53 protein-coding genes (1 of these 53 running past the window's edge) are annotated in these 57,671 nt (G+C 55.8%); 38 read left to right on the top strand and 15 right to left on the bottom strand.

Annotated features, from left to right (window positions below):
* The 6 genes in view from DU29_RS0110385 to DU29_RS0110360 are tightly spaced (at most 17 nt apart) and all read left to right on the top strand, a layout consistent with a single transcriptional unit that may run on beyond the window.
* On the top strand, positions 1 to 253 hold the 3' portion of the coding sequence (locus tag DU29_RS0110385; protein ID WP_008294942.1) for a hypothetical protein. 62 nt of this gene lie to the left of the window's left edge; only the last 253 of its 315 coding nucleotides appear in the window; its start codon lies off the left edge, out of view; it ends in the stop codon at positions 251 to 253.
* Complete coding sequence (trbL, locus tag DU29_RS0110380; protein ID WP_008294943.1) at positions 250 to 1,638, top strand: P-type conjugative transfer protein TrbL; 1,389 nt, start codon at positions 250 to 252, stop codon at positions 1,636 to 1,638. The genes DU29_RS0110385 and trbL overlap by 4 nt, the downstream gene beginning before the upstream one ends.
* Positions 1,639 to 1,655: 17 nt before the next feature.
* Positions 1,656 to 2,360, top strand: a complete 705-nt coding sequence (gene trbF / locus DU29_RS0110375) for a conjugal transfer protein TrbF (protein WP_028621632.1) — start codon at positions 1,656 to 1,658, stop codon at positions 2,358 to 2,360.
* On the top strand, positions 2,357 to 3,361 hold the full coding sequence (trbG, locus tag DU29_RS0110370) for a P-type conjugative transfer protein TrbG (protein WP_008294945.1): 1,005 nt from the start codon (positions 2,357 to 2,359) through the stop codon (positions 3,359 to 3,361). Before trbF ends, trbG begins: the two co-directional genes overlap by 4 nt.
* A gap of 2 nt (positions 3,362 to 3,363) precedes the next feature.
* Entirely contained in the window at positions 3,364 to 4,641 is a 1,278-nt protein-coding gene (locus DU29_RS0110365) for a TrbI/VirB10 family protein (RefSeq protein ID WP_008294946.1), read from the top strand.
* On the top strand, positions 4,638 to 4,883 hold the full coding sequence (locus DU29_RS0110360; protein ID WP_008294947.1) for a DUF2274 domain-containing protein: 246 nt from the start codon (positions 4,638 to 4,640) through the stop codon (positions 4,881 to 4,883). Before DU29_RS0110365 ends, DU29_RS0110360 begins: the two co-directional genes overlap by 4 nt.
* Before the next feature lie 307 nt (positions 4,884 to 5,190).
* Here DU29_RS0110360 and DU29_RS0110355 read toward each other — a convergent pair whose 3' ends face one another.
* The 5 genes from DU29_RS0110355 to DU29_RS0110335 form a co-directional block, all read right to left on the bottom strand.
* Positions 5,191 to 6,027 carry a hypothetical protein gene (locus tag DU29_RS0110355; RefSeq protein WP_011077969.1) on the bottom strand — a complete coding sequence of 279 codons (837 nt, stop codon included), beginning with the start codon at positions 6,025 to 6,027 and terminating at the stop codon, positions 5,191 to 5,193.
* An 81-nt stretch (positions 6,028 to 6,108) separates the two neighbouring features.
* Entirely contained in the window at positions 6,109 to 6,282 is a 174-nt protein-coding gene (gene csrA / locus DU29_RS0110350) for a carbon storage regulator CsrA (protein ID WP_016502343.1), read from the bottom strand.
* A gap of 10 nt (positions 6,283 to 6,292) precedes the next feature.
* Positions 6,293 to 7,201, bottom strand: a complete 909-nt coding sequence (locus DU29_RS0110345; protein ID WP_011077970.1) for a ParB/RepB/Spo0J family partition protein — start codon at positions 7,199 to 7,201, stop codon at positions 6,293 to 6,295.
* 409 nt (positions 7,202 to 7,610) lie between these two features.
* Positions 7,611 to 8,459, bottom strand: coding sequence for a DsbA family protein (locus DU29_RS0110340; RefSeq protein ID WP_011077972.1), 849 nt, complete (start codon positions 8,457 to 8,459; stop codon positions 7,611 to 7,613).
* 6 nt (positions 8,460 to 8,465) lie between these two features.
* Positions 8,466 to 9,023, bottom strand: coding sequence for a hypothetical protein (locus DU29_RS0110335; RefSeq protein ID WP_011077973.1), 558 nt, complete (start codon positions 9,021 to 9,023; stop codon positions 8,466 to 8,468).
* Positions 9,024 to 9,445: 422 nt separating this feature from the next.
* Between DU29_RS0110335 and DU29_RS0110325 the strand changes: the two genes are divergently transcribed.
* The 17 genes from DU29_RS0110325 (at position 9,446) to DU29_RS01000000129805 (ending at position 31,332) form a co-directional block, all read left to right on the top strand.
* Positions 9,446 to 9,958 (top strand): single-stranded DNA-binding protein, encoded by a 513-nt coding sequence (locus DU29_RS0110325; protein WP_011077974.1) that lies wholly within the window; start codon positions 9,446 to 9,448, stop codon positions 9,956 to 9,958.
* Between the two features lie 67 nt (positions 9,959 to 10,025).
* On the top strand, positions 10,026 to 11,117 hold the full coding sequence (locus DU29_RS0110320) for a RecT family recombinase (protein ID WP_016502344.1): 1,092 nt from the start codon (positions 10,026 to 10,028) through the stop codon (positions 11,115 to 11,117).
* 234 nt (positions 11,118 to 11,351) lie between these two features.
* A complete protein-coding gene (locus DU29_RS0110315) occupies positions 11,352 to 11,561 on the top strand; it encodes a hypothetical protein (protein WP_017848002.1) in 210 nt (69 codons plus the stop codon).
* Between the two features lie 95 nt (positions 11,562 to 11,656).
* Positions 11,657 to 11,836 carry a hypothetical protein gene (locus DU29_RS0110310; protein WP_016502346.1) on the top strand — a complete coding sequence of 60 codons (180 nt, stop codon included), beginning with the start codon at positions 11,657 to 11,659 and terminating at the stop codon, positions 11,834 to 11,836.
* Positions 11,817 to 12,320: a hypothetical protein gene (locus DU29_RS0110305; protein WP_011077978.1), complete on the top strand. Its 504-nt coding sequence runs from the start codon at positions 11,817 to 11,819 to the stop codon at positions 12,318 to 12,320. Before DU29_RS0110310 ends, DU29_RS0110305 begins: the two co-directional genes overlap by 20 nt.
* Before the next feature lie 184 nt (positions 12,321 to 12,504).
* Positions 12,505 to 13,548 carry a YqaJ viral recombinase family protein gene (locus DU29_RS0110300; RefSeq protein WP_016502347.1) on the top strand — a complete coding sequence of 348 codons (1,044 nt, stop codon included), beginning with the start codon at positions 12,505 to 12,507 and terminating at the stop codon, positions 13,546 to 13,548.
* Positions 13,549 to 13,648: 100 nt separating this feature from the next.
* On the top strand, positions 13,649 to 16,201 hold the full coding sequence (gene mobH, locus DU29_RS0110295; protein ID WP_016502348.1) for a MobH family relaxase: 2,553 nt from the start codon (positions 13,649 to 13,651) through the stop codon (positions 16,199 to 16,201).
* On the top strand, positions 16,198 to 18,027 hold the full coding sequence (gene traD, locus DU29_RS0110290; protein ID WP_011077981.1) for a conjugative transfer system coupling protein TraD: 1,830 nt from the start codon (positions 16,198 to 16,200) through the stop codon (positions 18,025 to 18,027). Before mobH ends, traD begins: the two co-directional genes overlap by 4 nt.
* A 14-nt stretch (positions 18,028 to 18,041) precedes the next feature.
* Positions 18,042 to 18,398 (top strand): hypothetical protein, encoded by a 357-nt coding sequence (locus tag DU29_RS0110285; protein ID WP_011077982.1) that lies wholly within the window; start codon positions 18,042 to 18,044, stop codon positions 18,396 to 18,398.
* On the top strand, positions 18,391 to 19,038 hold the full coding sequence (locus DU29_RS0110280; protein ID WP_016502349.1) for a DUF4400 domain-containing protein: 648 nt from the start codon (positions 18,391 to 18,393) through the stop codon (positions 19,036 to 19,038). Before DU29_RS0110285 ends, DU29_RS0110280 begins: the two co-directional genes overlap by 8 nt.
* Positions 19,039 to 19,125: 87 nt before the next feature.
* Complete coding sequence (locus DU29_RS0110275) at positions 19,126 to 19,911, top strand: DsbA family protein (RefSeq protein ID WP_011077984.1); 786 nt, start codon at positions 19,126 to 19,128, stop codon at positions 19,909 to 19,911.
* A complete protein-coding gene (gene traL, locus DU29_RS0110270) occupies positions 19,908 to 20,195 on the top strand; it encodes a type IV conjugative transfer system protein TraL (RefSeq protein WP_011077985.1) in 288 nt (95 codons plus the stop codon). Before DU29_RS0110275 ends, traL begins: the two co-directional genes overlap by 4 nt.
* Entirely contained in the window at positions 20,195 to 20,836 is a 642-nt protein-coding gene (locus tag DU29_RS0110265; protein ID WP_028621631.1) for a TraE/TraK family type IV conjugative transfer system protein, read from the top strand. The genes traL and DU29_RS0110265 overlap by 1 nt, the downstream gene beginning before the upstream one ends.
* 178 nt (positions 20,837 to 21,014) lie before the next feature.
* Positions 21,015 to 22,055 (top strand): type-F conjugative transfer system secretin TraK, encoded by a 1,041-nt coding sequence (locus DU29_RS0110260; RefSeq protein WP_028621630.1) that lies wholly within the window; start codon positions 21,015 to 21,017, stop codon positions 22,053 to 22,055.
* Positions 22,056 to 22,067: 12 nt separating this feature from the next.
* Positions 22,068 to 23,384, top strand: coding sequence for a TraB/VirB10 family protein (locus DU29_RS0110255; RefSeq protein WP_028621629.1), 1,317 nt, complete (start codon positions 22,068 to 22,070; stop codon positions 23,382 to 23,384).
* A gap of 10 nt (positions 23,385 to 23,394) precedes the next feature.
* Positions 23,395 to 23,895 (top strand): type IV conjugative transfer system lipoprotein TraV, encoded by a 501-nt coding sequence (gene traV / locus DU29_RS01000000129810; protein WP_050483101.1) that lies wholly within the window; start codon positions 23,395 to 23,397, stop codon positions 23,893 to 23,895.
* A 153-nt stretch (positions 23,896 to 24,048) separates the two neighbouring features.
* Positions 24,049 to 31,332 carry an Ig-like domain-containing protein gene (locus DU29_RS01000000129805; protein ID WP_172691842.1) on the top strand — a complete coding sequence of 2,428 codons (7,284 nt, stop codon included), beginning with the start codon at positions 24,049 to 24,051 and terminating at the stop codon, positions 31,330 to 31,332.
* Positions 31,333 to 31,362: 30 nt separating this feature from the next.
* Here DU29_RS01000000129805 and DU29_RS0110240 read toward each other — a convergent pair whose 3' ends face one another.
* The gene (locus tag DU29_RS0110240; RefSeq protein WP_028621628.1) at positions 31,363 to 32,421 is read right to left on the bottom strand and encodes an RNA-guided endonuclease InsQ/TnpB family protein; all 1,059 of its coding nucleotides are present in this window, start codon (positions 32,419 to 32,421) and stop codon (positions 31,363 to 31,365) included.
* Between the two features lie 222 nt (positions 32,422 to 32,643).
* Here DU29_RS0110240 and traA point away from each other — a divergent pair, with 222 nt between their 5' ends.
* The 8 genes from traA (at position 32,644) to DU29_RS0110200 (ending at position 41,579) form a co-directional block, all read left to right on the top strand.
* Positions 32,644 to 32,988 carry a TraA family conjugative transfer protein gene (gene traA, locus DU29_RS0110235; protein WP_013100908.1) on the top strand — a complete coding sequence of 115 codons (345 nt, stop codon included), beginning with the start codon at positions 32,644 to 32,646 and terminating at the stop codon, positions 32,986 to 32,988.
* A gap of 118 nt (positions 32,989 to 33,106) precedes the next feature.
* On the top strand, positions 33,107 to 33,820 hold the full coding sequence (locus DU29_RS0110230; RefSeq protein ID WP_013100909.1) for a DsbC family protein: 714 nt from the start codon (positions 33,107 to 33,109) through the stop codon (positions 33,818 to 33,820).
* A gap of 11 nt (positions 33,821 to 33,831) precedes the next feature.
* Complete coding sequence (gene traC / locus DU29_RS0110225; RefSeq protein WP_028621627.1) at positions 33,832 to 36,297, top strand: type IV secretion system protein TraC; 2,466 nt, start codon at positions 33,832 to 33,834, stop codon at positions 36,295 to 36,297.
* Positions 36,297 to 36,869 carry a S26 family signal peptidase gene (locus DU29_RS0110220; protein WP_028621626.1) on the top strand — a complete coding sequence of 191 codons (573 nt, stop codon included), beginning with the start codon at positions 36,297 to 36,299 and terminating at the stop codon, positions 36,867 to 36,869. Before traC ends, DU29_RS0110220 begins: the two co-directional genes overlap by 1 nt.
* Positions 36,863 to 38,104: a TrbC family F-type conjugative pilus assembly protein gene (locus tag DU29_RS0110215; RefSeq protein WP_028621625.1), complete on the top strand. Its 1,242-nt coding sequence runs from the start codon at positions 36,863 to 36,865 to the stop codon at positions 38,102 to 38,104. The genes DU29_RS0110220 and DU29_RS0110215 overlap by 7 nt, the downstream gene beginning before the upstream one ends.
* Entirely contained in the window at positions 38,091 to 39,143 is a 1,053-nt protein-coding gene (locus DU29_RS0110210) for a TraU family protein (protein WP_050483099.1), read from the top strand. The genes DU29_RS0110215 and DU29_RS0110210 overlap by 14 nt, the downstream gene beginning before the upstream one ends.
* 323 nt (positions 39,144 to 39,466) lie before the next feature.
* Positions 39,467 to 40,807 (top strand): RNA-guided endonuclease IscB, encoded by a 1,341-nt coding sequence (gene iscB, locus DU29_RS0110205; protein ID WP_028621623.1) that lies wholly within the window; start codon positions 39,467 to 39,469, stop codon positions 40,805 to 40,807.
* A gap of 52 nt (positions 40,808 to 40,859) precedes the next feature.
* Positions 40,860 to 41,579, top strand: a complete 720-nt coding sequence (locus DU29_RS0110200; protein ID WP_236645597.1) for a nuclease-related domain-containing protein — start codon at positions 40,860 to 40,862, stop codon at positions 41,577 to 41,579.
* 231 nt (positions 41,580 to 41,810) lie between these two features.
* Here the strand turns inward: DU29_RS0110200 and DU29_RS0110195 are convergent, their stop codons facing one another.
* Positions 41,811 to 42,497, bottom strand: a complete 687-nt coding sequence (locus tag DU29_RS0110195; protein ID WP_028621621.1) for a DUF1845 domain-containing protein — start codon at positions 42,495 to 42,497, stop codon at positions 41,811 to 41,813.
* A 409-nt stretch (positions 42,498 to 42,906) separates the two neighbouring features.
* Between DU29_RS0110195 and DU29_RS01000000129800 the strand changes: the two genes are divergently transcribed.
* The 6 genes from DU29_RS01000000129800 to DU29_RS01000000129795 all read left to right on the top strand — a co-directional run bounded on the left by DU29_RS01000000129800 (position 42,907) and on the right by DU29_RS01000000129795 (position 50,709).
* Positions 42,907 to 43,215 carry a hypothetical protein gene (locus DU29_RS01000000129800; protein ID WP_033050417.1) on the top strand — a complete coding sequence of 103 codons (309 nt, stop codon included), beginning with the start codon at positions 42,907 to 42,909 and terminating at the stop codon, positions 43,213 to 43,215.
* On the top strand, positions 43,212 to 43,835 hold the full coding sequence (locus DU29_RS0110180) for a hypothetical protein (RefSeq protein WP_028621620.1): 624 nt from the start codon (positions 43,212 to 43,214) through the stop codon (positions 43,833 to 43,835). Before DU29_RS01000000129800 ends, DU29_RS0110180 begins: the two co-directional genes overlap by 4 nt.
* A 47-nt stretch (positions 43,836 to 43,882) precedes the next feature.
* On the top strand, positions 43,883 to 44,998 hold the full coding sequence (locus DU29_RS0110175) for a DUF7146 domain-containing protein (RefSeq protein ID WP_047297007.1): 1,116 nt from the start codon (positions 43,883 to 43,885) through the stop codon (positions 44,996 to 44,998).
* 118 nt (positions 44,999 to 45,116) lie between these two features.
* The gene (traF, locus tag DU29_RS0110170; protein WP_028621618.1) at positions 45,117 to 46,142 is read left to right on the top strand and encodes a conjugal transfer protein TraF; all 1,026 of its coding nucleotides are present in this window, start codon (positions 45,117 to 45,119) and stop codon (positions 46,140 to 46,142) included.
* The gene (locus DU29_RS0110165) at positions 46,139 to 47,539 is read left to right on the top strand and encodes a conjugal transfer protein TraH (RefSeq protein ID WP_028621617.1); all 1,401 of its coding nucleotides are present in this window, start codon (positions 46,139 to 46,141) and stop codon (positions 47,537 to 47,539) included. Before traF ends, DU29_RS0110165 begins: the two co-directional genes overlap by 4 nt.
* 11 nt (positions 47,540 to 47,550) lie before the next feature.
* Positions 47,551 to 50,709, top strand: a complete 3,159-nt coding sequence (locus DU29_RS01000000129795; protein ID WP_047297001.1) for a conjugal transfer protein TraG N-terminal domain-containing protein — start codon at positions 47,551 to 47,553, stop codon at positions 50,707 to 50,709.
* A gap of 27 nt (positions 50,710 to 50,736) precedes the next feature.
* Here DU29_RS01000000129795 and DU29_RS01000000129790 read toward each other — a convergent pair whose 3' ends face one another.
* The 7 genes from DU29_RS01000000129790 to DU29_RS0110130 all read right to left on the bottom strand — a co-directional run bounded on the left by DU29_RS01000000129790 (position 50,737) and on the right by DU29_RS0110130 (position 55,897).
* Entirely contained in the window at positions 50,737 to 51,042 is a 306-nt protein-coding gene (locus DU29_RS01000000129790) for a hypothetical protein (RefSeq protein ID WP_043859881.1), read from the bottom strand.
* A 184-nt stretch (positions 51,043 to 51,226) separates the two neighbouring features.
* The gene (locus DU29_RS0110150; RefSeq protein ID WP_169715582.1) at positions 51,227 to 51,598 is read right to left on the bottom strand and encodes a hypothetical protein; all 372 of its coding nucleotides are present in this window, start codon (positions 51,596 to 51,598) and stop codon (positions 51,227 to 51,229) included.
* Positions 51,599 to 51,616: 18 nt separating this feature from the next.
* Positions 51,617 to 52,918 carry an RNA-guided endonuclease InsQ/TnpB family protein gene (locus tag DU29_RS0110145; protein ID WP_028621615.1) on the bottom strand — a complete coding sequence of 434 codons (1,302 nt, stop codon included), beginning with the start codon at positions 52,916 to 52,918 and terminating at the stop codon, positions 51,617 to 51,619.
* Between the two features lie 81 nt (positions 52,919 to 52,999).
* Positions 53,000 to 54,034 carry a hypothetical protein gene (locus tag DU29_RS0110140; protein ID WP_013100922.1) on the bottom strand — a complete coding sequence of 345 codons (1,035 nt, stop codon included), beginning with the start codon at positions 54,032 to 54,034 and terminating at the stop codon, positions 53,000 to 53,002.
* 10 nt (positions 54,035 to 54,044) lie between these two features.
* Positions 54,045 to 54,614, bottom strand: a complete 570-nt coding sequence (locus tag DU29_RS0110135; protein WP_028621614.1) for a transglycosylase SLT domain-containing protein — start codon at positions 54,612 to 54,614, stop codon at positions 54,045 to 54,047.
* A complete protein-coding gene (locus tag DU29_RS1000000131350) occupies positions 54,607 to 54,879 on the bottom strand; it encodes a hypothetical protein (RefSeq protein ID WP_081832467.1) in 273 nt (90 codons plus the stop codon). The genes DU29_RS0110135 and DU29_RS1000000131350 overlap by 8 nt, the downstream gene beginning before the upstream one ends.
* A 37-nt stretch (positions 54,880 to 54,916) precedes the next feature.
* Positions 54,917 to 55,897, bottom strand: a complete 981-nt coding sequence (locus DU29_RS0110130; protein WP_028621613.1) for a ParM/StbA family protein — start codon at positions 55,895 to 55,897, stop codon at positions 54,917 to 54,919.
* A gap of 260 nt (positions 55,898 to 56,157) precedes the next feature.
* Here DU29_RS0110130 and mobI point away from each other — a divergent pair, with 260 nt between their 5' ends.
* Positions 56,158 to 56,652: a conjugative transfer protein MobI(A/C) gene (gene mobI / locus DU29_RS0110125; RefSeq protein ID WP_013100926.1), complete on the top strand. Its 495-nt coding sequence runs from the start codon at positions 56,158 to 56,160 to the stop codon at positions 56,650 to 56,652.
* Positions 56,653 to 57,434: 782 nt separating this feature from the next.
* Here mobI and DU29_RS1000000132810 read toward each other — a convergent pair.
* Positions 57,435 to 57,671 (bottom strand): hypothetical protein (locus DU29_RS1000000132810; RefSeq protein ID WP_033050416.1); only part of this gene is annotated, 237 nt, incomplete at its 5' end.

The following is a 57,671-nucleotide window of genomic DNA, read 5'->3' as shown; positions in this document are numbered from 1 at the left end:
AGACCTGGCCGCTGCCTTGGCCGCCGATCCCGTGAGACTCAAGGCTTTGCGTGCGCAGTGTGCGGCCGACAGGACGACGGCAGGCGAAGACGCCTGCCTGGCCGCGGCTGAGGCCTTCCGGCGGCGCTTCTTCGCCGGTGAAACCGGGTCTGACGAGTTCCGCACGCTGGCCGATCTGCCGCCGATCCCGCCGAGCTTCGACATACCCATCAGTGACCAGGACGCCATGCCCTTCGAGGGGGACGTGCCATGAATGACGTGACAGTGATCGACCGCTTCCTCGATACCTTCTCGCGCTACATCGACTCGGGCTTTGGGCTGCTGCAGGGCGAAGTCGCGTTCCTCACCGCCACGCTGATCGTCATCGACATGACCATCGCCGGGCTGTACTGGGCGATGAGCCACGCCACCGGCCAGGGCGATGATGTGATCGCCAAACTGCTGCGCAAGGTGCTTTACGTCGGCGCCTTCGCCTACATCATCAACAACTTCAACTGGCTCGCCAGCATCGTCTTCCGCTCGTTCGCGGGCCTGGGCCTGACGGCCAGCGGCTCGACGATGAGCATGGGCGAATTCCTGCAACCGGGACGCTTGGCCAAGACCGGCATCGACGCGGCGGCCCCCATTCTTGAGCAGATCAGCGACATGGCGGGCTTCCCCGAAGTGTTCGTGAACATGACGCCCATCGTGGTCATGTTCCTGGCCTGGGCCGTGGTGATCCTGTGTTTCTTCGTGCTGGCGATCCAGCTTTTCATCACGCTGATCGAGTTCAAGCTGACCACGCTCGCGGGCTTCGTACTGGTGCCGTTCGCGCTGTGGAACAAGACCAGCTTCCTCGCCGAGAAAGTGTTGGGCAACGTGGTGTCTTCGGGCATCAAGGTGCTGGTGCTGGCGGTCATCGTCGGCATCGGCTCGGGCCTCTTCGCCGAGTTCCAGGTGCATCCGGCCGAGCCGTCCATCGACCATGCGGTGGTCGTCATGTTGGCCTCACTGACGCTGCTGGCGTTGGGGATCTTCGGGCCGGGCATCGCCACGGGCCTGGTATCCGGCGCACCGCAGTTGGGTGCCGGCACGATGGCGGGCGCTGCTGTGGGTGCCGCAGGTGCGGCGGTGGCCGTAGGTGCCGCCGCCACCGGCGTGGGTGGTGCCGTGATGGCCGGGGCACGCATGGCACCGGCTGCCGCCAAGCTCGCCGGGGCTGGCGCGCGGGCCGCCACCTCGGCGGCTGGCAGTGCGAAGTCGGCTTTCCAGGCCGGTTCTGCCGCTGCGGGCGGCGGGGCCAAGGGCGCGATGGCAGGTTTGGGGAATGTCGCCAAGGGCGGTGCACAGGCGGCAGGCCAACGCGCCGGTGCTGGCATCAAGGCAGCAGCGGCCAAGGCGGTCGCGCCATTCAAAGCAGGCTGGCAAGGCTCTGGCGCAGAAGGCGGCTCAGGCGGTGGCACTGCAGGGCCAGCCGCCGCAGGCGATGCCGCTGGCAACACAGCCAACGCGCAGAAGCAGGGGCAACCCGGCTGGGCCAAGCGCCTGCAACGCCGCCAACGACTCACCCAGGCCACCACCACGGCCGCGCACACGCTGCGCGGTGGCGACGGTGGCGGTTCGGGCCAAGGCCCGAGCCTGAGGGATTCCGATAGCTGACTTTCAAGGAGAACTCCATGCGATTCAAACGACCGCAGGTGCGCTATGCCGACACGCCGCAGCCTGCCACTCCGTATCAAGCCGCTGCCCAAGTGTGGGACGAGCGCATCGGCTCGGCCCGCGTGCAGGCCAAGAACTGGCGGTTGATGGCCTTCGGCTGCCTGGTACTCGCGCTGCTGATGGCCGGTGGCCTGGTGTGGCGATCGGCCCAGTCCATCGTTACGCCCTATGTCATCGAGGTCGATCAGTCCGGCCAGGTACGCACCGTGGGCGAAGCAGCCACGCCGTACCGGCCCACCGATGCGCAGACGGCGCACCACATCGCACGCTTCGTGACGCTGGTGCGCTCGCTGTCCATCGATCCCATCGTTGTGCGCCAGAACTGGCTAGATGCCTACGACTACACCACTGACCGGGGCGCGGCGGTACTCAACGACTATGCGCGCACCCATGACCCGTTTGCCCGCATCGGCAAGGAATCGGTGACGGTGCAGATCACCAGTGTGGTTCGCGCCAGCGATGCGTCGTTCAACGTGCGCTGGACGGAACGCCGCTATGTCAATGGTGCGGCTGCCGGGCTGGAGCGATGGACGGCGGTGGTGTCCATCGTGCAGCAGACCCCGCGCACCGAAGAACGCCTGCGCCGCAACCCGCTGGGCATCTACGTCAATGGCCTGTCGTGGAGCCGTGAACTGGATTCTTCTGAAGGAGCCAAACCATGAATGCACGTTTCCGTAAGACCGCATTGCCGGTGATTCTGCTGGCATCGACTGTTCTGTTTGCGGGCTGCGCCACGCAGGGCAAACCGCCGCCGGCGATCTCGCTCGATGAGCCGGTGCAGGCTCAGCCATTGCCCGAGCCGCCCAAGCCCATCGAAGTCGTGACAGTGCCCGAGCCCTTGGCGCTGCCCGCACAGTTGAAGCCGCTGCAGGGCATTGATTCGGCCCCGACCACGCCGGAGCCTGCTGACGAGAAGGTGCGCGTCTCCCGCGCCAATGCAGAAGCACGCATCGCACCGACCCGCGAGGGCTACGTCAATGCGATCCAGGTCTGGCCGTTCACCGATGGCGCGCTGTACCAGGTCTATGCGTCTGTGGGCCGCGTGACGGTGATCGCGCTCCAGCCCGGCGAGGAACTGGTGACGGTCGCTGCGGGCGATACCGTGCGCTGGATCGTGGGCGATACCTCCAGCGGCAGCGGTGCCGATCTGCGCGTCAATGTGCTGGTCAAGCCTATCCGTTCCAGCTTGAAGACCAATCTGGTCATCACCACCAGCCGCAGGACGTACCTGCTGGAACTGACTTCGACTGACAAGGCATGGATGGCGTCGGTGTCCTGGGACTACCCCAAGGATCGGATGCTGGCCTTGCAGCGCCAGGCACATGCTGCTAGCGCTGCCGCGCCGGTCGATGCAGGCTTGTCGCTGGAGAACATCCGCTTTCGCTATGCCATCAGTGGCAGCAATCCGCCGTGGAAGCCGCTGCGCGCCTTCGATGATGGCGAGAAGGTCTATATCCAGTTTCCGGCAGGAATCGCCCAGGGCGAGTTGCCGCCGCTGTTTGTCATCGGTGCGCAGGGCGATGGGCAACTGGTGAATTACCGCTTTCGCTCGCCGTACTACATCGTGGATCGGCTGTTCGGTGCGGCAGAACTGCGCCTGGGGGCCGACAAGGGCGATGTGGTGCGCATCGAGCGCACGGATGGCATCGCCGGGAGGAACTGAGCATGAGCCAGGACGACATTCCCGACCTTGCGACGCAGCGGGCGGACAAGGTGGCACCCGAGGCGGTGGCGCTGCGCGCCCAACCGCGCCCGGTCACGCGCCTGAACCGGCGCACGCTGGCCATCCTCGCCGGCTGCTTGTCGATCGGCATCATGGGCGCACTGATCTGGTCGCTGCAACCGCAGCAACGCAGTGCAGGCGAATCCACGGAGCTGTACAACGTGGATCGCGTCTCGCGCTCGGAAGGGCTGGATGCGCTGCCGACGGACTATTCCAAGCTGCCAGCGCTGCCGCCTGACGTGCCGGAGCTGGGGCCACCGCTGCCGGGTGATCTGGGGCCAGCCATCGTGAACTCGCAGCAGCCGGTCGCCGCCACCTATGCCGCGTCGGGCTACGACCCCAACGATGCGCTGCGCAAGGAGGCAGAAGCGGCGGCAGCTTCATCGGTATTCTTCCGCACAGGTTCCCCGCAGGCCGCGCCCGTAGCGCAGTCGCAGGTCGCTGCCGCACCAGGCTTCGCCGCCAATTCCGCTTTCGATCCGATGGCCGCAGGCCCGGCCTCGACGGCGGCCCAGCCTGCTGATCCGACTGCCGTGCAGAACCGGCAAGACCAGAAAGAGGCGTTCCTAAAAGGTGGTTCCACGGAAACCCGTAATTCCGGCAATCTGACCCTGCCGGCTTCGCAGTATCAGGTCATGGCCGGAACGGTGGTCGCTGGGGCGCTGGTGACGGGCATCAAGTCGGACTTGCCGGGCGACGTGATCGCCACGGTGACGGAGCCGATCTACGACACGGCCACCGGCAAGTTCCTGCTGATCCCACAGGGTTCGCGCATCCTGGGCAAGTACAACAGCCAAGTCAGCTACGGTCAGAGTCGCGTGCAGGTGGTGTGGAACCGCATCATCCTGCCGGACACGTCTTCGCTCACGCTCGACAACCTGATCGGCACCGACCCGGCGGGCTACGCCGGTCTGGAAGACGACGTGGACTGGCATTGGGATCGGATCTTTGCAGGTGCCGTGCTGACCACGCTGCTGGGTGTCGGTGCCGAACTGGCTGCACCTGAGAACCGCCAGGACGGCGATCGCGTCATCATCGCCGGGCGCGACAGCCTGCAGGACACCGTGAACCAGGTCGGCCAGGAAGTGACCCGGCGCAATCTCAACATCCAACCCACGCTGACCAGCCGCCCCGGTTTGCCGGTGCGCATCATCCTCAACCGCGATCTGGTGCTACGGCCTTATCAGCCGCTGTTCTTCAACAAGGGGACTTCTCGATGAGCACGACCAAGAAACTGCGGCTGGGGCCGCTACCCAAGACCGAAAGCGTCAAGCTGACCTTCGCTTGCCCGGCCAGCTTGAAAGCCGATCTCGACCGCTATGCCGCGCTGCATGCGCAGGCGTATGGCGAGGCGGTCGATGCCTCGGCGCTGATCCCGCACATGCTGGAGGCGTTCATGGCGGGGGATCGGGGATTCAGGAAAGGAAACGGCAGCAAGGCCGTGCCACCGAAGCCAAGCTGAAGATGCACTAGAACCAGACTGACCATCCCTCGAACGCGCAGCCCAACGCTGCGCGTTCTTCGTTCTGGATAGGCTGCGAGGGAATCGGCTAAGATGACTGAACAAGCCTGCCAGCCATTGGCAATCTCCATCGCTGCAACGCGACTCGACTCTCTTTCTCCAGGCTCTTATGTGGCTCCCAGCCCACAATGCCGCATCCTCTGCGAACGGCATGAAACAGAGCTAACCTATTGCCCCGTATATGGTTTCAAGCTTCGCGTGATTTCAACACAATGCTTGACGCCAGCCATTTTTTATTGCTGCTGACTTATTTGCCGACGAAGTACTTGGCCTCGCCTCGATTGAAAATTGCTGCGGGAATTGAGTTCTTCCGCAGCTTCTGGCCAGGATGGTAGATGTAGACCCAATCCGGTAGATAGCGCGATGCGAGTAGCATGGCTTCAGATGGCGTCATGCCATTTTTTGAGGCATCAAGGACGAATTGATTGTCCCGAATGAAGATAGGCCCGTATGCAGCGGCTGACTTCACGAAGTCAGGTGCAGGGGCGGCGTTGTCGGTGAATGGGATAGGACGTTCAGCGTAGCTATCAGCCAACGATGCGTAAGCACGGGAATGGCCATCCGGGTATTTACCAACATGCATTGGTAGCTTCGACATCCCTTTTTCAAAGACCTTCTTGCGGGCTTCTTCTACCTTCTTGAGTGCAAGTGCAGATGCCTCTTCAGGGGAGGAGGCCTCATCAGCCGGCACCCAGGCCACAACCTGAGTTGCGTGCGCAGGGTCACTCGACCCGCCAAGCATCATAAGGCCGAGGCCTACGCTTGCAGCAGCTCCACCACTAAAGCCGCTTGGCGGTGCCGCGAGACTGACGCCGGCAATCGCAGCATCAGCGCCTGCTGTCCCGCTGGTGCGGCCTGGTGCTGAATTGGCGAAGGTCTCAGCCATTTCACGCGGCACGTCGCGCTGGCCAGAAATCTTCATGGCAGTCAAAACGTGCATCGCATCGGACCATTTTTCTTTCGGTACATTCTGCGGATCAGGTAGCTGCACGGAGGGAGCCTTCGGCGAGGAAGAGCACCCGACCAGGAGGGCAATAGCTGCGGCGAGAAGCCCGGTGCGGATCGTGATACTGCTGTTCTTCATGGTGAAACTCCTTTTTTCGATAGCCATAGGTTACCGTCTTCGGCGGTGATCCCAAGCGAAGTCGAACAACTGACTATGTGATCAGGGTGTTTTTTCGTTCTGGATGCGCTGGTAGATCTCTTCGCGGTAGATCTTCACCTCTTTCGGCGCTTCAAACGCCAATCTGACCGTACCGTTTGCAGCCTTTGTGACGATCACCTGTATGTCGGTGCCTAGCCGAATCGACTCCCCTACCTTGCGCTCAATGTGCAGCATTACCGCCTCCTCAGGCTTCAGCCGTGTTCTGGCTGGCCTCATACTTCTCCAGGATCTTCAGCAGCGACTCCGCCGCCTTCGAGTCAAGCCGCAACTCATGCTGCGCATCGCCACCGGACTTGAGTTGATCACGCAGGCTTCCTGTAAGGCCGCTCAGTGCGCTGAACGCACTCATGGCCTCCTTAGGTGTCACTTTGAACTTGCCCAGCGCTTTGTTGGCGTCTGAGCCCGTTGCGCGGGTACGGCCGGAGGCCTTAGCCCCCTCGATCATCCCCAGCAGCTTTGGATACGGGTCTTGCCCAGTTCCTCGCAGCTCCACCAGAACATCGATGACGGGAGACGCTTTAATTACCCCCTCGCGAACGAGCTGTTTGACGTTCTCCTCTGCGTTGGCGAGAAGCATCAGTCGCTCAACATGAGTGATGCTCCTGTTCATGCGATCGGCGATCTGGGCTGGACTCCAGTTTTGCCCGGCCAGGCGCTTGTAGCCTTCTCCTCGCTCCAGCGGCAGCAACTCTTTGCCTTCGCTGGTCTTGATCATCATCACAACAGCGTCGGACTGATTTCCTTTGAACTCGTTGACCATCAGTCCTGGAAGATTTGCACCGCGCCCATCTGCGATGCGCGCGCCAGTAAGGCGATGGTGACCTTCTCGGATCACGAGGCGAGGGTTGCCGTCGATGATCTTCAGTTCTGCGACGACTGGAGGCACATACAGGCCCTGCTCATAAGACTTGGCGAAGCCTTCCGCATGGTCAGGATCGATTGGCCTCAGATTGAAGCCTTCTTCAATAGCAAACCAGTCAAGCGGTGCAATGTAGATGTTGTTGCGAATCATCTGTTCGTCGCGTGGAACACCAGTTTTCTTCAGGTGTTCGTCCAACTGGCGAAACGATGCAATGCGTGGTAGATCGGTCATGGCGTATCTCCCTGATACGTTCGTTGAGGTCGTGCCCAGTACATCACCGCTCTGGAATATCCCAAGCACAAGAAAAACCCCGCCGGGGCGGGGTTGGAGTCATCGACTCATGGGTGGTAAATCCGGTAAACGACCAAGCCTCTCCTCAAATACGAGCCGACTATGACCACAATCCCAGAGAGAGAACATAAGTCCTGTACTCGTGTCCGCGGCGATAAAATCCTCTCCGTTTGGAATGAGGCTGTATCCGTTGGCTGAGATGAGATCGAAAACCTCATCCCAGGTACTGGCCCTGCGTAGCGCATGGAAAAGAACTGCCCGACCTTCAAGCTGCTGAGTCATAGCGACACGAGTGCTAGAAAGCGCATGACTGCCCCCGAAATCTAGCTGGTCGGCCCATTCACCCAGCCTATTGAGCACCGATCTCATTGGCCGCGCCCTCAGCAGGGGTATCCAGCTTGTCTTGGTTGGGAGCCTCGTCGCGCATTTTGACCAGCTGCTGCATGGTCTGGAGTAGCACCTGTGTGCTTTGCGCACCTTTCACCAGCAGTTTGTTGCCTGTGAGGTTGTCGACTACGACCGTTGCTGGCGTGCCGGTGACGCCCATGTTCGTGCCTTTCTTCACCTGGCCTTCGATCAAGGCTTGGTATTTGCCGCTTTCCATGCACTGACGATAGGCATCAAGGGGCGCGCCAACCTCCTGCGCAAGACGCTCTACGTCCTCGACACCTTGGCCATTGAGTTGAGTGCGAGCGAACCATTCGCCAGTAAATGCCCAGAAGGCTTTGTTGCCGGCGACCTCTCCCACGCACTCAGATGCGTGAGCTGCCACTTCGGCCACAGGGTTGTGGAAGGCCAGGGGGTAATGCTGCCATTCCCAGTTAATACGTCCTTCGGACTTGTCAGCCATCTGCTTGGGCGTGTCATGGAAGCGCTTGCAATACGGGCATTCCAGGTCACTGAACTCGACCAGGGTAAATTGCGCATCCATGCTGCCGTAGATGTGCCGACCTTCAATGCTGGTGTCAGCTGCGCCGCTCCAATTCGAGAGGATTTTCGCTTTCGCGGCGTTGATCTTCTCGATCTCGCGATCCTTGAGGGTTTTGTCGACGGCCCCTGGCAGCTGTTCAACGAGGGCTTTCTTCACCGCCATTTCGGTGTAGCTCTGTCCCATGTAGACAGAGACACCGACAGCAACGGCAGAGGTCACGATTGAAACGCCAATGGCTGTAGCGAGAGTGGGATTGAATTTAGGCATGACTGATCACTTATAGGAGGGCGGAAGAGATGGTTTCAGGTGAAGAGGGACATCCTTCGGGGTGCCTTCGACGAGAATGACCCACTCCTCGTAGCTCAACCGTTGAGCCCCTTTGCAGAGCTTGTTCCGGACGGCAATGTAGTCATCGACCGAACCGGCCGCGTTGGCCAAGGTGACGATGCGCTCGCTTGCGGCGGGTTGGCCAAGAGCAAAGGCCTGCGCCACATTTGCAGAGTCAGCACAGTTGGCCTGGAACATGGATGATGGGACTGCAACGCTATCGTTCGTTGTAAGGCGTGCTTGCAGCTCTGGGTGAAGCTTCCCGGCCGGGGTCTCGAGAACATCGAGGCTGCCAAGAACGGGTTGATAGGTGGGTTTTCGCAATGCTGCACCGCCTCGGCCCGTATGCCCCCAGCTGGTGTGGTATTCGCGCATATCGGGCTCGTAGCTTGCGACCTCGAATGGCGTGCCTGGGGCAGGGGGTTCTGGCTTGTTGGCACAACCCGCTGTGAGCGCCAAGCCAATGGCCAGGCCTAGCGGCAATAGAGATTTAAGGTGGTGCATGGTTGATCCTCTGAGGCTGGTAAGGATCATTTTCCTCCGTACAGAAAAGGGGATGGCCCGTTTTCAGGACGAAAAAGCGACTGAAAAAACGCGGACAAAAAACCCGCTTGCCATTGGATTCTGCTTGTTGCAGACTTCCTATCACGTCGAGTAGCTCGGCGTTATAAATCCGGATTGCATGCCTTGCAGTCCATCTACAGGCCCAGCGCCTCGTGGTTGAATCTCAACCATCATGAATTCCCAGATTAAGTCAGCCCACATGTGTGGACTGATTTAGTCATGCGCCTCGTCGCATGGTCGGCTTGTTGGCCGTCTCAAAAGTACAACCAAAAACCCATGAAAAACCAAACCCCAACGGGGCTGCTATTGCCCCCGTATTGGGGTAATGCCGCCCCGTAGTTCTATCTAAATGGAGAAATACTATGGCTCGCGGCGTAAATAAAGTGATCTTGGTTGGCACCTGTGGTCAAGATCCAGAAACTCGCTACTTACCTAACGGTAATGCAGTAACCAATCTCAGCCTTGCAACAAGTGAACAGTGGACTGACAAGCAAACGGGACAGAAAGTCGAAAGGACCGAATGGCACCGTGTTTCATTGTTTGGGAAAGTCGCTGAGATCGCTGGTGAGTATCTGCGGAAAGGATCGCAGGTATACATCGAAGGTAAGCTTCAAACACGAGAGTGGGAAAAAGACGGTATCAAACGGTACACCACCGAAATTATCGTCGACATGCAGGGCAGAATGCAGCTCCTGGGTGGAAGGCCAGAGCGCGACAACTCTCAAGGGCAATCCCGTGAGCAGCGTCCGCAACAGCAACAACGTCCTAGTCAGTCACCACGCGATCCTGCTCCACAGCATGATCAGCACTTTGACAGCTTCGACGACGACATACCTTTTGCCCCAATTAGCCGTTTGCTTCTAAACATCATCTAATCAGGCAGAAGTCAGTCAAGAATTAACGCACCTTCGGGTGCGTTTTCTTTTTAGAAAGGAAAATGAAATGAGCGATAACTTCCAAAACGCAGTTGCAATTATTGCGAAGCAAGAAGAAAAGTTCATCAAGCTAGTGGAGTCGTCGAAGACTGACGTGATGTTCAAAAATGAGCTGCTGTTTGCATCGCAGGCCATGATGAACAACGACTATCTGTGCAAGTGCGCTACGACTAACCCTCTAAGCCTTAGAAATGCCTTTAGCCAGGTTGCTGCTTACGGATTGACTCTTAATCAATCCCGACAGCTCGCCTACTTGGTGCCCCGAGACGGGCAGGTGGTTTTGGACGTGTCCTGGAGGGGCATGGTCAAGGTCGCTGTAAACGACGGTGCGATCCGTGATTGCATCGTTGAATTGGTCTACTCGAAAGACAAGTTCGAGTACAGAGGGAAGCGACAGAGCCCGACCCATACGTTCAACCCTTTCGACAAGAAGGCTGATCGTGGGGAGTTTGTAGGTTGCTACGTCGAAGCTCTTCTGCCTGATGGCCGCGTTCACGTTGAGGCGGTGACCGCGGATGAAATCAATGCTGCTCGAGATGCTTCGGAGCTGTGGAAACGTAAGAAGAAAGGCCCCTGGGTCGACTTCGAAGACTCCATGCGCAAGAAGTCGGCTATCAAGATTGCAAGGAAATACTGGCCTCAGACCGGCTCAAAGCTGGACGGAGTGATTCAGTACCTCAATACAGACGCTGGGGAAGGGTTCTCTTCCAACGATGTGCCAGTTGAAGTTGTTGAGCGATACATGGGCGCTGCTGATGTCGTGGAACCTGAACCGCTGCCTACCTCTAACCAGGTTGATCAGCAACCGGCATCTGATGCTCAGCCCGAACAGTCGGCTAATCCAAAAGTTGCAGATCCTGCCCCGGCAGATGACGTGATTGAAGGTGAAGTTGTCCGTGACGGAAGCCAAGTTCCGCCCCCTGCTGATCTGCCTAAGAAGACGATCAACAAGGTTGCGGAAGTCGTTCGGCGCGCCCGTGCTGCCAATTGTTGGGAACCTGCTTTCGAGTACGTTTCAACGTGGCCTGTAGTTGCTCGGGATTACGCTGTAACTCAGTTGAAATCTGCGCAGTACGTTGCTCAGTCGCAAGGCGAGTGACGCCAAAAAACGCTTTGGGGGGCCTTTTTGCATAGGGCGCTTCGAACTGACCACAACCCTACGGGGCTTCCCCGTAAGGGGGGCTCCGTCAGTTAAAAAGGAACCAATCAGATGGCTGACTTGATCGTCTTCATTCTGACCCTGCTGCTGCCGTAAGGCATCTGCAAACAAACTCCCTGACGGGGCATATCCCGCCAGGTGATTGCCCTTGTCGCTCTCTGAAAGGAAAACGATATGGCAACTCATACCCAAGATGCAGAAAGCCTAGATCCCCCTGTTGAACAACAGAGGGATCTACTGGCCTCCGCAATCGGAGACGCTTTGGTGAAGGCCGGAATGATCGGCCCAAACACGCCCCTCACAGGGCCTCAGCTTCTTTATTTCCTCGATCAGCTGGTTGATCACTACAACGAGCTGTGCCGCTCGGTCGACGTTGTTTACTGAGACTTAGCCGCAATACACATCACCCTGAGGGGGCATCGCCCCCACAGGGAAGGTGCCTCTTTTTCAGGGCTAAAAATCTGAGAAGGAGATACACCATGCGGACTTACATCCTATCGATGACCATCCTGCATACACAGCAGAAGGTTACCTTCCGTTGTGAAGCAACCACCTTCGGCGACGCGATCGACAAAGCAGAGAAGGCCCATCCGGGTTTTTTTGCCGTTCTGACCCACTCCCTTCCAGGAGAGCAGAACAATGCGACCGTCAACCGTTGAGGGGCTGAAGGACTCCCTTGCTAGCTGGGGGGAGATGAAAGAAGAGGGTGGGGCGTTCGCGGAATACGCTGACGAAATGATCGAGCAATTTCAGGTGAAGCTCATTCTCCTGGAGTACCTGCTTTGTCAGTTCACTATCCACGGACTTGGCTTGACGCTGAAGCATCGGAGCCGGGATGCCTGGGGTGTTCTTATCCCAGACGCATCTCAGCAAGGGCGCTTTCGGTGGCAGGCGTTTCAACGTGATGGCTTCACCGGCCATTGCACGCATGACACGCCGGAGCTGTGCATTGGCGACATGCTTGACGATGGATACGCACTTCTAGATATGGGGGCGCTTGATCGATTGTCGGGTACTGCTGAATGGCAGCGCGGCATGGAGATCGTCGCAGTGATTCAGGCTTGCAATGCAGGTCAGTTGAGCTTCGAGGATGCCATGCTCAAGCGAGAAGAAATCTACTCCCGCTACGCAAAGGTTGCGTAAGCGTGAGCATCACTGGAACACCAGAGAAAGAATATCCCCCAGGGGGCGAAAGCCCTCTGGGGTTACGCCTTTTCGGGGGTGCCACTTGGGTTTTCGAGCCAGGGTGGTGAACTTGAGAAAAGGAGAAATCAGATGAAGACCTTTGAATCCAGCTGCTTGCTGGAGTTCTATGAGGGTGTCAGCAATGAAGATCGTTGACATCGCACAGCGGACTCCCGAGTGGCATGCGTGGCGAAGGGAAGGCATGAGTGCAACCAGTTGCGCGGTCGTCATGGGTGAGAACCCTGATAAAACGCCACTGGAACTCTGGAAAGAACTGGTCGGAATTGTCGAGCCAGCTGACTTGTCGGTAATCCCGCAAGTTAGGAGGGGAGTCAAATTCGAACCGCTAGCGCTACAAGCCTTTGAGGATAAGTACGGCAAGATGGCTTTGCCGTTCTGTGCAGAGTCGACCGCATACCCTTTTATTCGGGCATCGTTCGATGGGGTTCTGGATGACAAGTCTCCGGTAGAGATCAAGAATCTCTCCGAAACCAACCATCTGGAGGTGCTGCAACTCAGGGAGCATAGCAAGGCATTTAAGCTGTACCGCTGGCAAGTGATGCATCAGATGATCGTCAGTGGAGCACGGCGCGGTTACCTGTGGTTTTGGTCGCCGAAGCATGAACCCTGCTGTTTGATCGTTGACTGGGATGACCTTCTGGTGAGACGAATCATTCAGGCAGAAGAAATCTTCTGGGGGCTGGTGATGCGCGGTGTGCCGCCTGAGGCCGATCCAAAGCGGGACGTTATTCCGCTGGATAGGCTGGACCTGGCTGCATGGCGTCCGCTAGCAAATGCCAGGAGGGCGAAGGAGAGCAAGATTGCTGAGCTGAAGGCCCAGTTGAAAGTGCTCACCAAGGAAGCAAAAGACCTTGAGGCCGAGATCCTGCCGTTGCTGGGGGAGTTCCGCCGGGCCGATGCTCTGGGTGTGAAAGTCACTAGCTACGAAGTGGCTGGCACTGTGGATTGGAAAGGTGTTGCGCAGGAGCTGGAGGCGGTTATTCCGCCCGATGTGATCGCGAGACACCAGACCGGTTCGTCAATGGCTACGCGGGTCTCTGTGGATGCCTCCTACGATGAAAGTAAGGCCAAACCTGAGCCGTTGCCCCGCATACGGCAAAAGGTGGACACAATAAATGAGACGGTCGAAGAGCCGTCACAGTTTTTCGGAACCTTCTGGTTCTAACCCCTCAGCCCGGCACTTGCCGGGCTTTTTTTCGACCATAAAACTGCCTGAAAACGAAACTCAAGGCGGTATCCCTCACGCATCATTCTCAGCACACAACATGGCCGAGAAGCGTATGCCTCCATTTTCATTCCTGAAACGCCTGTGGCCTCGAAGCGAGCGTGCCCTTACGGACAGCTTCGCGCATCCGGCCGAGCAGATGATTACTCCTGAGATCAAGCGGTACCTGGAGAACCATAACTGGCGAAATCTTCGGTACCCACCCTACCAAGAGGGTTATCCAGGGCTGGTTAGCGGGCAGTGGTTCATGCGCAATTATCAGCACGAACTGTTCGATCGGATTATTCATTCAGTCGGGATGCCTGCCAGTGACCTCAAGCTCTACGTTGAGCCGATCCTGGTGAATTTCGCCGAATTGGCGCACATGCTGCCGGCGTCGGAGAACCACCATCACTCCGGCCCAGGCGGATTGCTCCGACATAGCCTTGAGGTCGCCTCGCTCACCCTGGATGGGTGCCTTACTACAGCCTTTGATACAAACGAGACCCCGGCACGGCGAAGCATGCGCTTGCGTCGGTGGTACGTCGCGGGCATCGCGTCGGGGCTGCTACACGACGCAGGGAAGCCACTCACAGATATTCGTGCCACCGATTTTGAAGGCAACAACCAGTGGATCTACGCGCAGGAAACACTTCATGACTGGTCTGTGCGCAACAAGCTGACCCGCTATTTCCTGCATTGGAATTCCAATAGGCATGGGAATCACGTTCAGGTCTCTGTAGCGCAAGCAACACGGATCATTCCGCCAGCCGTACAGGCATGGCTGATTGAAGGTGGCCACGACATCTACGAAGCGCTCCTCGATGCAATTTCCGGGAGCGGAAGCTCGCCTCTGACCGAGTTGGTCAAGTGGGCCGACTCTGCATCCACCAAGCGTGACCTCAATCGAGGCTCGAATAATGGCGGCGGCAATGCAACAGGTGTTCCGGTACCGCGGTTGGTGTCGGATGCAATGCTGCGGTTGCTGAGTGACGGAACCTGGAAGATCAACACGCCTGGCGGCCGCGTATGGGTTGCAACTGATGGCATCTACATCGTTTGGAACCAGGGTGCCGAGGAGATTGTGAGCATGCTGGTCGGTGATGGGGTTGTGGCCATCCCGCGATCACCTGACACGCTAATTGGTTCCTTGGTAGAGCACGGGATAGCAGAGAGAGCCCCAAACGGCGACCTGTACTGGCTGGTTACGCCCCACCTTCTCCGCAAGAACGGCAAAGGCCCGGCGCTGCGCTGCATGAAGCTTGTGAATCCGGACATCCTTTTTCCAACCACACCGATTCCGCCGCCAGTTTCCATCGGCCTTGGGAAGGAGGGAAAGCAGAAGGATGTCATTGCTCCTAACGATACGGCTGGCGCAGCAGCGAACGCGCTGAGTGAGCATCAGGAAGACCTGTTTGGGGCCGATCTAACTGGAGACTCGAGCGGGGATACTGACGCTGATTCGGGTCCTACACCTCCTAAAGAATCCGCATCGTCGAAGCCAGCAAGAAAGAAAAAAGCGGCTCCAAGGCAAGCAGCTCCGGTACCAACAACCGCCTCTTCAGGGGTTAGCCTCAAACAAGCGCAGAACCCCGTCGAAGACGCCCCTGTTAATGTGGATTCAGAGTCGGCGGCTGACGAAACGGCGGTAATTGTTTCCTCCCAACCAGAGGAAGCTTTGGATGCTGAGGAGGAGGAAGAAGCACCTCAGGAGCCACCTGCCAGCCTTGAGGAAATGCTGCTTTTCTTGAGTCCTCACTCGCCGGCGGCTGATCCCCATCAAGAAGAAACACTCTCGGCCGCTGAGGCTGAAATTAGCTCCGATCTCTCTGATGCTGATCCGCAGGCTGGACCAGGGCAAGGTGCGCAGGAGCTTTTGCCTCGTCAGGAAAAAATTTCCCTCAACTCCATCATGGGGCAAGGCAAACGCACGCCTAAAACTACGCCTCCGGCGGAATCGAAGAAGCAGAAAGACGGAGAGGTCGGACGCGTCGCGGAGGAGGTGCCATGCGCTTCCAGCATCTTGCCAGCCGATGTCGTCTCGAAGCTTACAGCGCACGAATGCTACCTGTTGGAACAACAACCTGATCTTGCCCAAAAGCTCATCACCGCGACTCAAGACCCCGAGAACGCGGCATTAGCAAGAAACAAGGTATTCGTTCGACTGGGAAAATCTTCCTTCCTTGCTGAGGACATCCACCCGCTCGTCCATGCGGGCTGGTTGTGGCAGGACATTACGGTCGAAGGTCCGGCCCTGACCCGGACCCTACAGTCCCGTGAAGGCTTCATGCTCACTGCCGACTACAGCGTCATCTACTGCAAGTTAGCGGAGCTGGACTGGGCTATTCCTCACCTGTCGCGGCTTCGTGAAGCCGACATCCCAAGCCTCGAGCAGGCTGTGAAGTCGCTGATCGAGAAGGCCGTACTTGAGGAGATAGGCGGCTCACCTGTGCTCAGCCTCACAACCTACATGCTCACGAATGTCGCTGAGCAGTTCGGGATCACATCAACATCCCTAGAGAACGCGGTGTTCTGCTTCCGCGATGCCGTGAAGGTCGCCAAGCGCAGAAAGATTTTCGTTCGCCCCCTTTACGAGGAGCTTCCCAAAAAATGAGTGAATGGGATTACACGAGTTACTGGCGGAAAAACTACGAGGCGCGGGAAGCTGTTGCGTGGGGTTCTTCCATGCTTGCCGGTACCGCCGTTCAACTGATTACGGAGATGCCGGTAACCCCATACCTGATAACGCTTGGCGTGCAAGCTGGATTCGCCCTGGCGGCCATACCAAGGGCCCTCCGTGTCCACCGGGCAAAAGCCTGTCTCGTTGGAGCAGATCTATCCTTCATCACATTGGAGGAGGTGATCGAGCTGGTGAAGAGACACCCACACGAGTTCTATTTCGGCGAGGCGTTCCCTTGGCGACAGCGGCACGGGCAGTACGCATTCGAGCTCCAGGCGATGGATATTGAGGCCATTATCGGTAAGCGTGGCCGCCGCAACGCTGAGGTTAAGGGTACGAAATGGATACACGGGATCGGTATGGATGAGGAGGAACCATGTTTCCGTCCAGCAGATCAGCGTTCGATCCACCACCTCGTCCTGGGCACAACAGGGGCCGGTAAGACCCGCTGGTTCGACCTAGCTATATCTCAGTGTATTGCTCGTGGTGAACCCGTGATCGTAATCGATCCCAAAGGCGATAAAGGCCTAGCAGAAACGTGTGAGCGCACATGCAGGGCGATGGGGAAGGCCAGCCTGTTCAAATACTTCCACCCTGCACATCCGGACAAGTCGGTTCGTTTGTCGCTAACAAAGAACTACGGCCGGGCAACGGAAGTTGCCTCCCGTGTGGCAGTGTTGATGAAAAGCGAAGCCGGCGATCCATTCCAAGCCTTTGCTCAAATGTCCTTGAATAGCGTGATTCAGGCCATGTTGATCTGCAACATCCTGCCCACGCTTGTTGGTCTCAGGAGAACCCTTGAGGGAGATGTTCCAGGGTTAACCATCAAGGTGGTCATGGCCTTCGGTTCAAAGGTCTTCGGTGAAGATGAATTCGCGAGGATGGCCGATTCAGCAATTCTCTCGGCCAAGGTTCGGAACACCGAAGAGAAGGCGAAGGTATTACGGAAGGTCTATTACAACGATATCGCGAAGGTTGAGGCTAATACCGATCTGGAAGGTCTGCTCACCATGCTCGAGCACGAGCGATCGCACTTCAGCAAGATGATCGCTGGCCTTCTTCCAATTCTGGTGATGCTCACCTCCGGTGAAATGGGGCCGCTGCTTTCCCCGCACATCGACGACGAAGACCCGCGCCGAATCAGTGACCTCAACTCGGTCATCAATGCCGACCAGGTTCTTTACCTGGGCCTCGACTCGCTTGCCGACCCGATGGTGGGCTCAACCATCGGGTCGCTGGCCCTGGCCGATCTGGCGTCGACCGCGGGCGAGATCTACAACCACAGGTTGCCTAAGCCGGTGAACATCTTTGTCGACGAGGCCGCCGAGGTGATCAATGACCAGCTCATCCAGCTGCTGAACAAGGGCCGCGGCGCAGGGATAAACCTCTACATCGCAACCCAGACCATCGCCGACTTCAAGGCCCGCATGGGTGACGAAGCCAAGGCCATGCAGGTTTTGGGGAACGCGAATAACATCATCTGCCTCCGCATCCTTGATACCGATACGCAGGAGTTCGTGGCGAAAAAGATGACGCCAACTCGCTACAAATACGTGATGCGTACTCAGGGCAACTCGGCAGGTGAAGGCGGGGTGGTGCAGGGCGGGAATGTTGGTGAGCGCCTTATGCAAGAGGAGGGTGAGCGCTTCCCAACAGCGCTCCTCGGCGAGCTACCAGACCTCGAATATCTCGCGGTGTTTGCGGGCGGTGATATCCGCAAGGGGCGACTACCCATTCTTACCGGCCCGACTGCCAACTGATTCCGGAGCAAAAAATGACTGTCTCGATTCCACTAGAAATTCAGCGGCTCACTGGCCTGGATGAGGCCTCAACAACTCGGCTGCGCACGTTTGACCTGGAATGGCGTTGTGGCACGCAATTCATCTTCAAGATGCTTGAGGCGGGTCATAAACCCGAGGTGATTGGCGCAGCCCTGATCGACGTGCTGGTGGCTTACCAGCGTATGTGTCGCGAGGGTATCAGCGACTTCATCCGGCTTCGCGTAGTGCTTGGCCACATCCTCCAGATCCTCACGAGCTACGGCAACGCCCCTGCACCGGATGATGTTGTCCTGTGGTGCGAAACAACCAATGTCCCGCAACCTATCCGGGAGTACCTGATCAATGGCTGAGATGCTTGAAGAGAAGTGGCCAAAGGGCGTTATGGCCTCTATAGCGTTCTTCTTCGTCCTGATCCTGATGCTGGCAACCGTCGCGCCGAACAAGCTTGTGGATACGGTGATGCTGAAGGAGCGGAAGTGGGGCATTGAGTTGCTTGGCGATTCGGACATGGAGAAGGTGCTGGAGAAAACCAATCGCTACTACTCGGCACTTGTCATCGACTCCGGGGCAAAAAAGGTTGTCTCCGACATGTTGATGCCTCGAGGCGGCACCGTGGATGCCTTCGAAAAGAACGTGGATTGGTGGTTTCGGTACCTCGAGTCCCGAGGTGAGGCCGTCCAGAAAATCATCTACCAGATGGTTTACCGGATAGTTCTAACGCTTTACTGGTTACCACTGCTGATCGCGGTTCTGGTGCCGGCTATTTACGCCGGATGGATGCGCTGGAATGCCAAGCGGCATGGATTCGACTACTCATCACCGTTCCTGAATAACAACGCCGCGATCGTCCTGTCATGGGGCGGAATGCTCATCGTACTCAGCGTGTTGATGCCTCTGCCTTTACCGCCGCTCGTTATCTCAACCTTCATCGTCATCATGCTGCCTGTCGTGCTGTCCGTGCTGATCAGCAACCTGCCAAAGCGCATTTGAATTCTGACCATAAAACCGCCTGAAAACGGAACTTTCAGGCGGTGTTTGTCCGCAGAATGCCCCTAACACCACGACAGGCTGATCCTTATGGCACCGAAAACGACACCATCGAAAACGATCCCTTTTGCTATTGCTATCACAGCCCTTGCCACCGCTCTGGTAGTTGGCTCGTACTACCACTTCACCACGATGAGCCAGCTACAAGGCCAGGTCAAAAGCCTTGAGGGTGAGTTGTCTGTTGCGAAAGCACAGGCAGTTGACCCCGCCGCGATCCAAGAGATCGTCGATAACCTCAAACAGCTTCCAGAAGATGTTATCCCCGCAGCTCCGGACAACTGGATCTATGGCTCCTCATCTGCTCGGTACACGCTTATCGAGATGACGGACACGGAATGCCCTTATTGCCGCGATCACTTTCCCCTGTTGAAAGCACTCATCGAGTCGTCGGCGGGGCAAATCAATGCCGCGATTCTCCATGTCCCCGCGCTTGGTGAGGCCTCTCGGCGACAAGCCCTAGCTATCGAGTGTGCTGGTGAGCAAGGTGGCTCAGATGCTGCCTGGAAGTACACCCAGACGGTATTCGATAAAACAGGTGGCAACGGCAAGGGGGTTTCAGAATCGCTCGTGTCCCTTGCGACCGAGCTCGGCCTGGATGGGAAGCGTTTTGCAGCCTGCACGGATTCAAAGCAGGCCATCGAGCGAGTAACTGGCGACCTCGATCAAGCAATAAAGCTGGGCATCCAACAGACCCCTTCGACCCTGCTCCTGGACAATCAGACAGGTATGTCGATGGTTCTTCAAGGTGCCAACGCTAGTCATGAAGGCATCCTCAAAGCGATTGCCAGCATCAGCAAAGCAGGGGGTGCCAAGTGAGTGAGCCAATCAAAATCCCGGCATACATCGACCAGCCGCCTCACGTTATGTTTTGGCGTTTGGATGAGGTGATGCCGATCGGAATCGGTTTGGTTGCCGGCGTTCTTCTGGCACAGCTGATTCTCTGCACGGTGGTAGGTCTGTTGCTCGCTCGCTTCTATCGCCGCTTCTGCGACAACCGCCCTGACGGCTTTCTGCTTCACGCCATTTACTGGCACTGGGGAGCTATCGGCCGGAAGAGAGTGCGATCCATGCCCAATTCCTACGAGAGAGAGTTCGTCTGATGCTTTTAAAGTCGCTTAGCAATTCGTTTGATGGCATGCGCGGAGAAAATCAGTTTCTGCGCATTGCCGTTGCTGGCCTTGTCTTGAGCAATCTGCTGGTGTCCTGCTCTGCTCTCAACAAGGATGAAGTGGTCACCGTGATACCACCCACTCTGACTGAGACGGCCTGGGTCAGCAAAACGCAAAGTTCCGGTGAATACGCCGACGCATGGGCTCTGTACATCGCGATGATGCTGGGCAATGTCACCCCGCATAATGCCTCTGTAGTGAAGGATGCCCTAGGTCCTATCCTCGATAAGGCGATCTATCAAGACACGATGAAGGTTCTCGATACCCAGATTCATCAGATCCGCCAGGATCGTGTGACCCTGAGCTTCGAGCCGCAGAAGGTGCTCCGCGATAACCTCAACGAGAACAAGTTCTACGTTACCGGCCGCTCCGTTAGCGAAGGGCCGGCTGGCGATAAAAAGCGTAGCAACCGAACCTATGAGTTTGAGCTTGTGATCAAAGACTATAAGCCAGTACTGAGTTGGCTCAGCACGAACTCTGGCGATGCTCGAACTCAGGATGTGGTTGATCGCGAGAACAGCAAGGCGGAGAAACAAGCGGAGCGCGAGAAGAGAAAGAATCAGGAGCGCTAAGCTGCGACGAAAGAAGCCCATGCCAATGTCTTTGGCATGGGCTTTTTCGTTGGTATCGCCAGTCAACGCCTACGCAAAATTCCCCTCCGTTTTCAGACGCAAAAGCTGCTTGAAAACGCGACTCAAGCGTCTGAATGCCCTCCAGAATTGACGACAACTCAGAGCAGAGGTCGTCTCGATGTCACTTCCAGTTTCCCTCCATTTCTTCAAGCCAGCTGCGCTCGTAATGGCTATGGCTGCCGTAATGCCTGCTATTGCCCAGGAGCAGATCCAGATACCGGGTATGAACATGCCAGTTGCTGCCAGTACGCAGCCTCAAGTGGTTGCCAAGCCTGCGCCTTCTCCAGAGAGCGGTCCTGAGCGACAGGAAGAGCCGCAGGGGGAAAAGAAACCACGTCTGGTTGCCATTACTCCGGGCTCTGTTGAAAACCCCAGCGTGCCGGCCAGCGTTGTGAAGAAGCCCACTCCTGTTCAGCCCATCGAGTCTCGCCAGGATGTGGTCGTTGCAAGCGGCACAAACACTCTGATTCCGATCAGCAGAGGCCAAATCAACCGTCTGGTTACGCCGTTCGATAACCCTCATATCCAGACCGTCAGTGAGGCTGACATTTCGACAAGCGGAAACGTCATCTACGTCACGACTCAGGATGAGAAGCCGGTGACCATGTTCGTCACACCTGAGGACGATGAGTCTGTTGCAATATCCCTGACTTTGCTGCCGCAGGGCGTACCTCCCATCCAGGCGAACCTGATCCTGGCGAAAAACGTACAAGGGCTGGCGAGCGGCATGCCCGTAACCTCGTCGACGAACTACAGCGGCCAGGCGCGGAAGTGGGAACGCTCTCAGCCGTATATGGACACTCTTCGCTCCCTCATGCGCGAAATGGCGCTAGGCAAGTTGCCGCGTGGATACAGCTTCGGTGCGCTTACCAGCGGCAACAAGATCCCCGCCTGTGCGCAGCCAAGCCTCAGCTTCGATTTCAGCAAGTCGCAGTTGATCGAGGGCCATGACTTCAGAGTCTTCGTGGCCACCGCCGAAAACGTGTCGGCCAGAACCGTTGAGTTCGATCACGGCTCGTGCACGCACCCTCACCGAGCAGCTGTAAGCGCATGGCCAGATGAGGTGCTTGAACCTGGCCAGAAAACAGAAGTGTTTGTCGTCACTCGGGTTCCGACCGAAGTACCGCAAAGCTCCACTCGTCCAAGCCTGTTGCAGTAAGGGGAACCATCAGTGAAAGCGATTCAGCAATTCCTCGAAAAACTCACGCCCAGAGGCAAGCTGATGCTTGCCATCGGTGGGACGGTTCTGGTCGTGGGTACTATCGTTGGCGTCGCCATGAACGCGGCGAGCCCCGAGCGCAAGGCACGCGCAGCGGCAAAGCCTCAGGTAGAGGCCATCCTCACCGATGAAGACCCCCGCGCGTTGGGCTTGGACTCGATCGCCAGCCAACTGCGACAGCTCCAGGCGCAGCAAAACCGCCTTGAGCGCGTGATGGGGCAGAAAGAAAAGGACGTTCAGCTCAAAAATACGCAAGAAAAAGTAAGCGGCCTGGAGCAAGAACTCCAGTTGCTTCAGCAGGAGCTGGCGCGGGTTGGACGGGAAAAGAAAGGCACTGGTGAGAGCGGTGATAACTCGTCCGACAGCACCACCGCCAACCAGGCGCGTTCCCCTATCCCCCCTCGCGAATCGGCATTCATCAACAAAGTAACAAGCTCGCCGGCAGATCTGACTGACGTTTACTCGAACCTGCCACCTGAGCAACCGGAAGACCCTAAGTCGCGATCAAGCGAGAAAAAGGAAACGCCCAAGATCCGGGTGATAAAGGGCAAGGAAGACGAGGGAAAGAGCGACAAGCCTGAGGAGCTATCTGTGACGCTGCCCGCTGGATCGATCCTGTCTGGCGTCTTGGTCACAGGTATGGACGCGCCAACTGGAAAGCAGGCACAACGCGACCCTTTCCCGAGCCTGATCCGCATCAAGAATGAAGCAATCCTTCCTAACCGCTTCAGGGCTGATTTTCGCGAATGCTTCCTGATCGCCGGCGGCTGGGGTGACCTCAGCTCGGAAAGAGCCTATCTGCGAGCGGAGCGCCTGTCGTGCGTACGCAATGATGGTTCGGTGCTGGAGTCCAGCCTGGAGGCATACGCAACGGGCGAGGATGGGAAGGCAGGCATCCGTGGCCGTTTGGTCAGCAAGCAGGGCCAAATCCTTGCAAGAAGCCTTATGGCTGGCTTCATGCAGGGGGTCGCGAGTGCTTTCAACGTTCAAAAGGTACCGACCATCAACGTCACCCGCGCTGGAGATAACGGCGACACCGTTGCTCCTGTTTACGAGCAGGCATTCGATAGCAATGCACTTCAGTCGGCCGGCTTCAGTGGGGCGGGGACGGCTCTTGAGCGAGTCGCCGACTTCTATCTCGAGATGGCTGAAAGCATCTTCCCTGTTATTGAAATCGACGCAATGCGTGATGTTGATTTTATCGTCAATAAAGGCATGACCGTTAAGTTCAATGCAGCAACTCTCAAAGTCAATGACGTAAACAATTAAGGAAATCGTGATGATTAAGAAAATTATCCTTGTAAGCGCAATTGCTGCATTGACTACTGGCTGCACAAATCTTCTCAACGTAGGCTCAAGTGAGTATGCATGTAAAGGTATGCCGAGCGGCGTTACTTGCATGTCCGCAAAAGATGTTTATTCGGCAACTGAGGGTGATGACTACAAAACCCAGCTGAAGCAAGAACAAGAAGGCGTTGAGGCCGGCAGTGATAAATCAACAGGTACCGGCGCAACGCGCGTGCTTATCGCAGAAGGATCGGACAACGCCCCAATGCCGATGAGAGCGAGAAATCCTCTTCCGATCCGCTCGCAGGCTGTAGTCATGCGTATCGCAATTGATCCATGGGAGGACGAGAAAGGCGATCTGTATGTTCCTGGCTTCATTTATACCGAAGTGGAAGCGCGTCGCTGGGAAATTGGAGCTCGCAATCCACAAGCGACACCAACCCTCCGTCCCTTGACGGTAATAAGCACTAGTGAAGCCGACAAGAAAAAGTGAGTTTCTTTGCTAATAACACCTTGCCTCGGCAAGGTGTTTTGGTTTGTGCCAATAGATTAGTAAATGGTTAAAGTCAACTGATTCAAATTCATAGGTATCAGTATGAATCATAGAAAATTTAGTAGCAGCATGAGGTTGATACGCTCATTGGGCATGATGTTCATAACTTTCATGCTCGCCAGCATAGCGAAGGCGGAATTGGTACAGGTGGAATACCTATCATCCAACGGCCAACGAACAGTATCTGCATCGAAAGAGATATTCATCAACCCTAAAGGTGACTTAAGCGTCTATTTAAGCGCAGGTGTAGACCGAACCCTGAAAGCCCGGCTACTGACCTCAAGTGGCTCTGTAGTTGCAGAAACTAAGAGTGGTTTGTTGGGTGCAAATGACAAAATTATTGTTAATAACGTTTCATACTACGGTGCCGTTTTAAAACTGCCCGCTCCCAAGTCTGGAAATTATACTCTTATAGCTGAGATTTTGAATTCTGACGGCAGTGCCGTCCTGCAAAGCGACAGCTACAATCTCCAGGTCGACGTAACCTCCCCAGTTATCGGAGGGGAAATAGTACGTACTAATGGTGGCTACAACTATCCCATTAGCGTGTTAGCACCGCTAGCGTGGGGTGAAGACGCCGGCGGCACAGTTACAGTTTCAGGGCTAGCTGATCAAAGTTCGGGGATAGATAAAGTTGAGTTCTTCGCAATAGACTCAGGCGGGGTACGAAGAACGTTTCAGAGCCTTGTTAATATCGAAGCAGCCAGTGCAACTGCAAAGATTACTGAAATCACAAACGGTAGCTTAACGCCTTACGATAGACAAATTTATACCATGGGCTTTCGCGTATTCGATAAAGCAGGTAACTACACCGACAAAAGTTTGCCCATAGCTATAGACCGAAAGGTTCCTGAATATTTGCGTATAGAGGTATTTGACTTAAAGACAAATAGCTGGATTGCATATACGCCAAAGATGACGGTCTATTCAAATCCGGTAAAGATTAGATATGTCCGCAAGAAGCTTGATCATACTAGTTTCAATGGCACACTGTTTGGGTGGGGGGACAGTATCTACAATAGTCAGGACGCTGAATTTTTATATTTCACTACCGATTTGGAGTATCCAAAAAATTCTACAAACTATTTTGTACTTCAGAACAAAGCAGGGCTGGCAACCGTTCAGTACTATTCCAATTTCATCTTTACGTTAGCCCCTGGGGTTGAAGGCGGTCCTGTACCAACCGGAATTACGTATCAAATCCAAGGGAGAGAGTGGACGAAAAGCGACACAATACGAGAGTCGAAGCCATTTACAGTCTCGCTTGTAAAGATTTCAACTGAACCTAGAGGGTATAATCAAATAGCTGGCGTCAATGGTGTGACATGTGCTATTCCTGCTGGGCAAACTGAATGCACAATGAATCCTAATATTAACATCTCCACTGGTCGTGGATATGTTCCTTATCCATATTTCGTATCTAAGGATGACCGCACCTTTGCAAACTATGGCGGGTATTTATATACGTATTGGGATTTCAATTCGCCAAAGGTGTCGGGTATTGTTGTTGATTTTTCTAAGCGTGAAGTTGTAGCGACTGTAGTCGATGACGATCGCATGCTCAATTGGCAGCATTATATGTGGGATACACAAGAGTTTAGAATGACTCTTGAGGCTGGCGGGAAAAAGACAATTGTACCTCCTTTTTCTATTATTGACCTTGACTATAAAACAAAACAGGTTCGGTTTAAGCTTGGAAAAATTCAAAATGGCTATTACCGAGTAGGTGTCGAGGCGCAGGATACATACGGCAATATCGGCAGCGCATTCATTAGTGATAATACGTTCATAGATAGTAATGCACCTACCATTAACATTGCATCCAAGCCCGTTATTGCAAGTCTTGATGAGATACTAATCACCATTACAGATGATGTGGACCCGGCACCAGCTATACAGAGGATAGCTCTCAAGGGTGGGCCAACCTCAACTTCAATAGACTTGGCCTGGCGTGCTGTCTCGTCTGGCAAGTATCTTCTGGAGTATCCGATTATTTTTCCTTCGGAGAGTGAGGCTGAGACATACTCCCTAGAAGTCATCGCTTCAGACAAATATGGTAATGTCGCAAACCAGAGTAAGAGTTTTTCTTATAAACCACGAACTGTCGGTATTATTAAACATCCGGATGGTGTGGTCCGTATCCCAGCCGTGAATCATGTGTTCAATCGAAATGACGGTACTGATGTTATCGATAGTGCTCCCCTTACTCTAAATGATGGCTCGGTTGTTGCCGGAACTTATGACTTGATAGCCTCGTTGCGAGGAGATTCCGTAGGTAGTTTGTTGGTGTCCGGTGTACTTATTGAGCCAGGGGCAACTGTCGTTGTTGGTAAGATAAACTTTTCCAACACTCAGGGTAGAATTAGTATCCCTGTTAAATCAGGTTCGGAGGGTGCATCTGGAGCTAACAATCTAATTCTATCTACTTCGGCCCCGAATGCTCCAATTATTTCAGCCAATATTCAAACCTGGATGCCCTCTCCAATTGTTTCACTAACAGCTGGACCAATTGTGCAGTCGATGACTGATGTCCTTGTAAAAATTGAAGTCCCTTCTTCTTCTATTTGTAAAATTACATCTTCTGAGGTTTATGCAAGAGCATCAGATGCATTGCTTAGTCCCGCGTGTTTCTTGGAGTGGTTAGAAGTTCCGAGTGGACTTAAAGTTGTCTTGGATGAAAAAAATGGACGTTCTACATCTGTTTTACAGGGCCGTACTTTGGAACCTGGTGTGAACAGAGTCAAATACTCGATTTCAATATTTAATCAAGGAAAAGAGAAGGTACTCCTTCACCAAGAGGAAAAAGAATTTGTAGTCCAACCAGCAACTGGCTCATCATCGTTCCAACAGTCCTTGAGTGAACGGTCGGTTACACGAGCTCTTGAAAACGTTTCCTTGACGATGGCGCAGCGCTCTGGCCCGGCGTGTTTGATCACTGGTGATGAGGCAGCGGCAAAGAGTGCAGGTATGAGCGGCGGTGCATTGAGGTGCTTGATTGAGTTCTCTGTGAGCCCGAAAGACCTCAGCATTAAAGCTCTTGATCCTCTTGAATTGACCGGTGTTTTCACCCGTTCCGGGCAGCATCCGATCCGCTGGACGGCTAGCGTCTACGACACCACCGGGAAAAAGATCACCCTCGAAGAGGGGCAATCGGTCATTCAGGTAATAGAGCCGCCTGTAACAACGAAACTGACGGTCAGCGTCAACGAAAGCTCATCGGTGGACGCAACTCCCATAGAGGACTTCCCGGCAGCGTGGGAGAAGAAAACCTATTCAGTTCTGTCGAGCCCGTCCCAGGGCTCTGTAGTAGCGACCCCTACCGGGTTCACCTACACCCCGAACACTGGATACGTTGGCCCCGATGAGTTCAGGTACCGCGTGCAGGACGTGTCTGGGATGAAGGCTGAAGCCACCGCGGTTGTGAATGTCGCGAAGTTCAATTACGCCCCTACCTGGACGGGAGTAATCATTCAGGCCCGTGAAGGGCAAGTTAGTGACCAAGTTGATCCTGAGGTGCATGACATCAATCTCTGGGACAGCCATACGTTCAAGATCCTCACGAACCCGACGCACGGGACTGTCCGTGTGTTCTATGGCCGTATGGAGTACACCCCTAATCCGGGTTTCTATGGGGAAGATTCGTTCACTTTCAGCGCCACGGATCAGGAAGGGCTCAGTGTTGAAGGAGAGGGGAAGGTCACTGTTGCTCAGTTTAATTTTGCACCAACGGGTATCACCCCTTCGACAGTGAAGATGTATGCAGGAATCGGTGGAACGGCCGATCTGAAAGTGATCGATCCGAACAACTGGGGCTCGCACACCTTGCAAGTCGTCAAACAGCCAGCACATGGCCACGTGACGGTGGAGGGAATGAGCATCACCTATAAGACCGATGGCCAGGCTGAAACCTCAGTACAGATTCGTGCCATTGACCAGGATGGCCTCTATGTCGATCAAGATGTTGTCCTGAAGCTTTTGCCGGCCTGGGATATGTTCAAAGACCGCGAAGTTCAGCCTACCTCGGTGGCCCCGAGCATCCCGGCCGTGAAGCACCAAATGACGACCCGTTTGGGTGCCTATGCGCTCCGAATTCCCGACCAGGAAGTGATTCAGGCTCTCGGCGGCGAGATCATCGCCATCGTCACGCCTGACTCGAAAGTTGGGGTGACACTGGAGCATCGTGAGCTTTCTCAAGGCACTGGTATGCGTCTGGTACCTACTAAAATGACTGCCGATCTGCTGGAGGCCCGTTTAGGTGGCCTGGATGTTGGGGTCGATGGCCAGGCGCTGGTCTATCTCAGTCGCGCCGATATGACCGGCCCTGTCTATTCCGTGCCGGTAACCGTATGGGCTCCGGAGGGCGTACTGACGGCTGATGCATGGGAGATTCTGCAAGCGTCCGGCCGTGCTCAAATCAGCTTCAGCCCGAGCAATGGGGCATGCAGCATCTTGACCAGCGAAGCTGTCGCGAAGCCGAAAAATGCACTTCAGGATCGTGCTTGCTACGTCACTTGGACGAAAACCCCCGATGAATGGCGCAACGCTAGTACCTTGGCCAACCTGATGATGGATGCCGGCGGGAGTTCTTTGGGAAACCAGACTATCGAGGCTACCGCCTATGTGTTTGACCCTAGCGGCGTGAAGCACAAGGTTGCGAGCTTCACTCGTGACCTGAAGATCCTTCCGGTTGCAGATCAGATCCGCTTTGGCCTGAAGCCAGCACCGGCAGAGGCCTATCAGAAGGTGCAGCAACTTTCCTTGTTGCTCCGTCACACGGATGGCCCTGTGTGTGATGCAACGGCGAACGAAGGCGTTGCGAAAAAGACGGCTCAGCAATGGTCGAGCCGCCCATCGTGCCTTATCCGTTGGATGCAGATGCCAGAAGGCATGGCCCAGCAACGCAACACAGTTACGCCACTCGCGGAAGGAACAATGACCCTGCTTGGAGCGAACAACATCTCCTGGAAGGCATCCATGTTTACGCCGAGTGGTCAGGAAATCGATATTGGCTACGGAGAGCACACCGTAAACGTGATCGAGCCGCCGGCAATCGAAATCGATATGCCGGCAAGCAACCTGGTGAAAGAAGGGCTGTATTCGGTCTCACAACTCGGCGGCTATGTTGGTAGCGCATCAGTGACTGCAATCGCAGCTTCCTTGGACGTGGCGATCAATCGGGCGGATGCAGTGATCGAACGGTCTACGATTCCGAGTTACGGTCGTGCCCAGCGGTTTACGCGCTACATCGAGGGGGCCGAGGCTCCCCTGTGGAGCGTAACGCCATACTCTGTTGACGTTGGATACACCGCGTTGCCAGAGATGAGGTCGACCAAAACCGCGTCACTCCTGGCGGTCCCTCACGACAAAATTCTCCCTGTCATTCTCAACGACGAGAGAACTGTCCTGGATACGGTCAGCCTTCCAATCCGCGTGGCCATCAAGGACACCCGCTACATGGAGGACGCATATCGGCTGAGCAGCATGGGCGACTGGGATATTCGCCTGCTTTCGACAACTGCCGGAGTGAATTATGAGCCGATGACGAACTGGGAGCCCATCGACGAGAACGGGGAGGTTGAGTTTGAGATCGATCTACAATCGCTGACGAACAAAGCGGTTCGCATCATTGCAGAAGCGCGTGTTCGCTCCCCTGTGCCGGAATACGAGCTGATTCGGGAGTCGGGCTCGCCAATGGTGCTCTCCGTTCTCAACGGCGAATCTCTCGATGGTTCAATCCAGGCATTGCGGGTTATCGGCCCAGCTCCTCTTCGCAGCAGCTTCTACGCCGTCACCAACGATCGCTACCAGTCAGGAGACCTTGGTGACGTGCGCTGGGAAATGAGCAAGGACGGCGGCGTGACGTGGGAGGACGTTGAGGCCAATGCGAAGCTGCCGCAACGGCTCAGCATGGTCTTTCAGCGGGGTACATATCTGCTGAGGGCAGAGTTGACGAACCGTCATAGCGGCGCGAAATCCATGACCCCTACCGTTGAAGTTATTGCCTATGTCGTGCCCGTTGCCCGCCTTAAAGGCCCAGCAAACGTGTTTATTGGTGATAGCGGTACGTTCACGCTCACTGACCTCAAAGGTAATGCGCTCGATACGACCGGAATGGTTGTGGAATGGTCGGAGGATCGCGGTAAAACCTGGGCCGCTGGGGAGGGCTCCTACCGGCTGAGCCGCAACTCTGCTGATCGTGTGTACCTCACGGCCAGGCTGAAATACTCAGACTCACCAGAGGATAAGCGCGTCTACAAAACCCTCCGCGCAGGCGTTGCGTTTAGACCTGTCCGGCCGCCTCGTGTCCAGATCATCGGGCCGCGCCGTCCTGAGGTAGGAAAGGAAGCTACCTGGGTCGCCAACTTGATGATGCCGTACCCGAAAATGGATATGACAATGGATGGTGAGTTCATCCTGCCTGACGGCACAGTCGTCGACTCCACTGAGGTGAAGTACACCCCAACTCGGGAGGACATGGAGAAAGAAGAGAGCTACATCAGCGTCCGATCTTGGATCAATGGGTATGAGGATCGAGGCGGTTTGGGCCTAACTCAGCACCGTCTTATTTTCTGGTCGTACGACTGGCCTGAGTGGAAGATCAACACCAAATACTCAGCCAAGTATGCGCCGGCAGACTTGACCATGACGGCTCGCTCTCTTGGCTTGTTCCGAGAGTTCGAGGGCTTGACCATCGAGTGGGATATCCCACCCTACGCCGGCCTAGAAATGATCAAGGACTCCAGCCAGACCAGTCGCATCGTTCGACTGACTGAGCCGGGGATCTACACATTCGGTGCTCATATCACCGACTCGCGGGGCAACTACAGCTATGCCGAAACAGAGATGGAGTTTTTGGAGCCTATTCCGTGGGATGTGAAATTGTCCTGGAGTGGGGATAACGACGCGAATCGTGCCCCGCTGGGCGTTCTGATCCGACCATCAATCACCGGCGGGCATCCCAAGGATCAGATACTCAGCAAAACGTTCAGTCTCAACGGGGAGACGCTATCAAGCTCAGGGGATTATGGGCGAGCGACCCTTGAAGAGGAGGGCGTGTATACGGTGAAACTGGATGTCGCCAGCGCAATGGGGCACACAGCAACAGGCCAGGTTGACATCTCGGTGGCAAGGAACAAGCCCCCGGTCTGCAAGCTGGAGCTTGTGGTCGGTCGAACCTCCTGGCTGGTAAAAGCCGTTTGTACTGATGAAGATGGCCGCATGGCCAAAAACCTTTGGTTCATCAATGGTGAGCAGCAGGCTCTCAGCTCAAACAGCATCTCTGTGCCAATGTGGCGTTATCCAGATGGCGAGCCGGTAATTACGCTTGTAGGTATCGATAACTCCGGCGCGGAATCGCCTCCAGTCTCCAACAAGTAAAGAGAAGGGCCGCTTGACATCCTCCCCGGCCTAAGCGCCGGGGATTCCCTCTCCAGGACGCTCATGCCCGAGCGCGAGAATGTTCCTGGCCGCGTTCACGTCGCGGTCGTGAGTGACACCGCACTCACAGATCCATTCTCTTATTCCAAGCCCTGCGATACCTCTCGGCCTGCTGTCGGGCAATGCACCGCAACAGCTACAGGTTTGGGTGGTGTACGCCTCGTTCACTACCCTGAAGACGATGCCTGCGTGCGCGCATTTGTAGGCCAGCATCGTTTTCAGTTGACCCCAGCCGGCATCGAGCACCGACTTGGCCATGGTGGTTCTGACGAGTTTCTGCGGGCTGACATCGCCCACGATGATCATGTTGCAGCGCTCGACCAGCGAGCGGCTGAATTTGTGCAAGGCATCCTTGCGCCGATTGGCGATCTTCGCGTGGATGGCCCGCACACGAGCCTTCTTGCCGGCACGCTGGGCTTTCGCCAGCCTGGGCTCCAGGTCGCGGTAGAAACGGCCGTTCTCCAGTCGCTGCCCGTCGCTACAGGTGGCCACGTCCTTCAGGCCCAGGTCGATGCCAACTGCCCCTTGCCCCGCTGATAGCTGGGTATCCAGCTCGACGACGACATTGAAATACCAGCGGCCTCGAGCGTCTTCGCTGAAGCTGCCGGAACGGAAGCGGTACTGGCCCAGCCCGTAGCTGTCCCAGACCTTGAAATAGTACCCGTTGTGGTAGATCTGGCCATTCTTCCAACTGGCAGCCGCGGTGTTGAACGGCACCCACCCGAGCGACCGCCGTGCACCACCAGACTTGCGCCAGTTCAGCCTCGCCTTGCGATACTGCTTGCGCCGGGTGACGTATTCAGCCGCGACACATTGCAGCGTTTGGCTATGCAGGCCAAGTTCCTTACCTGCTCCCTTGCTGTACGGATGCAGATCAAAGGCAGACAGAAACACCCCACGCTCACGGATTGAGCGATGGCTGAGTTCATTCAGGTAGTTCCAGACGAAATTCACGCTGCGCGCCATCTGCCGCAGCAGCGGCGCATGCTTGTCTCGAACGCGAACTTGGAGGGTCTTGGTGTGCTTCATGGCAATAACGTGCCACAAAATCGGAATAACCCAAGGGCCGCTGCGCGATGGGTCTTATATCCCCGCCAAGAATGACGGGTTTTTACGGCCCGACTGATAAAGCGGCCCTTTTTAATTTCCGTCGACAAATGCGCCTGAAAGCGAAACACAGGCTTACGGAAAGCACGAAAAATGTCTCCTGAGCGCAGCCCCTGCGCATGTCAACCTCTAGGAGCAAGACCAATGCACGTCAACAAAGCAACCCTCCAAACGATGGCCATCGCAGCGGCAATGGTGGTCGCCGGTACCGCGCTCGCGGGTACCGGCGGCGATACGTTCGATAGCGTGTGGATTACCTTGACTGAGTGGATGCAAGGTACCCTCGGCCGCATTCTGATCGGTCTGATGATCCTCACCGGCATCGGCGCGGGCGTTCTTCGCCAATCGCTTATGCCGTTCGTTACTGGCGTTGGCGGCGGTGTTGGTCTCTATGCTGCGCCGGATGTTATCGAGTCGGTAATGTCGGCAACTATCCCAGCAGCAGCTGTAGTCACCAACGCTCTCCAAGCCCTGCCTGTAGGCTTCTGATCTCAGTCAGAACGCCTCTCTGAAAGGCCTCTTTTTCCGACGCTAAAACGTCCTGAAAAAGAGGCCTTTTCTTTTCCGGGCCAAATACTCTGGGTGAATCGACTCAGGAGGTAAGCCCATGTTCAAACCAACCCGAACCATTCTTGCTATGACGCTGCTTGCATTGGCTGGCACCGCAGTAGCAGCGAGCCCTGCGGACAAGAACGCAGACAAGGTAGTGATGCTTCCTGCGTCTGCAATGCTGGCGATCGAGAAGAACGGCAAATTCGCCATCATCAGCGATACCGGCCGATTCATCATCCAGGGAACGGTTTATGACGTGTGGGCGAAGAAGGAGTTGAAAACCATCGAGGATGCTCGGATCGCCGCCCACTACATCCCAGTGGATAAGACCAACCTCGGTTTCAAGGATCTCGCCCCTCTCACAGTCGGCAACGGTGAGAAAGCAATCACCATGTTCTCCGACCCTGCTTGTGGGTTCTGCAAAGAGATCATTCAACAAGCCCGCTCATCCCTTCCCGAGGGGTATCGACTCGACGTGCTGATGTTGCCGCTGCTCAGCCAAGAGAGCGCGGTGCGCACCAAAGAACTCCTCTGCGCGAAAGACAAGGTTGCTGCGTGGAAAGCCGGCGCTTCCGGCGACATGAAAACTCCTCTCGAACAGCTCCCAACCGCGCAGTGTGATCTGGATGTGATCTCGAAGCGCCGGATGACAGCTCAGTTTCTTGGTGCTCGAAATGTCCCTTTCCTCATTCGTGATGACGGTTTGACCCGAGAAGGCAAGCCTGAAGAAGGCCTGCGCGCCTGGATTGAATCGAATCGCACCCTCTAAGGAATTCAGAAATGCTCAAAGCGCTTATCCGCTCAACACCGCGGCTCTCGAAGCTGATCAACGGCCTCGCCTACGAGCCGAATCTTTACCTGTTCCAGCTGGAAGGGAACCGCCTAGGATTCGCATTCCTGTGTTCCCCGCTCTCAGGCTCAAACGGGGATGAAGGCGACCGCCTGAAGGCTGGTTTGACGGTCGACTGGCCTGAGAAGACAACAATCCAGTTCAGCCTGATTTGCACTGAAAATATCAATGAGATGAAGACGGGATTCCTTCGCCTGCGTCGGGCCTTCCGTGAATCTGGCCGCACTGACCTTCCCGTGGAAACCCAAGCCTTGCTGGAGAAAGTGACGAACGCGCGGGCCGAGTATTTCAGTGACCGAACCATGCGCCCCGTTGATTCAATCTCAGGTGTACGCATTCGTGAACAGAGCCTGGTCGTATCCGTAACAATTCCGATCGCCAATGCGTTGCCTACCCAGACAGAAGCGAACGCGGCGAAGGAGCTTTTCGACGGACTGCGAACCTCGCTGGACAGCTGCAACCTGGCAGCCGTGCCGCTCACCAACGATTCCTACCGTGAAATTTTCTCCTCCATCCTGAACCAAGGGCCATCGGCGTCGTGGCGCGAAGATCCGGACATGAAGGCGGACACAGACAAGCCCCTGAATGAGCAGATCCTCGACTACAACCGCAGCCTCGACGTGAAGAAAGACCACCTTCAGATCGGAGATGACTGCTTTGTAAAAACGCTGTCGGCCAAGCGCTTCCCTGAAGTCATGTGGCAGGGCGATGCCTCTCAGTACCTCGCTGACATTCTGTCCCAGCGCGGCGGAATCCGGGGTAACTGCATCATCAACATGACCCTGTATTTCCCTCCCCAGCTGGAAACAAAGGACAAGCTGTCGAAGCGCCGCCAATGGGCCATCAACCAGAGCTTCGGCCCGATGGTGCATTTCGTACCCGTTCTACGGAAGACGAAGGAAGCCTATGACACGCTGTTTGAAGATCTCGACAAAGGGCTTCCCAACGTACAGGCGACAATGACCCTCGTGGTATTCGGCCGGAACCGGGAAGACCTCATTCAGGCAGCGTCGAATGCGAAGAGCCATTTTGCCACGCAGGGCTTCAGCCTCATGGAGGACAAGTTTTGTGTGCTGCCCGTGTTCGTGAACTCCCTACCTATGTGTGCCGACCCGGATGCGATGAGGGAGCTGTTCCGGTTCAAGACATTGAGCCTCACCCAGGCATTACCTTTGCTGCCGATCTATGGCGATTGGAAGGGCACTGGAACCCAGGTGGCCCCGTTCATTTCCCGAAACGGTCAGCCGGTTAGCTTCAACCTCTTTGACTCCGACACCAATTACAACGCGATGATCGCGGCCCAGTCGGGCTCCGGTAAGTCGTTTGCGACCAACTATCTCATCACGTCGTATCTGAGCATTGGAGCGAAGGTGTGGGTCATCGACGTGGGCCTGTCCTACCTAAAGCTGTCTGAGGCGTACAAGGGCGACTTTGCACGCTTTGACCAAGAGTCGAATCTCTGTCTCAACCCCTTCGAGCTGATTGAAGACTACAGCGAGGAAGAGGATGTCCTGGTTGGGCTGCTCTCTGCTATGGCTGCCCCAACCGTGCCCCTGATCGACTTCCAAACCGCCGGGCTAAAAAGGCACCTCACGCAATGCTGGGAAGAGTTGGGCAAGACGATGATCGTCGACAACATCGCTGATTCTCTGCTTGGCGACCCAGACCCGCGTATTCAAGACATTGGCCATCAGCTCTTCGCATTCACCTCGAAGGGGCAGTACGGCCGTTTCTTCAACGGTAAGAACAATCTCAACTTCAAGAATCCCTTCACCGTACTCGAGCTTGAGGAGCTGAAGGGTCGCCAACACCTTCAGCAAGTTGTGCTCCTTCAGCTGATCTACCAAATCCAGCAGGACATGTACCTTGGTGAGCGTGACCGCCCGAAAATTGTGATCATTGATGAAGCCTGGTCGCTGCTCTCCCAGGGCAACGTTGGTGAATTCATTGAGCACGGTTACCGGCGATTCCGGAAATATGGCGGTAGCGCCATTGTCATTACCCAGGGGGTCAACGACCTCTATCAGAACAAAGTCGGACAGGCCATTGCTGAAAACTCCGCGTTCACCCTCCTACTCGGTCAAAAGGCCGAAGCTATTGATGCTATCCAGGAAAACAAGCGTCTGCCGCTGGGAGAGGGTGGCTATCGAATCCTGAAGACTGTTAAGTCGTACAAGGGGCATTACTCCGAGATCTTCATGCTCACCCCCCGCGGGGCCGGTATCGTGCGCCTCACGGTGGACCCATATTCGATCCTCCTCTACTCGACCGCACCTGAAGATGTGCAGGCGATCCGAAACTACACGCTCACCGGCGTTCCGCAGGATGAGGCAATTCTGCGCGTGCTCCGTGACCGAGGTGTCGAGTACAGCTCTAATCCGGCGGAAGTCGCGTAATGGCGTTGTCGAACCCCTTCAGCATTGAGGCCAAGGTGCGAAGGGCAATGGCGAAGGTTGAGCGAGATCGAGCTCCAAAGCGACTCTCGGCAGCCTTTCTCGGCAAAGGCCTACTCTTTTCCGCAGTGGTTGCCGGCAGCGTTGTGCTGCTGGCATCCCGTTATTCGATCGCTATCGCTAGCCAGGACTCCCTATGCCTGCCCCCTTACAGGCTATGGATCATCGATAAAAAGCAGGATGACCTGGTGCGAGGGGAAATCTATGCCTTTCACTCCAAAGGTCTGAGTCCGATCTTTGCTGACGGCACGATCATCGTGAAGGTGCTTGAGGGAATGCCTGGCGATCGCGCCAAGGTCACGCTTGATGAAACAACCATCAATGGCGTGTCCGTAGGCAAAGGGCTTCAGGTAGCCAGCCAGCACGGGATTGATCCCCAGAAATACGTTCGGGAAGGGGAAATAGGCGCGGGCCGTTACTGGTTCTTCGGCCGCACGCCAGACTCTTTCGACTCCCGCTACTGGGGCTCAGCGTCGACAGACCAAATCATCGGGAAGGCGTATCCAATATGGTGAAAAAGCAACTAGCCATGTGCATTGGGCTGGCCTTCAGCTGCACGATGGCCATCGCCGGCGATGACCTTGGCATTCGCAAGTACGACATCAATGAATTCGATCCTGCGCTCCTCGATCAGGTCAGGGAAATCAGCCGAAATGCGAAAGCCGCGCGCGAAGAAATAAGCGGCCGAGATGACATGAGCTGGGTAAGTGAGATGGCCGAAAAGGCCATCGTTCAAGGCAGTGATGAAGAAGCCCAGCAGAACGATTCAGGGCTCGCTAGCGCAGATGGCTCAGATCGCGAGAAAAAACATCCCCTGGGCGATGGAAACCGCACTCTAATTTTCGTGTCGTGGTCGATGGGGGCTACTGCCCTCAAAGACATACTGCTGTCCTTTGACGGACTGCCTGGTGTTGGCATCGTTTTTCGAGGCATTCCTGATGGTATGTCGATGGGCGATGCTGTGACCAAAATGCACCTCCTCACGCAAGAGACGCAAAGCACTGTGAGTGTTCTGCTCGATCCTCTCGCATTCCAGCGTCATAGCGTTTCAGCCGTCCCCACCGTCGCTCTCGAAGCACCGAATGATGCTTTGATCGCTAAAGCTGCTGGGTCGTCCTCCGTTAGCTATATCGAGGGGGCGGTTAAGGATGGTAAGCGTGGGGATCTAGGCACTATTGGCTCTACACAGGAAATCATCGAGCCAGACCTCATGGAGGTTGCGAAACAGCGCATCGCAGAGCTGGACACCGACGCCATGAAGAAGCGAGCAATCGCTCGGTTTTGGGATAACCACAAAGGGCACCCATTGCCTCCGGTAACGGAGAGTGCGACACGCCTCGTCGACGCATCTGTCATCGTTCCCAATGACATTCTCGATAGCCAAGGAAGGGTTGTTCAGAAGGCGGGGAGGATCAATCCACTCGACATGATGCCTTTTGACCAGAAACTGGTCGTGATTGATCCGACGCAACCTTGGCAGGTTGCCCTGGCGAAGCGTGAATATGCAGACCATGGGGCAAATCTGACCGTCACTGTGATGGCGACTCAGATTCCCACTGCCTCTGGTTGGGATCTGTTCAACAGCGTTCAGGACAGCCTGGATGCGCCCTTGTACCTGCTGCCGCCTGACATGGCGGAGCGCTTCCAAATCTTTCGAGCCCCATCTGTCGTAACAGCCGACACCAAAAACTTTATCGTCCGCGAGGTTGCTCAAACAGCCTTCGAGGAGGCCAATCATGAGCATCAATAAGGTAATAACCGCCGCAATTCTGGTGATTGCAGGCATGTTTTCCCTGCCAGGGATAGCGGCTGAGGCGTCCTCTTCCGGAGAGGTGATGTGTGAGGACTCTGGCCTTTTTGGTCCGAAGTTGTTCACCGACATCTGCTGGGCGTGCCTCTTCCCAATTCGTGTTTCTGGTGTGCAAATAACCCCCGGCACAGCCCCCGCGAAGGCTACAAAAATGGTCTTCTGCATCTGCCAGGAAGGCTCATCCTCGATCTACAAGCCCGGAATCATCACTGCAATGTGGGAGCCGGCACGGATGGTTGAAACTGTCCGTAAGCCAGGCTGCTCGCCAACCCTAGGTGGTGTAACGCTGCCGCTTGGCAACAAGCGCAGCTATGGCCGACTTCGGCAGGACAACAGCACCCAGACAGGTCAGGCTGCCGGGTCGTTCTACCACGCGCATCTGTATGCATTCCCGCTACTTCAGATCCTCGATCTCTATACGCCTACCAAATGCAACCCGGACGGTTATCTCGACCTCGATATCATCTCTTTCACTGAGATCGACCCGACCTGGAACAACGGTACGTTGGCTTTCTTCCAGCACCCCGAGTCCGCGGCCGTGGCAAACCCAATCGCTATTGCGGCCTGTGCTGCCGAATCCGCGCTGGTTACCGCTCGAAAGGAACCTCTTGAGTCGCTTTGGTGGTGTACCGGTACATGGGGGAGCATCTACCCATTTGCCGGCGTAACCGTGGCGCAAGATGCAAACCGGACGACAGCATTGCTGGCTGCGCGAGTGATCGCTCAGCAACACCGCAGGGGCCTCGCTCGACGCACTATGGGTGATGAAAACGTGTGCAAGGCGGGTATCTACCCGACGATTCCGAAAAGCCAGTACAAAGTGACCCAGTTCTGGCCAAAGTCGCAGAACAGCAGAGCAATGTGGCTCGGAGAACCGCCGCAGACTTGGGAGGGTGGGCCTAGTCGGCATGTTCCAGGTACTGGGAACGATGCCATGTACATGTTCTGGCGATGGACAGATTGCTGCTCGAAGCTCTAATGGAGAATCCGCCCGTAAGGGCGGATTTGCGATGGTATGAGTCAACTGCCTCGTCCTGAAAATCGGGGCTTGTGAAAACAAGCTAGGTTGACCAGGGATAGCCGTAACCAACCGGCTACGTTTGCACCAGGTCGAACCGACCCACCCCGGAATGCTTCCTCAGTTCCGGGCACTGGAAGGTCGGGACCATGCTGGCGAAAGGTAAAGCGCCGAAGGTTCCGACCGCCGCGACAGCGGGAGCCGGGTGCAGACATTCCCGAGGGGAGCGAGCCGCAAGGCTCCGTCACCAGGCCCGTAAGGGCACAGTTCAAAGGAGGATCGCCGTGGCGGTCTATGTGTTGGATAAGACAGGCACGCCGTTGATGCCATGCAGCGAGAAGCGAGCGCGATTGTTGCTGGAGCGCGGTCGCGCCCGCATACACCGGCAGGTGCCGTTCGTGATCCGTCTGGTGGATCGGCGGCAGGCCGATAGCGCGCTGCAATCGCTGACGCTCAAGTTCGATCCGGGCAGCAAATTCACTGGCATTGCCTTGGTACGCCAGAAGGGCCAGCGGGTGTCTGTTCTCTCACTGATGGAATTGGCCCATCGGGGCGCAGCGATTCGCCAGGCCATGCAGCAGCGGGCGGCGTTTCGCCGTCGCCGCCGTGGTCAGAACCTGCGCCACCGCGCCCCGCGCTTCGACAACCGCACCCGGCCGGAAGGCTGGCTGCCGCCAAGCTTGCGCCACCGGTTGGACACCACGCTGGGCTGGGTCGGGAGGATGCGTAACTGGGCTCCGATCAGCGATCTGGCAGTCGAGCGGGTCAAGTTCGACATGCAGGCCATACAGAACCCGGAGATCAGCGGCGTCCAATACCAGCAGGGCGAGTTGGCCGGCTACGAGGTGCGTGAATACCTGCTGGAGAAGTGGGGCCGCTGCTGCGCCTACTGCGACGCTGAAAATACGCCGCTGGAGATCGAGCACATCGTTCCGCGCAGTGCCGGCGGCAGCGACCGGGTGCCCAACCTGACCCTGGCTTGCCGGCCCTGTAATCAGCGCAAGGGCAACCAGCCAGTCGAGGTGTTCCTGAAGGCCAGGCCAGAGCTGCTGGCCCGAATCAAGGCGAAAGCCAAAGCTCCACTTCGGGATGCCGCCGCCGTCAACGCCACCCGCAATGCCCTGTTCCGTGGCCTGCTGGATACCGGCCTGTCGGTCACCACGGGCACCGGGGCGCAAACCAAGTACAACCGCCGACGCCTTGACCTTCCGAAAACACATGCCCTTGATGCCGCCTGTGTCGGCGAGATCAGGGCCATCGAGCACTGGCACCGCCCCACGCTGGCGATTAAGGCCACCGGGCGGGGCGACTACCAGCGCACCCGCCTTACCGCCCACGGTTTTCCACGCGGCTATTTGACCCGACAGAAACGCCATTTCGGTTTCCAGACCGGCGATCAGGTGCGCGCCGAGGTGCCGACCGGCAAAAAGGCTGGCACCCACCAGGGTCGCGTCGCCGTGCGCAAGACCGGCAGCTTCAACATCCAGACGTCTGATGGCGTGGTTCAGGGCGTCCACCATCGCCATTTCACCCTGATTCAGCGGGCCGATGGCTACGCCTATTCCCACATCCAAACCGATAGCCCTCAATCCCAAAAGGAGGCAGCGAGAGCAGAGGTACGCTGAGCGTGCCGCGCTATCCCTTGGTCTGAGGGCCGGGATATCTCGTGCAAAATTGATGAATGACTTTCTAATGCTGTACCTGCCCCCTGTTTTGATTCTGGGGCTTCTCGCGGGCATCGCCCACGTTCGACTACTTGAATTTCCTGCATACCGAGGATGGTGGGGGGAGTACAAGGTGAACTTCATGCTCCGCCTGTGCCTTAGCGGCGAATACAAGGTGTTCGCCAACGCGATCTATCGAGGCAAGACAAGGGAAGAGTCGACACAGGTTGACCACATCATCGTGTCGCGCTACGGGATCTTTGTCCTGGAAACGAAGTGTTTCAAGGGGAAGATCATTACCTACCCAGAAGCCCCCGAGAGCTGGTTGCAGATCGTCGGCCGAAGGAAATATCGCGTGCAAAACCCGCTGATGCAGAACTACGCGCACGTGAAGGCAGTTCAGAAGGTCACCGGAGTCCACTCTCAGAAAATCCACAGCTACGCAGTGATGGCAGGGCAGGCCAGCTTCACCTATGGAATGCCTGAGCGGGTCTACAGCATTTGGGGCGTGATTCGTAAAATCCAGTCCTACAAAGCCCCGGTTTTTACTCGGGGCCATGTGGTGTCAATTTGCCGGGCGCTGAGCGAGCGCAGAATCAAGGGGGGGTATTGGGCTGCAAGGCGGCATGTCGAAAAGCTGAAGCGCCGAGGCGATGATGGATCTACAACGTGCCATGAAGATAGACCCCGAGAGGAACACCTATCGCCACCCCAACAAGAACAGCAGCAGTGACAGAGATGATCGCGACCGTATCCCAAAATACTGCCTCTGGCGGCGCTTCAAGTGATTCGTCGGTGGCCAGCTCTTCTGTCCACAGTGGGGTGGCTTCGCGTGGAGGAGGCTGATCCGTCGCTTGTCTGCGTCTTCTACTGGTTCTTGCCGGTGTTGACGTAAGATCATCAAGCATAATGACTCTCCTAAGCAAAACGCCCCGAATCCGGGGCGTTTTCATTACTGGCGCTATCAAGCAACCGCTTCTTCGGGAAGCGAATCGAGAGGGTCTGCATTGCCATCAGGCTCAATGTGACCCGCAGCCTCGCGCTCCTCCTTCTCGGCGCTCACTTTGGCTTCTGCCTTTTCGATATCTTCTTTGAGCTCTGCAACCTTGCTGGCGTATGCCTTTGCTCGCGCGCTCTGACCGAGGCCAACGAGTGAGCGGATCAGCCGGGCCATTTGGTTGCTCTTGTTTGCACGAAATTCCTCAGCTTCCGAGCTATCGATTTTCTCATGCAGCCAGGCGGTATCGACCTGGATAATCAGATGGTCAAATGCCTGAAGCAGGCTGCTCATCCTCTTGATTTCTGGGCTGGTGATTTCGAATTCACGAGTCAGTGGGGAGCTGTACCCTGCAAGCTCTTTGATTCCCAAGCTCTTCAAAAGCGTGTCCATCCGCTCAGACTCGTCACGCACGGCTACTTCCATGCGCTCGATTTTCTTCGAGACCGCATCAACCACCGCTTTGTGATCAAAGGTCTTGAGGTTTTTCGCCAGCTTGCGGGACGTAACGTCGATGATAAAAAGGGCCGTCATGAGGCTATCGAAACGGTTGCCGGCGAAGAACTTGGCCTGCTCCGTGTTCAGTACCATTTTTCCTTTGAGGGATGGCTTGGAGTATTGGTATTTCGTAGGTTGTGGTTGAGCGGTCGCCATTAGCGGTTTCTCCGGATGTTGGTGGCCAGCCTATTGCACCAGCTTGCGGAGCCTCTGGATTTCGATTTCACGCACGAATAGCGTCGGAATTTGAGGTGCGTTTTTCTGGTTGACGACAGAGTGAAATGGCGGCGAGAATTGCGGCACTCATCGGCCAAGGTCGATTAAGAATTTGCCTCCTGGAGGCCATTGACCCTAAGTGACAGCATGCTGCTGCCACTGGTACCCAAGACGTGTATGCGTCTGGGAGCAAGCCAAGCTGAGCTTATCAGCTTAAAAACCAAGCCTACGTTCGCGTAGCGCCGATCAAAAAAGGAAGCCATTTGGCTTCCTTTTTTTGTGTCAAAAAAACCCTGACGGGGAACTCCCGTTAGGGCGTTCTCCGTTCTAAAAAAATGGAGAACTGAAAATGGCATCTACAACCCTCAAAGTTAAAGTGCTGACCGCGTTTGGCTTCCTCGTTGCTATGTTGGGAGCTGTATACGCACCGCAGTTTGCAAAGCATGTTTTGCCTTTGACACTCTGCGTGTTCCTCGCTGTGGTGATCCTGAATGCTGAGCAGATCCTGCGTGGTGTTCTGAGCTACCTACGCGGTTGTCTGAAGGCTTCGGCTCCTCAAGCAACCAAGACCTTACCCAACGCCCGTTGGTGTAGCAGCGTCGATTATGACAACTACTACATTCCCTCCTACCTGCGTCGCCAGGGAGAAGAGAAATGATCCGTGTTGACTTCGATGTTCCAAGCTATCTCCGACTGCCACAAGGGCTATGCATTGTTTCAGAGCGCCTGGCCCATAAGCTTCCCGAGCCAGAAACCAATGAAACGATGCACCAGGCGCTTGAACCGGTGGTGATCAACAAACTGTACCGGCCGGAAGGCCGCAACCAGGTTGCATCGATCGAGAACCAAGAGCAGGGCGAGATCAAAGGGGAGTTCATCCCTCGCGAATCCCAGCCCGCGCATCAAGAAACAGCTCAAGAGATCCAAGTCGCCCAAAGCGATGAAGATCAAGATGAGCGCGCACCTGAACTCAATTTCCAAGGCGTTGCTGGCAGGTCTGTTACCGGCGAATACCGCGGTTCAGGTTTCGCCCACTATCGGTTTCTCAAGAAGAACGGAAAGTCGTTCTTCTTGCGTATCGGTGAACACCTGGTTTGGGGAATCGAGCTCAACGCTCAGCTACGCAAATCTGGAGCGCAACAAGGTGACAATATCTCGCTGACATTCCTTGGCAAAACCGCCGTGAGTGTGCTCAAAGAGGTCGTTGTCGACGGTAAGAAAGAACAGGAGTGGGTTGATACCTATCGCAACTCCTGGGAAATCAAGATCGTGAAATAGCCAGCAATGCGCCCTTCGGGGCGCATCTCAACCAAACGGAGGTACCCATGTCCAAAGACTCAGAAGGCAATTACGCCCCAGAGAAACAAGATGTGCTGGTAGCCGCTGATGGCCGCTGGCATGACATTTACGCAAGCCTCGCATCTTCATTGGTGCCGGCACACAAAAAAGCAGGACGTGGGGTTCCATGTCCGGTGCATGGTGGGGAAGACGGGTTTAAGATTTTCCGCAAGACGGCTGGATCGTCGAGCGGTGGTATCTGCCGTACCTGCGGAGTCAAGGCTGATGGCATAGCCTTGCTGATGTGGGTCAACCGCTGGAGCTTTCACCATGCTTTACAGGAGGTTGGAGCATTGCTCCGGGTCAAAGACCCGTATGGACGCACCGCTGATGGATTTATCCCAAGCGTTGTAATCCGAAAGGAGCGAGCCCCAGCAAAACCAGAGGCTTCAGACGATTGGCTGCGTGAAGCTATGCGCAACCTGTGGAAGGGAACCGTTCCTCTCACAGACCCATCAGCGGAACCAGCAAGGCTCTATCTTCGCTCCCGAGGCATTCTTGCTTGGGATCGACCAGAGCTGAGCCGCTACGTTCGCTTTCACCCGGAATTGACCTACAAGGACAAAGCCGGCAAGCGTTCTAAGCATCCAGGGATAGTGTGTACGCTCATCGATCCTGAAGGCCAGGCTGTGACCATCAACCGTCACTACCTGACGATGAAGGGTGAGAAAGCCGATCTCGCGGAGCCGAAAAAAATGTTTCCAATTCCCAGCAACCGCAAGCTTCCCGGTTGTGCGGTGCCAACATCGCATCCAGGAGAAGTCTTGGATGTATCCGAAGGATTGGAAACAGCTCTGTCGGTAGAAACAGCCATGGGTATACCAGTATGGCCCTTGGTGAATTCCTACTTGTTGGAGAACTTCGTACCACCAGCCTGCACCAAAGCAGTCCGAATCTGGGCTGACAAGGACCGCAAGGAGGGTGGCCAGAAAGCGGCATTGACCTTGAAAAAACGTCTGTGGGAAATGGGGATCAAGGCACAGATAATGTTGCCCGACATGCCCATCCCTGACGGCTCCAAAGGTGTCGACTGGAATGACGTTCTTCGTGAACGTGGTTCCCTCGGCTTCCTAGGCCACGAGGTCTATCGCGCACAGCGATAGGCCTCTGGCCTTCTCAACTTCCCCCTCTTTTTCCGACCGTAAAAGCGCCTGAAAACGCGCCCCCTCCTGTTGGCCAACGCTCACAATTCGAGCATCCCCATCTTGGCCAGACGGACTCATGACGCCCCTAAAATTTCCCATCTTGTTGCTTGCTGCCGCTATAAGCAGCACTTCCCTTGCGGGAGAGACCAAGCCCGCCGAGTCAAAAACGCCCCAGGTTGCTGGTTCTTCGTTCTACCAGGACAAAGAGCGCGGCTGGTTCTGGTACGAAGATCCGCCTCCTGAACAGGAACCCGAAAAACTCGAGCCCGCGCCGGTTCCAGCGCCCCCACCTCAAGCCGAAACGGAAGTCTCCGAGCCAGCCGCGCCCGAGCTGCCACCGACCGGCAGCGTGGCGTGGATTCGCGAAATGCTTCCGAAACTGCGTGATGCAGCCATGGATAACCCCACCAAGGAGAATGTGAGTGCGTACTTCTGGGCTCAGCGAATCATGCTCGACAAGGCCGAGCGATTCTCACGTCACTCCGTCGACGTAATCCGTAATGACCCATTCCTCGACGAGGATATGCGTTATCCCGCCTCCAACGCCGCTTCTGACGCTCTAGCAACTGCGGCCGGCAAGCAGAAAGAAACCCTGTTGAAGCTCATCGCTGGCAGCTCTGCGCTGATGTTCTTCTACAACGGTAATGACTGCATTTTGTGCGAACAGGCCCTGGCAGCGGTCTCTGCTCTCGAGTTCAGGTACGGGTTTACTGTCATGCCCGTCTCGATGGATGGGGCCCCCCTTCCTGGCGGCAAATACCCAAACACACAGTACGACACTGGGCTCGCAGAGCAGCTGGGCATCATCACCTCGCCGGCGCTGGCCCTAGTCATCCCTCCGAATGACGTGAAGATCGTCAGCTTCAGCACCGTTTCAATGGAGACGGCAACCACTCGGATTCTAATGGCGGCGAATGAAGCGGGGCTGATTTCCGATCAGGAATACAACGCCACATCCCGCCTTAACACCATGGGTTTGATCGACGCCACGAAACTGGCTGACGCACCGCCCGACGCAACAAAAAACCCTAACGAATTCGTGAATCGGATGCGCGATGAAGCTCGTCGCGCCTTTCAAAAAGACAACGGAGGTGCCCAGTGAAAATCAAACCGATCGCCCTTGCTGTAGCGCTGATGGTGCCCTTCGGGGCTCACGCGAACATTCAACAGCAGGTCAATGAAATGTTCAGCGGCATGATCAACGTCACCAGTCCAGGGGCATATAAAACAGCCACACGCGGCGTTATTACCGGCGGCTCCGTTGTCCTTCGGAATCGGATATCCACTGCCAACCTCATCAGCATTACCCCGCCAAGCGCTAAGGGTGGATGCGGGGGGATCAACCTTTACAGTGGCTCGTTCTCCTTTATCAACGGCGAAGAGTTCGTAGCGCTCATGAGGAATGTGGCGTCGAACGCTGCTGGCATTGTTTCGGGCTTTGCCTTTGAGTTGGCCCTCGATGCGATGGACGCTCAGACAGGTGGCGTGATCCGCAACCTGGCCAACAAGATCCAGGCGCTCAATCAAATGTTTTCCAACAGCTGCCAGCTGGCGAGTGGGTTGGTTACGAATGCCAAAAAGGCATACGAAGAAAGCACCGACTTCAAATCCGCGATGACAGCCTTCGGGTCGAACGTCTCATCTGACTTCTTTACCGCGAAATCCACCAAAGAAGACTCGCCAGCGAACCGGATTGCTGCCTCTGGTAAGGCCGTTCAATGCGAGAACACAGGGAACGTTCTGTGGTGCGCCATGAAGAAGTCAGGCCTTCAGTCGCAAATTCTGTTCGGTAGCGATGAGAACGCGGAATTCATCATGTCCATGGTTGGCAGCTACAACGTGTCGCTCGCAAACGACGCCAGCGGGGGGAAAAACTTCGCTGCGCATCCTATGCCGAAGCTCATCACCGGCGAAGGTTTGAAGATTCTTGTTGAGGGCTCGGCCAACCTTGATGTCAAGGTCTACCAGTGCGACCAGGATGACCCGGACTGCTCAGACCCGAACATCCGAACTCTCACCAGCTTCAAGGGCCTCGAGACTCGAATCCTAGAGGATCTTCAAAACAACGGAATCCTTGAGCGTTTTGCGAACGGCACTGCAACCGCTGCTGACGGAAACCGGATTGCATACCTCGCATCAAGCCGAGTAGGGGTGAATTTGATGAAGATCACCCAGAAGGCAGGGGCTCAATCCGGTTATGACTATCTGAACCAGTTCGCCAAGAAAATTGCTGCTGATGCTTCGATGAGCCTGATTTATCAGCTGCTTGGGCATACAGAGAAAGGCCTGACCAGCCTGAATATGGCGGATGCAGGGAAGGTGATTGAGGACCTGCGGGCTACCAAGGGTGAGCTCATGGATGAATACCGCTCGTACATCGAGGAAGCAATGCAAGGCAAAGATGCCGATGGCCAAGCCGAGAAAATGCTCCAGATGGCCCCTGTGTTTGATAATGGAACCCTGCCACAGGGAACCATCAACGATAACGCAGGCGCGTAACGGAGATATCCATGGACTTCACTATCTACACGACAGGCAGCGCCGAGTTCCTTGAGATCATGCTCAATGCCTGCGCAATGATCACAGGCAGCGGTGACGCAGAAGACCTTGCCCGTATTGGCGCGCTGATAGGCCTATTTCTGTTGGCGTTCCAAGCTGTTTTCAATAACCAGGCCATTACCTTCGGAAAGGCGGGCCTTGTGCTCGTCCTTTACATGATGTTCTACGGCCCTACAGCCACCACTGTTATCGAGGATACGGTGTCGTCGCAGGTGCGGGTGGTGGACAACGTGCCTCTTGGCCCTGCCTTTGTCGGCTCAGTCATCTCAACGGTGGCCTACGGCATTACAAAAACCGCGGAGCAGGCATTTTCTACTCCAAGCATGACCGACTACGGGCTGTTCTCGAGTCTGAGCACATTGTCGAAAGTGCGCGACGCTCTTCGGAACCCGATGGCACTGGACGGCTTCCAAAACTACCGAAAAGCGGACGGGTGGGATCTGCCCCGATCGGTGAACGAGTACATGACATTCTGTTCACTGAACCCCGTGGCGCTGAGAACGGATAAGACCTTGACCGACCTGTACCGATCGCCTGGCTGGGCGGAGGTGCTGTCAAACCAGAACTCATCGATGTTCATCTACGTCTATGACGGTACCGCCGGCACCATGAAAAGCTGTGCAGAGGCGCGGTCGTTTCTCAACGCCCATTTGCAGAACGTCTATACAGACGTGCTAGAGGACATTCTCCAGAAAGGGTTCAGCGAAGAGGCCAAGACCAACCGCATGACCAGCGGTATCCAGGTTCAAGCCGCTACTGACCAAGCTATTCAGAGCCTCGCACTGAGTAGCAAGTCGGCTCAGGACTACGTTTTGACTTCGCTAATTGCGCCGATTTTCAACGATTCCCGTGTCGATGCCATGAACCATTGGCAAGAGCAAAGAGCCGCAATGGCTCTTCGCGAATCGCTCAACCAGCAAGAAATTCAATGGGCGGGGAAGGGCGACAGCTTCAAACACTACATGAGACCGATGATCGCCTTCTTCGAGGGCATGCTCTATGCGATGACGCCGTTCATGGCCTTTGCTTTGCTCCTGGGTGGGCCAGGCCTTTCTATCCTCGGCAAGTATCTCGTGTTGCCGCTGGCGGTGGGTTTGTGGATGCCGCTGTTGAGTATCGTGAATGCTTTTACCCTCTGGTATGCAGGCTCCCAGATGGAAGCCGTATTCAACGGCTACGACCCCACAGGTTCTGGTTTCGCAATGCTCCAACTCATGGACATAGACAAAGCCATCGGCAAGGCACTGGGTATTGGCGGTCTGCTTGCGGCGTCCGTGCCTCCATTGGCACTGTTCATCGTTTCCGGCTCTGCCATGGTTGCCAACAGCGTCATGAGCCAAATGACGGCAGGCGACAAATTCAAGTCCGAAGACGTGAATCCTCGGGCCCAGGATAGCGCACCTGTTCTCAGTCAAAATGCCTCGTTTACTTCCGACCAGGTAAGCTCCGGGGTGAGCAGAACGGGATCGCCGCAGCTTGCTGAGACGATAACCGGCGACCAAGCTGCGAGTGCAGTCCTTCAGAGCGCCCAAACCGCCTCGCAAACGGCCACGAGCCAGTACCAGAGCAACCTCTCAGCGGCAGGCCAGCAACTAGCCTCGACGAGTACGGGGCGCGAAGCGATGACGCAAATGGGCGAAAGCATCAAAGCTAGCGATGCTCTCAAGCAAAGCTCTTCCTATAACCAGGCAGTTGAGAATCTTCGAAGCAGTGGTTTCTCTGAGTCGTCGATAAACATGGCAACCGCAGCCTCAGCGCTTGGTGGGCAAGCCGGCCTGAAAGGCATCATGGCCAACCTCAAAACCAGTGATGGCAAGTCGCTTTCCGAAATGAGCGGCACAGAGCGTCGAACTGCCGAAAAATCTCTCTCGCAGTTAAGTTCTTCCGTGGAGAGCGCTAACACCCGTGACCTGACATTTGCCACCGGTGATGCCTTCCGTGACTCGTCGATGGCCCAAAGTAGTGTTAGCAACACTGATCAGATAAATCAAAGCCGCACTGAAGCTCTACAGGCACAGAATACGTACAGCCAAGCGGCTTCTCAGCAAGACACCATCAGGGCAAGTCAAGGCCTCAATCTTCGCGATGCAGCGATCAAGTCGCTATCGAGAGGCGGGGTATCTCGAGCAGAGTCTGGCTTAGAACTTCAGCGCATGGCTGGTGCAACTGATGAAGGGAAAAAGCTCTTCGCTGAAGCATTTAATAGCCAAAGCATCAAAGATATGTCGTCGAATACGGACGAGCAGAGGGCGATGGCGGCAATCCGGGCGATTAACCAGCAAGGCAGGCTCGGCGAATTGGTCATGAGCCAATTCAATCCATTCGACTTCAACGTAGCTCAGGGTAATGCGGGAGAGTTTGCAAACATAGCAGACAAAGCCGGCGCAGCAACGGCCGGGAACTCAGGTTTGCAAGGCGAGTTCAATTCAAGATGGCAGGGTAACAGTGACGCATATGCAGGTGCTCAGGACATGAACATTTCTGCTAAGGAAGCGGCTGAAGACCAAGGTGCTGAGCTTGTCGGAAACCGTCATGCGGAGAACAGCCTAGCCCCACAACTCGCGCATGCTCGCAACAGTGAGGATGTTAGAGGGGCGGCAGATTCAGAGGCCGCGCAGCAACTATCGACCTTCGGTAAGAACTACGATGATAAGGGCTTGATGATCAAGGCCGCATCGGCGGTTCAGAGCATCCAGTCGGGCGGCAAAACGCTTACGAACTTCCTGGCTGGCAACGAGAACACACAATTCAGCAATGACGTTTCTGAAGGGCAGCAACTGGGGCTGACAGATAGCCAAGCCGCACTTCGAGCAGCTAGCCGGGCAGGCATGCCAACGGACTCTGATATTTATCAGTGGTCCTCCTACCACACCTACTCGGAAGCCATGATCGCGTCTGGCGGGGATGAAGACTATGCGAAGGGCGTCCATGCTTCATTGACGTACCAGGCAGCAGGAAGTGATGGAACATCTGCTGACCGGCCGGTTGTGGAAACTGTCGCTGCGGGCAATCGTCACAATCCCCTGCCCAAAAACTTTAGACCTGCGGCAATTGAAAATGCTGAACAACCCAAACAGGCCAGCGGACCGAGGAGACCGTCAATCGAATGAGTAAAAAAGGGGCTTTATAGCCCCTTTTTAGTTGAAGCCGACAAAGACAAATCGGTAGATCGCCATGACAGCGAAAAAGAGGGCGATTCCACCAATGATAGTCAGCTCCAAAGAAATCGCTCGAAGCCCAAGAATGGCATCACGACGCAAGCGAGCAAGCCCGCTTTTCCGAGGCATCCCATTCCACTCCTCGCTTAAACAGAAGGGGCAGATGCTTTTGAGAGGCTTCTCACCCCCGACCTGCACACCATCGACATAAATCGATCGCTCCATAACCACACGTGGAACCATCATTTTCTTGCAGCATTGGCACTCAGCCTTGTCGTTTCGCATCTCGTTCACCCCTCGAAAGTTCTTACCCTAAGAATCTCACAGCGCGCTGTAAACCCAAGCGAATCTACGTAATGGCAGGAACTGGCTAGGGCAGGCCTCTCCCTGGATGGGTAGACACCTCACCTTCGCGACTGCGGGCGAGCCTGGCGCACAACGAAACCTTTCTCTCTATCGACTGCCCAATTCATCCCTTGAAGAGTTCGGCCAGCCAACCCTTCACCGCGATGGCAATTCGCTCCCGCAACAGGAACATCAAAACAGACAGGCCAAGGCTCACGCCCAACGCCTCGGCACCCAAGCGGGCGAACACGACGATGTTGATCAGAAGCAACACCATGATGCCAAAAAACTCAGCATTCGCTTTTGCTCCAGTGAGAACCTGCTGCTCAGTCAGCATCCACTTGGGCGACAGGCAAAACGGACAAACCGAAGACTCCGGGTCCCGGCCACCAACGGGGACGCCGCTGATGTAGAAGGGGGCGCTAGTGACCACCTTCGGGACCATCATTTTCTTGCAGCACTGGCACTCAACTTTGTCGTTTCGCATCTCGTTCACCAATGAACTCTTCCGCCACTAAACCGCATGTGCGGTTGTCGTCGGAATTTCGCGGGTCGTTGACTTGGGCTTGACCGCTTGCGCGGACAGCGGCTTGAGTCTCGCCGTCACGCCCGTCCCAGGCGTGTCTTGCAGTATCCAGGCGTCGAGCAGTACGACCCTGGCGCTGTTCTGATCCCTCGGCAGCACGCAGCCACAGGCACAGCGGTGCATGCGCTCACTGAGCAGTTTGGGCACGATGGCCCAGCAGGCTGAACAGCGCTGCGAGGGTTTTAATCGGCGCGTATCGGACAGATGCAAAACGGAACCAGCTTCGTGCGCTTTGTAGGTGAGCATCTGATGCGCCATGCTGAAGCCGGCCGAGAGAATTTCCCGGTTCAGTCCAGCCTTTTGCCGCACGCGACGGCCCGGTTTCTCAACCGTGCCCTTAGCGCTGCGGCTCATGTTCTGGGGTTGCAGTTCTTCCGTGGCGATCAGGGCGCAGCGCTGCACCAGGGAAGTCGTTTGTTTATGCAGGAAGTCGCGCCGTCCATCTGCAATGCGCTGGTGCAGACGGATGATTTCCTGGCTTAGCAGCCGATAGCGGTGCGAACCCCGCTTCCTTCTGGCGCGTTGTCGTTGCAGGTTGGCCAACTGGGGCAGCGCCTCGCGCAGCCAGCGGGGGTTTTCGATCTGGCTGCCATCATCAAAGTTGGCCCAGTGACTGACGCCCAGGTCGATACCAATTGCATCGTCGCCTGTTCGCTCACGCCGACAGGCGGACTCGGGCACCCGTAGGGTGATCGAGGCATACCACTGATCTTGGCCGGTGGCGTGATTGCGGCGGCGGCTGAGGGTCAGGTCATTCGGCGTGAAATCGGCGAAACGGTGGCGGCCCCGCAGACGAATCATCATCGCGCCCTTGCCGCTGCCCAGCCGCAACGTGCCGCCGCGCTGGCCGAGCTGCTGGAGCTTCCAGCCGGCTGGATCGGGGTAGGAGAAGCCCGAGTAGCGGGCGCTGGATTTGAAGCGGGGAAATCCCGGTGACTGGCCAGCTTTGACCCGGCGAAAGAACGCCTGAAAGGCTCGATCCAGTCGGCGCAGGGTCTCTTGCAGGGCATGACTACCCAGCTCGACCAGCTCCGGCCGAAACTGTTTTATGACGGGTAACGTGTTCTGTTGGTCGTAGTAGCTGATACTGATACCAGCTTTGCGGTACGCCTCGATGCGCTCCTGAAGCGCAGCGTTGTACAGTTCGGCGTGCAGGCGCACCCAGCCGTCCAGCCGTTCTTGCTGGCTGACATTGGGGTAAAGCCTAAAGGTCACTTTTCGCCTTTGCATGCTTCCGACCCTACAGCATCTCACCCATAACCCAAGTCGTCCGCTTGGCATGCCGCCTGGCTACGGCCTGGCAGAGGATGTTCAGTGGTTGCACCAGATGCATCGGCCGGGCTTGAGCGCGTAACGAGCATTGATCTCCTTGCACTTGCTGCACGGGGTGAGAGTGATGTCTCCGGTCTTCATTGCGTTGCTGAGCTGGTAGCCATTGGAAGGGGAGATCATATCGCTGGCCTCGACGCCAACCGCTTTACACAGCTCCACATACTCACGATGAGCCGCAACCACCGCGCGAGCATTCGTCCGCCGAAGAGGATTGTCGGCGAGCAGCCTGTACACAGTGAGGTAGAGCAGGCTGTGAAGAGGGCTTTCAGCCAGTGTCTTATTCGGTGCCTGTATTCGCCCGCTTTGGGACTGGACAAGGGGGGTATCCCGTAGCAAAGAGCGCTTCATCCGTACTACCTCGTCTGCATTCAATCCTGTCCATTGCGCGACCAGCTTTGGCTGTAGCTTCTGCTGAAGCAACTCGGTCGCAACCACATCGAGGGGCATCGTAGACGGATAGTCTTTAACCCGGCCTATGCCACTCACGCCAGGCTTCAGGAAGTACCGAAGGTCGCCAAGCAATACGGTGGTCACGTCTCTCAGTTGATCATCTGGCGATGATAGGTTCATCCTCAGCTTCCTGAGGTTGCACCTGGTGCCAATCGAGAACCCGCCGCGGCTCACCAGCATCATGCGAGAGTCGAAAGATCCTGCCTCGAACACCCGATACCCAACATCGTCGAGGCCTACAGCCAGAATAGGGCTTGTTTCGTTGACGCGGGAGAAATGACAAAACTCCATGAACATGACCATCTTGTTGCCAATCTCCCTGAATTCCTCATCGTCCAGGTAGCCCCTGCCGACTTTCAGGGTGTTGTAGTGAACACGGTAGAGAGAAACGGGAAGGGCATCTACAGCGTTCAACTGACGCTGGTTCGCGCTCAAAGACGAAAGCCAAACCATATCGCTTTGAGTCAAGCGCTGCTCGGCGAGAATGACATTGAAATCCCGCAAGCCAGATGTCAGCCAGCGCAGACCCATTTGTATCATCGATGCGTTGATCTTAACTCGCATGTCCCTGCCCTTACTTTAAACGCTGTAGTGAACGCCAAATGCTGAGCACATTACTCGCATACTCGCGTGCGTCAAGTTCACGCTTTGGGTTTCGTGTATGGTACCCACCAATAGCAAGTTGCATATCGACAGGATATTGAGCAATCGACTCGCAAAGTATCTCAGCACCAACGCGGATGTTCACCTCGGGGTCAAGAAGAAACTCCGGGCGCGCTACTCTATTTCCGTTCCAACGATAGTTTATTTGCATAATCCCTATGTCGGTGAGGATGTCTTCGCCAATATATTTGCCGAGTACAGCCTTGGCATCCATGTAGGTATTAGGGTACAGAGCGCCACTAGGTTCATTGCGAAGCGCAAACGGGTGAGGTGCAATCATGCCTTTTCCGGCAGATGTTTTAGATTCCTTTAGAGCTAGTGAATATAGAAGCAGAGGGTCCGGCTTGCATACGGAGGCCATTGACGCTCGCTCCCACATCGTTCCTTTTAATGAAAAACCATTAGCTTTAGCGCTCACTGAAGTACCTATGGCAATGCATGCAGATACTGCAATAAAAGAGCTGATACGGATATTAAACATTTGCCCCCCTTATCCAGCTGGCAACTGGACGAGAGACTGGCTCATTACTGATTTGTTCTTTTTTGTCATCAGCAACAATATTGTCTTGCTGAATATCTGCTTGCTTACTTTTAGCATCTTCGGTCGCACTAATCATGCTTAGATATAGCGCTGCCATTGCAACAAGTCTTTTGCCACGATAATCGGGGTCAATAGTTTCAAGATGCGCGTGCAATTCTTGTGTCGCTGGCGTGACTCGGCATTGTAGTCTCATCGTTTTATCCACATTCCCTCCTCAGCGCGTCCTTGCGCACCCGTTTACATTAAGAGCGTGCGATATGCCAGAAACCTTCGGCATTGCTTTTTACGCTGTTCACGGGCTTGACTACCAATGCATCGGGAAATTCTTTTCTGGCAAATGGCTCATACAATGAGGCTCCCCCACCGCCGAGGATCACACAGTCGATAGCACGGCCCTTCAGGAATCGAAGTCCTTGTTTAATCTCAGTGAAAACTGATGGGATAACACGTTCGGCAGCACGCTCTAGATATTCTGCAAGTTCAACCTTGCGGCCATAAATCAGGATGTATGACTTACCCGACTGGAGCGCATGTTCAATTTTTTCTACGCCAGGAATACCGCCATGATCCTTCGCAATTTCTTCATTGCACGCTTCAAGTACAACAGACATAGCCTTGAGGCTGCTGCTGCTGGAATTGACTACCAGTTCGCGATGGTCAAATACGACCCAATCAACACTGAAAAATCCCGGATCGATAATGATCGAAACTGACTCCTCAATAACTTCCGATGCATCTGAGTTGCAGTAGATCTCTGTCAGAGTCCCGATCGGCTGAGCAACAACCTCTACTCGCTTAACGGTAACCTCTCGCTTTGGCGTAATGCGATGTGTCCCAGTCATACGCTTTACTAGGGCTTCCACATAGGCCTTATCGCGAGCCTGCGAGACAGGAAGACCAGTTACTAAGCAGTCAATTACGTCTTTATCACCCGCTGCATGCAGCAGAGCACCCTTAAACAGGGCCTCATAGGCGTGCGAAGACGTGTAGTCCTCGTGCAGTTCTCGTCCATCCTGAACACGGCCGGGCGCGGCAAATGCCACCCAGGGCGCTCCATCAACCTCCACGATTACTTCACCAGCGCGTAACCCAGAATCCCCAGGCAGAACGCTCAAGGGAGCGGCCTGCGAGGGGCGAATAATCGACTCCGGATGCCCATCCCCACTGCCAAAAACGCCAATCACGTTGCTGTAACCAATATCCAGACCTAAGGCGTTACCCATTCGAATGCCGCTCCCAGCAAAAAATGACAAAAGAAGTGCGTCAGATGACGACGCGAATGACCCCGCAGCACATGAAACCCCACATCCAAAGAATCCCAAGCGCTATATCTGCATCACCCGGTCACCAGATGACGACGCACCGTAATAATCAGCCTTCCTGAAAGCTTTGGGCTTCGTTTTCAGGACGTTTTAGCGTCTGAAAACGATCCACGCCTTCTCTGTCGACCCGCAAAATGCTCCCATCCACAAAGGAGCAACATATGAACTCACCCTCTGAAGCCCCCAAACACCCAGCAGTAGCGGAGCTTGATCGCGTCTATTCCAGCCTTGTCGGCCGAGCGGAGGAGCTGCGCGACTCTTTCTTCCAGACAGCCCTTTCACTGCACGCAGGTAAGCCAGGGCACATACCGATCGTGATCCGTATCCGGCAATCCAGCCCGAATGCCGTCACCATCGAATGGGCGAAAGTCATTTTGCCGAGGCTCAAGGAAGGCGAAGCCAAGAAACCGCGGGTCATCCGGACAATCAACAAGGGTCAGGGAAGCAAGTACCCGGTCTCGTCGTTCTCATTCGTCAAGGAGCCCTTGAAGAACATCGTTCGGGCCTACGAAATCCAGCTCGCCGAGATCCGGGAAACGTGCTCGGTCATTCAGCGAGTCCGCCGTCAGCTTGTCCCTGCGGTGAAGAAAGCTGGCGTGGTTGACGGCTCGATTTCTGCGTTCATCACTCATGATTACCCCGCAACGTCCGATTAAGCGAGTCGCCTGGGAACTGTGCCGAAAAATGGTGGAGCCCAACAAAATCAAGGGCTCCGACCTACAACACCTCTTCACGACACCCCTTCACGACACCCTTCGACGATGATGACACCTCTTCACAGTACCGTTTGCTGCAAACTGACCCGGCTGAATAGCCGCGACGCCTTAGCGGGCGGGCGTTTCAGGCCCGCAACACCCCTTCACGACACCCCTTCACGACACCCCTTCGGCGATGACGACACCCCTTCACGGCAACCATCTGACGTGGATATCGCTACACGCCCCGTTGCGCGGGCCTTTCAGAGCGGCGCGCATGAAACTAGCCCCAATGCGATTTTCTCTCTATGTGAGGTGAACCGTCAGACTCCCATAAGCAAGCGAGGTGGTGTGAGGGTGGTTTTCCTGAACCTGTGTCGCGAAGCGGGTGAAGGGGGTGTAACGGAAGTGAGCAAGCACCTGCGGGCAGGGAGAGGGCGGGCAGCGGATTCGGAGCGCACTAAATCCTTGGGATTGATTGCGATGGTGGGAGCATTGGCACAGCGCAAATTTGCGGGCTGGAGTAAGCAGCCAGGATTGAGAGGGAGTAAATCTCATGCTCGGGAGCGAACAACTGGAACTACTGCTTGGATCAATCGGCGCATTGAGTGCCGGGTTAGCAACCGCCTGGCTGACCTACTACGGATCGAGGTATGTACTCAGCGATGCGAAAACCGACTGCGCGAAACTGCGGGCGGCGATGAAAGCCTTGGCTGGCAAATCTGCGAGCGTAAGGGGAGGGCCTAGCGAATGATCTTCGCGAACCTGCCATACCTCGGAGCATGGACATCAGCAATCCACGGGATGATTTTCACTGGCATGTGCATTACCGGCATCGCTTGCTGCGTAAGCTTGTCGATCAAGTCAGCATTGGTTGTCACCAGCGTGATATCGAACATAAAGAGCCGGCGAAACACGGCAATGAACAGGCGGTGACATTTGGAGTTTAGAAAAAGAGATGGCGGCAGGTTATTCCCGCC

The organism is Pseudomonas sp. Ant30-3 (assembly GCF_000690905.1).
Classification (GTDB): Bacteria; Pseudomonadota; Gammaproteobacteria; order Pseudomonadales; family Pseudomonadaceae; genus Aquipseudomonas.
This window is presented reverse-complemented; position numbering and strand designations above follow the sequence as displayed.

Coding starts and splice junctions, on each gene's coding strand:
- traD (WP_011077981.1), top strand. CDS start 16,198: ATGAGTGAATGGGATTACACGAGTTACTGGCGGAAAAACTACGAGGCG.
- traF (WP_028621618.1), top strand. CDS start 45,117: ATGACGCCCCTAAAATTTCCCATCTTGTTGCTTGCTGCCGCTATAAGC.
- DU29_RS01000000129790 (WP_043859881.1), bottom strand. CDS start 51,042: ATGCGAAACGACAAGGCTGAGTGCCAATGCTGCAAGAAAATGATGGTT.
- DU29_RS0110310 (WP_016502346.1), top strand. CDS start 11,657: ATGCGGACTTACATCCTATCGATGACCATCCTGCATACACAGCAGAAG.
- DU29_RS0110145 (WP_028621615.1), bottom strand. CDS start 52,918: ATGCAAAGGCGAAAAGTGACCTTTAGGCTTTACCCCAATGTCAGCCAG.
- trbF (WP_028621632.1), top strand. CDS start 1,656: ATGCGATTCAAACGACCGCAGGTGCGCTATGCCGACACGCCGCAGCCT.
- DU29_RS0110180 (WP_028621620.1), top strand. CDS start 43,212: ATGATCCGTGTTGACTTCGATGTTCCAAGCTATCTCCGACTGCCACAA.
- DU29_RS0110260 (WP_028621630.1), top strand. CDS start 21,015: ATGTCACTTCCAGTTTCCCTCCATTTCTTCAAGCCAGCTGCGCTCGTA.
- traA (WP_013100908.1), top strand. CDS start 32,644: ATGCACGTCAACAAAGCAACCCTCCAAACGATGGCCATCGCAGCGGCA.
- DU29_RS0110365 (WP_008294946.1), top strand. CDS start 3,364: ATGAGCCAGGACGACATTCCCGACCTTGCGACGCAGCGGGCGGACAAG.
- DU29_RS0110275 (WP_011077984.1), top strand. CDS start 19,126: ATGGCACCGAAAACGACACCATCGAAAACGATCCCTTTTGCTATTGCT.
- DU29_RS0110300 (WP_016502347.1), top strand. CDS start 12,505: ATGAAGATCGTTGACATCGCACAGCGGACTCCCGAGTGGCATGCGTGG.
- DU29_RS0110140 (WP_013100922.1), bottom strand. CDS start 54,034: ATGCGAGTTAAGATCAACGCATCGATGATACAAATGGGTCTGCGCTGG.
- DU29_RS01000000129800 (WP_033050417.1), top strand. CDS start 42,907: ATGGCATCTACAACCCTCAAAGTTAAAGTGCTGACCGCGTTTGGCTTC.
- traV (WP_050483101.1), top strand. CDS start 23,395: ATGATTAAGAAAATTATCCTTGTAAGCGCAATTGCTGCATTGACTACT.
- DU29_RS0110240 (WP_028621628.1), bottom strand. CDS start 32,421: ATGAAGCACACCAAGACCCTCCAAGTTCGCGTTCGAGACAAGCATGCG.
- DU29_RS0110230 (WP_013100909.1), top strand. CDS start 33,107: ATGTTCAAACCAACCCGAACCATTCTTGCTATGACGCTGCTTGCATTG.
- DU29_RS0110200 (WP_236645597.1), top strand. CDS start 40,860: ATGAATGACTTTCTAATGCTGTACCTGCCCCCTGTTTTGATTCTGGGG.
- traC (WP_028621627.1), top strand. CDS start 33,832: ATGCTCAAAGCGCTTATCCGCTCAACACCGCGGCTCTCGAAGCTGATC.
- DU29_RS01000000129805 (WP_172691842.1), top strand. CDS start 24,049: ATGATGTTCATAACTTTCATGCTCGCCAGCATAGCGAAGGCGGAATTG.
- DU29_RS0110195 (WP_028621621.1), bottom strand. CDS start 42,497: ATGGCGACCGCTCAACCACAACCTACGAAATACCAATACTCCAAGCCA.
- DU29_RS0110210 (WP_050483099.1), top strand. CDS start 38,091: ATGAGCATCAATAAGGTAATAACCGCCGCAATTCTGGTGATTGCAGGC.
- DU29_RS0110345 (WP_011077970.1), bottom strand. CDS start 7,201: ATGACCGATCTACCACGCATTGCATCGTTTCGCCAGTTGGACGAACAC.
- DU29_RS0110130 (WP_028621613.1), bottom strand. CDS start 55,897: ATGGGTAACGCCTTAGGTCTGGATATTGGTTACAGCAACGTGATTGGC.
- DU29_RS0110280 (WP_016502349.1), top strand. CDS start 18,391: ATGGCTGAGATGCTTGAAGAGAAGTGGCCAAAGGGCGTTATGGCCTCT.
- DU29_RS01000000129795 (WP_047297001.1), top strand. CDS start 47,551: ATGGACTTCACTATCTACACGACAGGCAGCGCCGAGTTCCTTGAGATC.
- DU29_RS0110320 (WP_016502344.1), top strand. CDS start 10,026: ATGAGCGATAACTTCCAAAACGCAGTTGCAATTATTGCGAAGCAAGAA.
- DU29_RS0110135 (WP_028621614.1), bottom strand. CDS start 54,614: ATGTTTAATATCCGTATCAGCTCTTTTATTGCAGTATCTGCATGCATT.
- DU29_RS0110215 (WP_028621625.1), top strand. CDS start 36,863: ATGGTGAAAAAGCAACTAGCCATGTGCATTGGGCTGGCCTTCAGCTGC.
- DU29_RS0110355 (WP_011077969.1), bottom strand. CDS start 6,027: ATGAAGAACAGCAGTATCACGATCCGCACCGGGCTTCTCGCCGCAGCT.
- csrA (WP_016502343.1), bottom strand. CDS start 6,282: ATGCTGCACATTGAGCGCAAGGTAGGGGAGTCGATTCGGCTAGGCACC.
- DU29_RS0110175 (WP_047297007.1), top strand. CDS start 43,883: ATGTCCAAAGACTCAGAAGGCAATTACGCCCCAGAGAAACAAGATGTG.
- DU29_RS0110265 (WP_028621631.1), top strand. CDS start 20,195: ATGCTTTTAAAGTCGCTTAGCAATTCGTTTGATGGCATGCGCGGAGAA.
- mobH (WP_016502348.1), top strand. CDS start 13,649: ATGGCCGAGAAGCGTATGCCTCCATTTTCATTCCTGAAACGCCTGTGG.
- DU29_RS0110315 (WP_017848002.1), top strand. CDS start 11,352: ATGGCAACTCATACCCAAGATGCAGAAAGCCTAGATCCCCCTGTTGAA.
- DU29_RS0110325 (WP_011077974.1), top strand. CDS start 9,446: ATGGCTCGCGGCGTAAATAAAGTGATCTTGGTTGGCACCTGTGGTCAA.
- DU29_RS0110335 (WP_011077973.1), bottom strand. CDS start 9,023: ATGCACCACCTTAAATCTCTATTGCCGCTAGGCCTGGCCATTGGCTTG.
- DU29_RS0110220 (WP_028621626.1), top strand. CDS start 36,297: ATGGCGTTGTCGAACCCCTTCAGCATTGAGGCCAAGGTGCGAAGGGCA.
- trbG (WP_008294945.1), top strand. CDS start 2,357: ATGAATGCACGTTTCCGTAAGACCGCATTGCCGGTGATTCTGCTGGCA.
- DU29_RS0110340 (WP_011077972.1), bottom strand. CDS start 8,459: ATGCCTAAATTCAATCCCACTCTCGCTACAGCCATTGGCGTTTCAATC.
- DU29_RS0110360 (WP_008294947.1), top strand. CDS start 4,638: ATGAGCACGACCAAGAAACTGCGGCTGGGGCCGCTACCCAAGACCGAA.
- trbL (WP_008294943.1), top strand. CDS start 250: ATGAATGACGTGACAGTGATCGACCGCTTCCTCGATACCTTCTCGCGC.
- DU29_RS0110305 (WP_011077978.1), top strand. CDS start 11,817: ATGCGACCGTCAACCGTTGAGGGGCTGAAGGACTCCCTTGCTAGCTGG.
- mobI (WP_013100926.1), top strand. CDS start 56,158: ATGAACTCACCCTCTGAAGCCCCCAAACACCCAGCAGTAGCGGAGCTT.
- DU29_RS0110285 (WP_011077982.1), top strand. CDS start 18,042: ATGACTGTCTCGATTCCACTAGAAATTCAGCGGCTCACTGGCCTGGAT.